Genomic DNA, 55,660 nt, shown 5'->3' with positions numbered 1-55,660 from the left:
TTTCGCCGCATTTCCGTGTCTGCCGTGCAACACACGTCAAAGTTGTGCATGCTTCCGCCCCGCCAGTCGCGAAACCGCGCCTGGATCGTTGACTTTGAACGCCGCCATTCGCAGACATTCGGCAGATCCTGGTTAGCAAGTGATGAAGATCAGGGCCGGTCCGTGTTCGGTTGATGGTTTGAAAGGGTGCGTCTTGAAGGTGACAATCCGGCCCGACGAGATTGCCTGCGATGGCCCGTTCGCAGCCGGGGCGGTGGTGCGCAACCGCTATACCGGCGCGCCACAGCGTATGCTTGATCTGCTTCTGGTCCTGATCATGGTGCCCGCCCTGGTGCCGGTCATCGCGGTTCTGTGCCTGCTGGTGCGCCTTGATGGGGGGCCGTGCCTGTTCGCGCAGCCACGGGTCGGGCGCGATGGGCGGCTGTTTCGCTGCTGGAAGCTGCGATCCATGGCCGTGGATGCCGAGGATCGCCTGCGCGATCTGTGTGCCCGCGATCCGGCGATCGCCCGGGAATGGCAGGCCCATCAAAAGCTGCGCAACGACCCGCGCATCACGCGCATCGGGGCATTCCTGCGCAAAAGTTCGCTGGATGAACTGCCGCAGATCTTCAACATCCTGTCCGGCGACATGAGCTTTGTGGGCCCGCGCCCCTTCACGCCCGATCAGCAACCGATGTATGAGGCGGCGGGCGGGCGCGCCTATTTCCGGATGCGGCCCGGGGTGACCGGGTTGTGGCAACTGGAGGGGCGCGGCACCACGCTGTTCATCGACCGCGTGCGCTATGATGAGGCCTATTACCGCCGTGCTTCGCTGCGCACCGATCTGATGCTGATCGCGCGCACGGGGCTTGCGGTGGTGAAGATGACGGGTCAGTAGAGGGCGGCTTCCGTCCCGCGCGCGGTCATGCCAGACTGCGCCAAAGGGGATGGAATGCGGATCGCGACCTTCAACGTGCAGAACCTGCGGCTGCGGCGGCGCGATGGGGCGCCCGCGCTGGATGGCGCGCGGGACCGCGACGTGCCCGAGGATACCGGCCCCGGCGCCGAGGCGCTTGACCCGCTGGACCGGCAGCTGACGGCCGCCGTTCTGCGCGATGCCGATGCCGATGTCGTGGCCCTGCAAGAGGTGTTCGATCAGGCGACACTGGATCATTTTCACGATCGTTTCCTGCGGCCTGCGGGGGCTGGGCACTATCCGTATCGGGTCTGCCTGCCGGGCAATGACGGCAGCGGGCTGGATGTGGCGGTGATGTCGCGCCGCCCGCTGGATGCGGTGATCAGCCATGCCGATCTGACGCCGCGCATGGCGGGGCTGGCACCCGGGCCACTTGATCCCGATCTGCCGATTTTCCGCCGCGATTGCCTGGAGGTGTCGGTCGCGGGGCTGTGGCTTTACATCTGCCATTTCAAGGCGCCCTGGCCCGATGCCGAAGCCGCCTGGCCCATCCGTCGGCTAGAGGCGCAGGCGGTGGGCTGGTTGATTTCGCGCCGCTTCGCCCGGCCCGAGCGGGGACTTTGGCTGGTGCTGGGGGATCTGAACGAACCGGCGGCAGACCCGCCGGGCCGCCCGCGCGCGGCCGCCCCGCTGCAGGCGATGGCGGTGGATCTGCTGGAACGGCGCGCGCAGGGCGACCGCTGGTCGTTCAGCGCGCCCGAAGGCGGGCCGCTGTCGCGCCCGGACTCGTTTCTGGCCTCGGCCGCGCTGGCGGCGCGCTGGCCCGCCGCCTGCCCCGAGGTGATCCGCACCGGGCTGTCGCATGAGGTGACCCCCTATCGCGGGCCGCGGCTTGCGGGGGTTGGCCAGCACCGGCCACATGCCTCGGACCACGCGGCGCTGGTGCTTGATCTGCCCGGGTTGTGACGGGGGCGGGCTATCCCGCGATCCGCGCCAGCAGGGGCGCATCGGTGACGCACAGCTGATAGGGGTCCAGCAGGCGGATCGCGCCCCGCGTCCCCAGCTCATGCAGGCTGCGGCTTAGCGTTTCGGGCCGGGTGCCCAAATGCAGCGCCAGCTGCGCCCGGGTCAGCGGCAGGCGCAGCGGCCCCGCCGTTCCGCTGCGCCGCGCCAGGATCATCACGAAGGCCGCGACCCGTTCGGTCACGCGCCGCCGACCAATCACCTGCAACCAGTCGCCGGTGCGGTCCATCACCTCAAGCAGATGCGCGCTCAGCCGCTGATCGGCCTCGGGATCCTGTTCGATCACGGCTTCCAGATCGGCGCGCGGAATGGTCAGCAGGCGCGCATCGCTCAGCGCCTCGATCCGGCATGTGGCGGGGCTTTCATAGGGGTGCCCGCAGATGTCACGCGCCATCAGAACGCCGATCAGATGCGCCCGCCCGTTTTCCGCGCGCTGCATCAGGCCCAGCGTGCCTTCCAGCACCTCGGCCACCTCGGTCAGATCGGTGCCGGGGCGGGCCAGCACGGTTCCGGCGGGCACGACCCGTTCGCACAGCCGCGCCGTCAGCCACGCCCGCGTCTCCGGCGCGACAGTGGCCAGAAGCCCACCCAGGACCGAGCCCGCGCAAGGCACGCGGGGTTGGGAACAATCCGCCATGACATCTCCTCCGTCGTGCCGCAAAAGCCGGGACAGCCAGAAAGATTCGGGCAATTATCGGACCATAGCCGGAAATCCGCCACCGGTCATCGGTGTTGCGCGTCCGGCCTGCGGCCTTCGGGCTTGTCGGCAACACGGGGGCTGTGGTTCAATTCGGGGCCGGGTGGTGTGATCCATCACCGGCGCCGGTTTAGTGCCCGGCGTGCGAGTGCCGAACCTGTTCCGCCTTATTCGCGCCGCGAATGGCGCTTGACGGGGGTGGCCAATGGCCCACGATCGACTTGTCCCGAGCGCGCGCGATCTGCATGGCGCCAGCCGGTGCCAGCCCTGTCCCAGCCGCCGCACGGGGATCTGCGGGGCGATGGGGCCGGGGCCGTTCGCGATCCTGGGCCCGCTGGCGCGTTTTGTGACCCTGCCGCGCGATCACCTGCTGATTGACGAAGACGCGCCCGCCGCCGCGGTCTGGATCGTCCGGCGCGGGGTGCTGCGGGTTCAGCGCTACGGGGCCGATGGCCGGCGCCAGATCATGGGCCTGTTCCTGCCCGGCGAGGTGACCGAGAAGCTGTCGACCGATCGCGCCGGCAGTTGTGTGGAAACCGCCACGGCGGTGGAACTGTGCCGACTGGACCGGCGCGCCTTTGCCGAGGTGCTGGCGCGCGAGCCGGGGTTGCGCCGGGCGCTGACGCAACAACGCCTGGCCCGGCTGGGGCGGATGCGCTGGATGATCTGGGCGCTTGGGGCGCTGCGCCCCGATGAACGGATCTGCGCCTTTCTGGCCCTTGCGACGCGGTTCTTGCCGGTGCAGCCGCTGCCTGATGGCACGCTGGCGCTGAGCGTATCATTGCCCCGGCCCGACATTGCCGACCTGCTGGGCACCTCGGCGGAAACCTATAGCCGGGTGACCCACCGCTTGCAGGACGCGGAGGTGATCGAAATCCTTGATCCGGAACATTTCCGTATCCGGTCGCTTGACGCGCTGATCCGCAAGGGATGCGCCGAACAGGCGTTCTGGACGCTGCCTTTCCCCGACCTGGGGGGCGCAGGCATGGCTTTCGACACGGTGGTTCAGCCGGTCTGAGCTTGCGCCATCTGGGCCTGCGCCATTGACGGCCCCGCGCGGATGCCTAGTGTTCGGGCAAGCCTGAAGAAAGGATTTCCCATGACTGCGCCTGACCTGGACCCCGCGAAACTTGACCGTCTGGCCGAGGTGGCCGTGCGTGTGGGGCTTAACCTGCAACCCGGGCAGGATCTGATCCTGACCGCGCCGGTCGCCGCCCTGCCGCTGGTGCGCCGGATCGCGGCGGCGGCCTATCGCGCGGGCGCGGGGGTCGTCACGCCGCTTTTGTCGGATGAAGAGGTGACGCTGGCCCGCTTTGCCAACGCCGATGACGCCAGTTTCGACCGCGCGCCGGGCTGGCTTTATGCCGGCATGGCCGAGGCCTTTGGCGCGGGTGCGGCGCGCATGGCGATCGTGGGCGAAGATCCGATGTTGCTGGCGGGGCAGGATCCGGCCCGGGTGGCGCGCGCGGGCAAGGCCAATGCGGTGGCCTACAAACCCGCGCTGGAAAAGATTTCCAATTTCGACATCAACTGGACCATCGCGGCCTATCCAACGCCATCCTGGGCGGCGCGCGTCTTTCCCGACCTGCCCACCGATCAGGCGGTGGCGCGGCTGGCCGATGCGATCTTTGCCGCCTCGCGGCTGGATGGGGCGGACCCGGTGGCGGATTGGGCCGCGCATAACGCAGCACTTGGCGCACGTACCGCATGGCTGAACGGCCAGCGCTTTGCCGCGCTGCATTTCCGCGGGCCCGGCACCGATCTTACGGTGGGGCTTGCCGATGGGCATGAATGGCACGGGGGCGCGTCGGTTGCGCAGAACGGTGTGCTTTGCAACCCCAACATCCCCACCGAAGAGGTCTTTACCACCCCCCATGCCCGGCGGGTCGAGGGCTATGTCCGGGCGTCCAAGCCGCTGTCGCATCAGGGCAGCCTGATCGACGGGATCGAGGTGCGCTTTGCCGAAGGCCGCATCACCGAGGCCCGCGCCACACGCGGCGAGGCGGTGTTGCAAAAGCTGCTGGATACCGACGAAGGCGCCCGGCGCCTGGGCGAGGTGGCGTTGGTGCCGCACAGCTCCCCGATCTCGCAATCGGGGCTGTTGTTCTACAACACGCTGTTCGATGAAAACGCCGCCTGTCACATCGCGCTTGGCCAGTGCTATTCCAAGTGCTTCGTCAATGGCGCGGATCTCGACGCCGATCAGATCGCCGCGCGGGGGGGCAATTCCAGCCTGATCCATGTCGACTGGATGATTGGATCGGCCGAAACCGAGATTGACGGCCTGACCGCCGATGGCACCCGCGTGCCGGTGTTCCGCGCCGGGGAATGGGCCTGACCCGGCGGGCGGGATCAGGCAGCGGGCCTATGCCGGGGCGATGTCCACGGCATAGGGCCCCTTGTCGCCATCCATCTCGCGAAAGCGCAGCCGGTCGCCCAGCGAAAGCTGGTCCCAGTCGCCGGTGACCAGACTGTCTTTCTGAAAATAGACCTCTTGCCCGTCGTCGCCGCGCAGATAGCCAAAGCCAAGGGCGTCGATTTCCACGATTTCACCGTGCAGCACCGCGGGATGGGCCTTGACCGCCTGCGGGTCCATGCGCTGGCGGGTTTTCTTCAGCCGTTCTTCCAGCGCGCCAAAGGCCCGGTTGATCGCAAGGGTCAGGTCGTCGTCGGCATGACCCTGCCGCACGGATTTGGCGACATCCACATCCGGCCCCGGCAGGTCCAGATGGATGCGCACATCCACGCCGCGCGCGGTGTGGCGGCGGTTTTGTGGCGCCGAGATCACCACCCGCGCGCCGATCAGGCCGGGGCAGAATTGTTCGACTGCGGCCAGACGCTTGTGAACCAGATCCTCCATCGCGTCGGATCGGTCCAGATTGTGCCAGCTGATGACGGGCTGTCGTTGCATGTTATCCCCCTGCTTTGTCGGTATCAGGATGCCAGCGCGGCGGGGCTTCTCATTGACCGTCGTCAATGACCGGGCCCGTTTCGGGGCGCAGCATCGCGCCGCGCGGCTGTCGCGCCGGGGGGATGTGGAATGAAGATCACCGGGCTGGAAACCATTGACCACGCGCCGCAGGTGGTCGCCGAATGGCTGAACTTTCTGCAAGACGCCCTGGGCTGGAACGAACGGGGCCGCGCCTACATGCTGTTGCGCGAAACGCTGCATGCCTTGCGCGACTATCTGACCGTGGCCGAGGCGGCGGATCTGGGCGCGCAATTGCCGGTGCTGATCCGCGGCATCTATTATGAGGGTTGGGTGCCGGATCGCACCCCCGTCCACCCCCGATCACGCGAGGATTTCCTGACGCGGGTGGGCGGCGCCTTCAAGGTGACCCCGCTTTACGACCCCGAGGTCGCGGTTGCCGCGGTCTTTGATCTGCTGCGGATCAAGACCTCGCAGGGTGAGATTGACCAGGTCACAAGCGCCTTGCGCAAATCGCTGCGTGATCTTTGGCACTGACGGCGGCGCGTGTCAGCCGCCCTTTAGGTATTGCATCAGATAGATTTCATCCCCCGGATCGACGGGCGACAGCAGGTCGGTGACGATCACCCCGTTCACCGAAACCGACACGCCCGCCCGGATATAGGGCGCAAGACCCGGATGCGCCGCGACCAGCGCCTCCAGCATCTGTTGCAGCGTTTCGGCCTGAACGCTCACCACTGTCTGCCCATCCGTCACCCGGCGCAGGCCCGACCACAAATTGACCTCAACCACCGCGCTGCGCCCTGATCGCGGCCAGCACCTTGGGCGGTGACATCGGCAGGCTGCGCAGCCGCGCGCCGGTGGCCGCAGCGATCGCATTGGCCAGCGCCGGAAGGGGCGGCGTGATCCCGGTTTCACCCACGCCGCGCACACCATAGGGGTGGCCGGGGTTCGGCACCTCGACGATGACCGTGTCGATCATCGGCAGGTCCGAGGCGACGGGAACCCGGTAATCCAGAAACACCGGGTTCAGCAGCCGGCCTTCGGCGTCATGGATGTATTCCTCATTCAGGGCCCAGCCGATGCCCTGCGCGGCGCCGCCCTGATACTGCCCCTCGACATAGGCGGGATGGATCGCGCGGCCTGCATCCTGCACGACCAGATAGCGCAGAACCGTGGTGCGGCCGGTTTCGGGGTCAACCTCGACATCGACCACATGCACGCCAAAGCTTGCGCCGACGCCGCCCGCCGTCACCTCATGATGGCCCGAGATCGGCCCGCCGGTCGATCCCATCCGGGCCGCGATTTCCGCAATGGGCATCGGGGGGAACTTGCCGGCATTGGGACCGGCGGGCACGGCGGCGCCGTCTTGCCAGTCGACGGCCTCGGGGTCGATCCCCCAGGCGGCAGCGGCGCGGCGGCACATTTCGGCGATCGCGTGGCGCGCGGCGATGACCGCGGCCTTGCCGCTGGCAAAGGTCGCGCGGCTGCCGTGGGTGGGTTCATTCACCCCAAGCGCGCCGGTTTCCACCACGTTGACGCGCACGTTTTCGTAAGCAATCCCCAAAGTCTCGGCCGTCATCAACGCGATCGACGCGCGGCTTCCGCCGATATCGGGCGTGCCGACCGAGACGGTCACCGTGCCATCTTCGCCGATCGCCAGCGAGACCGAGGTTTCGCCGCCGTGGTTGAACCAGAACCCCGCCGCGACACCGCGCCCCTGGTTGGGGCCCAGCGGCACCGACAGGTTCGGATGCGCCTGCGCCGCCTGCAGCGATTGCACAAGCCCGATCGGCCCGTAGGTCGGCCCATAGCTGGATTTCGTGCCTTCGCGCACGGCATTCTTCAGCCGCACCTCCAAAGGATCAAGGCCAAGTTCGCGGCACATCTCATCGATCAGGCTTTCGACCGCAAAGGCCGCCATCGGTGATCCGGGCGCGCGATAGGCCGCGCATTTCGGCCGGTTGGTCAGCACGTCATAGCCCACATGCGCCACCGCCGGGATCGCATAGCTGGCAAAGGCGCAGTAAAGCGCGCTGCTGACCGGGGCGCCGGGGAAGGCACCGCCCTGCATGCGAAATTCGGCCTGTCCGGCGGTCAGCGTGCCATCCTTTTTCATCCCGATCCGGACCTTCATCGCGGCCGAGGCGGTGGGCCCGGTGGCGCGGAACACCTCGGCCCGGCTCATGACCATCTTGACCGGGCGCCCGCCGGCCTTGCGTGACAGCGCCAGCGCCAGCGGCTCGATGAAGATCGTGGTCTTGCCGCCAAACCCGCCGCCGATTTCGGACGGCGTGACCCGCAGCTGCGCGGCCTCAATGCCCAGAACGGCGGCGGCCATCCGGCGGATGTACCAGTGCCCCTGGGTGCAGACCCACATCTCGCCCTTGCCATCGGCGCCCAGCTGCCCCAGGCAGGCATGGGGTTCGATATAGCCCTGATGGGTCGCCTCGGTCGTGTAGGATTGTTCGCGGACCAGGTCGGCGGCGGCAAAGCCCGCCTCAAGATCGCCATGGCCAAAATCGATGTATTTCACGACATTGGGATGCAGGCCTTCGGGCACGGAATGGTCCGCCGCGCCGGGGCGGATCGCGGGGGCGTCGGGCCGCATCGCGGCATCGACATCGGTTACATGGGGCAGGATTTCATAGTCCACCGCAATCAGGCGCAGGGCATCCTGCGCGATCAGCCGCGAGGTCGCCGCCACCGCCGCGACCGCATGCCCATCATAGAGCGCGACCTCGCCCGCGATGGTGTTTTCCTGCAGGTTCCAGTCCTCGCCGGTCAGGCCGGTGGGAAAATCGGCGCGGGTCACCACCGCCTTGACGCCCGGCAGGGCCAGCGCCTTGCTGGCATCGATCCGCAGGATGCGGGCATGGGCATGGGGCGAGCGCAGCACCGCGCCGTGCAACATCCCGGGGGCCGAAACATCGGCGCCATAGCGCGCCCGCCCCGTCACCTTGTCCAGCCCGTCGGGGCGGTCGGGGCGGGTGCCGATCAGGCGATAGGTCCGCTGGATTTCGTCCTTGGCCATCACGCAGCCCCCCGCAGTTCCGCCGCCGCATCCATCACGGCGCGGATGATCTTGTCATAGCCGGTGCAGCGGCACAGGTTTCCGGCCAGCCAATAGCGCACCTCTTGTTCGGTGGGGTCCGGGTTCTGATCCAGCAGCGCCCTGGCGGCGACCAGAATGCCCGGCGTGCAGAACCCGCATTGCAGCGCGGCATGTTCGATGAACTTGCGCTGCAGCGGGTGCAGATCGCCCCCCGTCGCCATGCCCTCGATCGTGTCGATGGACCGGCCCTCGGCCTCGACGCCCAGCACCAGGCACGAACAGACCAGAACGCCATCCATCTGCACCGAACAGGCCCCGCAATCGCCCGTGCCGCAGCCCTCTTTTGATCCGGTCAGGCCCAGATGGTCGCGCAGGCAATCCAGCAGGGTTTCGCGCGGATCGGCCAGAAATTCGACCGGGTCGCCATTCACGGTGGCGGTCACGTGGATCCTGGTCATTTGTCCTCTCCTTGCTGGATGCCGGTCCGGGCCTGCACGCGGTCATAGGCGATGCGCGCCGCGCGGCGCACCAGAACGCCGGTGATTTCCTTGCGGAAATCGGCGGTGCCGCGTTTGTCGCTGATCGGGTTTGCCGCCGCGGTGGCGGCGGTCGCCAGTGCCGTCAGCGCGGCGTCATCAAGCGGGGTGCCGATGATCGCAGCGGCGGCGGCATCTGCCAGCAGCACCGTGGGCGCCACCGCGCCAAGCGCGATGCGGGCCGCCGCGATCCGCTCGCCGTCCAGCCGCAGGTTCACGGCCACGCCCACCACCGCAATGTCCATTTCCGTGCGCGGGGTAAAGCGCAGGTAGGCATCGCCCGCCTGCGCCCCCCGCGGGGGCAGGGTGATGGCGGTGATGATTTCGCCGGGACGCAGCGTGGTGCGGCCGGGGCCCGTCGGAACTTCTTCCACCGCAAGGCTGCGCGGCCCGCCCGGGCCAAGGATGTCCACCCGCGCGCCCGCCGCCACAAGGCCGGGCACCGAATCCGCGGCGGGCGAGCCGTTGCACAGGTTGCCCACAGGCGTTGCGCGGCCCTGCACCTGGGTCGATCCGACAAGCTGCATCCCTTCAACAACACCGGGCCAGTCGCGCACCAGATCGGCGTGGCGGCCCATCTGCGCGCCCGTCACCGCAATGCCGATGCGCCAGCCGCCATCGGCGGTGCGCACAATCTCGGCCACGCCGGGGATGTGCTTGAGATCGATCAGATCGTCCGGGGTCACAAGCCCCGCGCGCAGCTGCACCAGAACGTCGGTGCCGCCGGCCAGAAACCGCGTCGTTCCGCCCGAACCTGCGGCAATCGCCACCGCATCTTCAAAGCTTTCGGGTCTGTGATAGCGCATTCTGCCCCCCTGGTCCTGTGCCGCCGCGCCGCGCCCGGCCCGCGATGGGCCGACCCTGCGGGAAATCCTGGCCGAGCCTCATGATACATTACGGTGGCCCCACCGCCACCGGCTTTGCGCCATGCCGCCCGACCCGCCACGGAAATGACGAAATACATCGAAATGAGAGTGTCATTCCTGCAATAGATGCCAAAAGATGCCAAATTCCGTAGCTCTCATTGTGGACAGCCGGGCAATTTCGCGCAACAGTTCGATTTCATTAATCAGGGTGAAAAGATGCGTGTTACGGGCCTGATCCTTGCGATGTCGATGCTGGCAAGCTGCACCGAAGGCGGTTTTGGCGACTTCTCGTCTTTCGGCGACCCGGCTTCAACCGTGGCTGACACTGCATCGCGTGGCGACTATTTCCCCAACGACCAGCTGATCGTGACCGCCAAGACCCAGTTCCAGAACGGCCATTACGGCAAGGCGCACACATCCTCGAAACGCGCGGTCGAGGTGGCGTCAAACGATCCGCAGGCGCTGCTGATCTATGCGGCATCGCTGGACCGCCTGCGCCGGTTTGATCAGGCCGATGTGGCCTATCGCAAGCTGCAGCCGATCATCGGCAACCGGATCGAGTTCCACAACAATTACGGCTATTCGCAGCTGCTGCGCGGCAATCTGCAGCTTGCGCGCAAGCATTTCCTGATCGCCTATGAGATGGACCCCGCCAACGAGACGGTGGCGAACAACCTGGAACTGCTGCGCAATTCATCAACCTATCAGCGCCGCAGCCGTGGCGATCTGCAGGGGATCTGACGCCCGGCGGTCGCGCGGTCGCAGGGCTTGGCCGGGATGATCCATGATGGTCTGATGCTGCTGGCGCTGGCCGGGTTCGCGGCGCTGGCGGTGATCGATTTCTGGACGCTGCGGATCCGGAACCTTCACGTGCTGGGGATGATCGGTCTTGCCGTCGCGGTTCTGGCGTTGCGCAGTCGCGATGTTCTGGTGTCGGACCTTGCGGCGGGGGTCTTGCTGTTCGGGCTTGGTTTCGTATTCTGGCTCTTGGGGATGATGGGGGCGGGGGATGCGAAACTGTATCTGCCGCTTGGGGTGCTGATCGGGTGGTCGGGGCTTGCGGTCTTTGCGCTGCTGTTGCTGCCCGTGTCGTTGCTGGTGCTCATCCTGATAAGAACGGGCGGGCGCTGGCTGCCTGCGGGGCGGGTGGCCGCGCGGGTGGCTGACTTGTCGCACAGCCGGCGCATCCCCTATGGCCTGCCGATGGCGCTTGCGGCGATGGGGGCAATCATTTCGCGCTGGCTGTGACGCCGTGGCCCTTGCGCCAAAGCGGTATAGGCCCATACTTTTGGAAACAAACTGGCATGTGGCCCGCGCGGCAGGCAATCTTTGCCGCAGCGGGCGGCGGGCAAAAACCGCGGAGACCGGAAGATGACGGGACGATTTTTCAGGAACGAAAGCGGTTATGCGCTGGCGCTCACATTGATCATGCTGCCGGCATTCATGGGGCTTGCGCTTTTGATCATTGATCTTGGGCGGGGCAACAATGCCCATTCCGATCATGCTGCGGCGGCGGATGCGCTGGCCCTTGCCGGTGCGCGCGAACTGGACGGGGGCGTTGATGCCATCGTGCGTGCCAAGGCCGCGATGGAAGAGATCACCAATTCGGTCAGCTTTCTTGGTATCGTCGGCGACGATGTCCACATCGATCTGGCCTATTCGGCCGAGACGGGGGGGGACTTCCGTGTCGAATTCCTGACCGCGATCCCTGTCAGCGACGACCTGCCGCTTGACCCAAACACGTTCATCGCGCCGGAAAATCATGACACGGGCGGCGCGAATGCGCGCTATGTCTATGTCTATTCTGAATCCCGGCCCCTGCATTCCTTCTTTGTCCGTGCGATGACAAACTTCATCCCCTGGCTTGAGAACGAGGATCCCGATGTGCGCGTGGGTGCCTCGGCGGTGGCGACCTATCGCACGGCGGCCTGCGATGTGACCCCGCTGTTCATCTGCAACCCGTTCGAGAAAGAGCCCGAGGGGTCCGACCTGCAAAGCGCCTTTGCGCGCGGCGATCTGCATGCGCGGCTGATCAAGCTGCACCCGCCGGGCAACAGCACCGCCAAGCCCGGCAATTTCGGGTTCCTTCAGGTGCGCGGCGCGAATGATGATTCCAACGCAAGCGCGAATACCATCCGCGATGTCTTTGCCGGCGGGCATAACCCCACCTGCTATGACAATTCGATCGTGACGACCAAGCCCGGTGCGGCGGTCAGCATCTCGCAGGGTCTGAACGTGCGGTTCGACATTTACGACGGGCCGTTCAACAGCCGGAAGGCTGAATTCCCGTCGGCTGCTAATGTGCGAAAGGGCTATTTCGGCAACAGCGATTGCAACACGTCGCTGACCTCTGACCCGGCGTTTCTGGCGGTCAAGGCCTTCCCCGACAATTCGATCATGGCGGCGCCCAACCAGGGTGTGCCGGGGGCTTCGATCGGTTCTGGCGCCTGGGATGTGGAGAATTACTGGGAAAAGAACCATGCCTCGCCCCCGCGACCTGCGCTGACCTCCGAAGAGCGTGAGGAGATGAGCACATTCACGAACCTGCGTGATGCCAGCGGCAAGGTCGTGCCGTCGCGCTATGACGTCTATCGGTATGAGATCGAGCAGAACCTGATCGCGGACAAGTCCGTCGCTGTTGGCGGGCGAACCGAAAGCGGTTTCCCGCAATGCAGCAACCCCGACCCTGTCGATCTGCCCACAGACCCGCTGGATGACCCGCGCGTGATGTTTGCGGCCATCGTCGATTGCCTGGCGCATGGCGGCAATGGTGTGACGGACTTTCCGGTCAATTCCTTTGCCAGCATCTTCATGGTCAACCCGATGCAGCAACAGGGCACGGGTGATGGCACCATCGACGTCGAGATCATCGATATCACCGGCAATGGTGGCAATGGGACGCTGGATGCCTTTGTCCGGGATGAGGCGGTTCTGGTGCGGTAGGGGGCGAATCAAAAGCGTCCCCAGGGTTGTAAATTGGATTCAATCTGCAATCATCGTTTGAATGTGATCTTTTGATGTAGGGCGAGTAAAAAGTATTACATACAACCCCTAATTGTGATTGCGCGATCAGCGTTCCGTTTTCGGGAACAGTGATGCTGAAAATGCCACAAAGTTGCCGTGACATTTCGGCAAATAGGGCGGGGCTTCATATGGGCCGTGGTCTCAAACTGATTTTTTGCTTAAGATTTATTTAAGGCTCGAAAGGGCGGGCGGTGGTCTTTCGGATAGGCCGTCATCCTGACCTTCCGGCTTGGGGGCGTTCGGCAATACGCCGGATGGCGATTGACCGAATGAATTAAAGGAAACGAGGATAGACATGATCAAACTCATCACACTCGCGTCGCTGCACCTGCGTCACTTCAAGAAGGACGAGGACGGTCTGGCGCTGACGGAATATCTAATCCTTCTGGGTCTGCTGACTGGCGTGGTAATTGCTGCCGTCACAATCTTCGGGACCGGCTTGGGGGCTGCTTGGGATACTTGGGCGACGTGGCTCGGTGCGGAAGGTGAGCCACTTAGCTATCCTGCGGGAGAAGAATAAGGCAGCTCTAATTGTTGCAAACCTAACACCCTTTCCGCCTCCGGATCGCTTCCGGGGGCGGGACCCCCTCAAAAGGGTTGATTTCCGATCCTTTTGCAGGAAACGTCAACTTGAGAACAAGTGGCCCGCGGTGGGCGCTTGCGCAGGGCCCGGCGGGCCGCGCCAGTGCCGCTGAAATCGGGCGACATCGGGGCAAGCAGGATACCGGATATATGCGCGGAACCACCGTCATCAGCCTGATCGTCGCGATCGTCCTGGGCCTTATTGCCGTGTTCGCCGCGCGGGGCTGGCTGACCGAACAGCGCGAACGGATCTTTGCCGAGGCCGTGCAAACGGGTGATGAAACCCCCAAGGATGTGATCGTGGTCGCCGCCAAGCCGCTGCGCTTTGGCGAACGGCTGACGCCGGACAAGCTTGACACGATCGTCTGGCCCGCCGACCGCAAGCCGCCGGGGGCGTTTACGGCCATTCCGCCGCTGGTTGGAACCAGCGATGAAAACGCCCGGTTCGTGCTGGAATCGATGGAGGAGGGCGAGCCGGTCCTGACGTCCAAGGTCACCAACCCCGGGCAGCGGGCAAAGCTGTCCACGGCGCTGACGCCGGGGATGAAGGCGGTGTCGATCCGGGTGAACGATGTGCTGGGCGTGGCGGGCTTTGTCCTGCCCGGCGACCGGGTGGATGTGCTGCTGACGCGCAGCGGTGGCAATGACGGCGGGGCCTTTGTCGATGTGCTGCTGCAGGGCGTGAAGGTGCTGGCCATCGACCAGATCGCCGATGACCGCAAGGATCAGCCCAGCGTCGTGCGCACCGTGACGTTTGAGGTGTCGACCCCCGAGGCGCAAAAGCTGACGCTGGCGGCATCGGTGGGCACGCTGTCGCTGGCGCTGCGCAATGCGGTGTCGACAGAAATCGAGATGCCCGAACGGGTGACCGCGATCGATTTGGGTGAGCCCGAGCTGGCCCGCAGCATGGCCGCCCAGGTGGAACAGTCACAGCTGGAGGCGCAGATCGCCACGCTGCAGGACATGCTGCGCCAGGTGGGCACCGAGGTGACCGACCGTCTGGCGACCGTGGAACAGAACATCCAGGCGCGCGGCGAAGATGGGCCCGCGCCGGACCCCGTGATCGTGGAACGCGTGGTCGAGGTGCCGGTGACGCCGCCGCCGCCCGCCTATTCGACGATCGGTGTGCTGCATGCGGGGCAGCGGGTGGAATACAAGGTCAAGGCGAACGCCGGCAACTGACAAGCAAGCGGGATCGGAGCAGGGCAGATGGCGATACGGATGGAAGCGGCACGTGCAGGCTGGATCAGGGGGGTGGCCTGCCTGATGCTTCTGGCGTTGGGGATGGCGTTGCTGCCGGCCAGCAAGGCCGCGGCGCAGGATCGTTATGTCGTGCTGGGCGAGGGCGGCCAGCGCGAGCCGATCGTTCTTAGCCCGGGGTTCACGCTGACCGTGGAAACCGACAAGGCCTTTACCGACATTCTGGTGGGCAACCCGGATGTCGCCGCGGTCTTTCCGCTGACCGACAAGACCTTTTACGTCGAAGGCAACCAGTCGGGCGCGACCAATGTCACCTTCTTTGATGCCGACAAGCGGCAGATGGGTGTGATCGTCCTGCGCGTGCGGGTCGATTTCGGTGAATTGCAGCGCGCCATCGACCGTGCCGTGCCCTCGGCTGCGGTGACGGTGACCAATGTGAACAACCGGGTGCGGCTGTCGGGATCGGTGCGCGACACTGTGGATAAGCGCCGGATCCTGGAAATTGCGCAGCAATATACCGAAAACCCGGTGGTCGATGCGATCCGCGTCACCGATCCGCAGCAGGTGCAGCTGGATGTGCGCATCCTGGAGGTCAGCCGCAATGCCGGGCGCCTGCTGGGCGTGAACCTGATCGCCAGCGAAAACGGCGTGATCCGCGGCACCACCAGCGGCAATGCCGGGCAGAATGCGGTGCCCTTTGGCAACTTCATCGGCAACCTGCTGGAAGTCGCCGGGATGGAAATCGACGTCATCATCAACACGCTGGAAGACAAGGGTCTGGCGCGGCGGCTGGCGAACCCGACGCTGGTGACCTCGAACGGGATCGAGGCGAATTTCGTGGTGGGCGGCGAGGTTCCGATCACCACGGCGGTCACCGCCGAGAACGGCGCGATCGCGACCGAAACGGATTACCGGGAATATGGGGTGCGGTTGAACTTCCGCCCCCAGATCCTGGACGATTCACTGATCAGCCTGCGCATCCGCCCCGAGGTCAGCGACATCGACACCTCGGTTTCGGTCAACGGTCAGCCGGCCTTCATCTCGCGCAAGGCCGATACGACAGTAAGCCTGCGCGACGGGCAAAGCTTTGCGATCGCGGGGCTGTTGCAGGTGGATAACGAACGCAACGTGCGCCAGGTGCCCTGGATCGGCCAGATCCCGGTGCTGGGTACGCTGTTCCGGTCTACCGCTTTCCAGAAGAATGAAACCGATCTGGTGATCCTGGTCACGCCGCGTCTGGTGCAGCCGGGAACGCCGAACCAGCCGCTGTCCTCGCCGCTGGACAATGCGCGGTCGTCCAATGACGTCGAGCTGTTCCTGCTGGGCATGCTTGAGGTGAACAAGAACATGATCCGGGCCTTCGAAGAGGGCAACGGTGTCATCGGCCCCTTCGGCCACATGATCGATCTGGAGTTCGACGATGCGCTTATTGTCAAGAAATAAGGGCCTTGTGCTGGCCCTGTCGCTGGCGGCGCTGTCGGGCTGTGCCGATTACATGACGCGGCGCGATTCAATTACGCTTGGTGCGGGCGATGCGCCCGAAGGGAACACGGCGATCCACACGATCAACCCGTTCCCGCCGCAGGCCGCAAACCCGAACCTTGGCGGGTAAGGCCGGGCATGGGTCCGTCGGGTTGGTCTGGTGGGTCGGTATGGCGGATCTGAACTGTAACAGGCGGGCGCGGTCCCGCCACATTGGGGTTGTGCGCAGTGCTGCGACGGTTTCGACATATGCTGCGGGGGTTCGCGTCTGATCGCGACGGCTCGGTGCTGGTCGAAACATTGATCGCGGTGCCGGTGGTGACATTGTTCACGATCGCAGTCTTGGAAACCGGGAATATGTTCTGGCAACGCCAGTTGTTTCAGACTGGCGTAAGAGATGCAGCGCGATATATGTCGAGGTGCAGGCCTGTAACCCTTGAGTTTATGGCGACTTGTCGCATCAATATAGCGCGAGATATTGCGTTCTATGGGAAGCCAAATCCGGGTCCAGATGATCCGCCCCGTGTGCGTGGGTGGGGACGGAACCCGTCCGAAGAGCTTGTCATACGATACATTGAGGCGTCGACCGTCAAGCTGTTGGAAGACCCATGGGTGCTTGACGAACGTGAGCGTGTTTCGGCCGAGGCCGCGATCGAGGTCGAAGGAAAGTTTTCTTACAGGGATTCACCCCTGTTGAATATTGGTGAAGCGATCGCAAACAAATATCGGTCGCTCGCTGGCCAGGAAGAGCGAGAAATCAAAATCTCTCCTTTGACGATCACCTACACCCATACCGAAAGGTACATCGGATGGTAGGGGTGCTGCGACGCTTTCGCCGGGATGAACGTGGCCTCAGCCTGACCGAGGCGCTGCTGACCTTGCCGATCATGCTGTTGATGATCGCGGCCTTTGTTGAATTCGGCTTTGTCATCTTTCAGTGGAACCAAACCGCCAAGGCGATGCAGCTGGGGGCAAGATTTCTGGCGGTGTCGGACCCGATCCACCCGGATTTCGCGGACCTTAATGTTTATCCCAGCGGGTCCGAGCCCGGCGATCCGGTGCCGGAAGGCGATTTCACATCGTTTAGTTGCGGCGCAGGGGCCGAGCCCTGTAGGCCCGGACCGGATCACATGGACCGGCTGATCACGCGGATGCAAGCGTTCAACCCCCGGATCCGGGCCGACAATGTCGTCGTCACCTATACCCGCACGGGTCTTGGCTATGTTGGCCGCCCCGACGGCCCGGTTGTTACCGTCACCGTCGAAACGGATGGCCTTTACTTTGACCTGCCGCTGCTCGGTGCGCTTCTGCGGTGGGGCGACAATCCGGGGATCGAGGTGCCAGCCAATCCCGTGACTGTGACGGGTGAAGATTTGAATAGTGGGCGATAAGCAGATGAACGCAATCGAAACCGATCTGTCGCAGATGCCTCGGAATTCGCGCAAGAATGTCGTCCTTGTGGTGGATTCCGGGGAAAGCACCGCGCAGGAAATTGCCCGGATGGTGGACCGGTTGCCGAACTTCGCCGCGCGTCTGGCCCCGGTCGATGCCCTGCGCAAGCCCGGCGGCATTGCCACGCCGGCAGTGATCGTCTTTGACTTCGGGCAGATCGGCGAAGAACAGCTGGAACAGATCGCCGCCGTGCGGTCGAATTTCGAACCGGTTCCTGTTGTCGTCGTGTCCGAGGCGCTGAATGACGAACAGGTCCGTAAACTTCTGAAGCTGAAGGTCAGCGACTGGCTGCGCCACCCCCTGCACCCCGAAGAATTGCTGACCGCGCTGCAGGTGGGCGTGCGCCAGAACAAGCAGACCCAGAACCGGGTTCACGCCGTGATCTCGGCGGTGGGCGGGGCGGGCGCGACCTCGGTTGCGATTTCGCTGGCCGATATCCTGGCCCAGAAGACCGCCCGCCAGGACCAATTGGTCGCCCTGTTCGATCTGGATTTTTCGACCGGATCCTGTGGCTATTACCTGAACCTGCGGTCGAACTTTGCGCTGGAAAGCGCCCTTTCGCAGCCCTCGCGGATCGATGCGGAATTCGTGCGGCTGCTGGAACAGCGCCATCCGGCCGGCTTTTACGTCTATTCCTTCCGCAACCGCGACACGGTCACGCATCTGAACTGTTATGAACTTGTCCTGCGCTTGCTGGATGCGGTCAGCTTTCAGCACAGCCATACCGTGCTGGACATTCCCTATTACGAAACCGACTGGCGCCAGGATGTTTTGGCGGCGGTGAATTCGGTCACGATCGTGTCGGATATCACCTTGCCCTCGATCAACCAGACGCTGGAAATCCTGAAGTCGCTGAACGGCACGCCGGCGGCCGACAAGCAGATCAACATCCTGCTGAACAAGCAAAAAAGCACGCTGTTCGGTGGCGGTCGATTCAAGACCGCCAAGCTGAAGGCGCTGTTCGGCGAAACGCCCTTTCATTTCCTGCCCGAGGATGAGGCGGATCTGGCCGATGCGATGGACCGGGGCATTCTGCCCAGCGAGGTGAATTCCAGCGGTAAATTCGTCAAGGCGCTGCGCAAGTTCGCGCAAGCGACGCTTCTGGCCGAACGGGTCGAGGTGAAATGATGCCCGCCCGCGCCCTTCGCCGCCGGTTTTTCCTGATCGCGGGCCTTGCCATCGCCGCGGCGCCTGTGCTTGCGGAACCGCGGCCGCTGAAGTCGGTGCCGCGTGATCATGGCCAGGTGACGCGGCAGATCGTCGATCTCGACAGCCGTGAAAAGCCGGGCACAATCATCATTTCCAACTCCGCGCGCAGCCTGCATGTGGTGTTGGGCAAGGGCAAGGCGGCGCGCTATGACATCAGCGTCGGGCGCGACGGGTTCACCTGGACCGGGGAAACCTATGTCGGGCGCAAGGCGGAATGGCCCGAATGGCGCCCCCCGGCCGAAATGCGCAAGCGTGACCCGTCGTTGCCGGGCTATGTGCCGCCCGGGCCCTATAACCCGCTGGGCGCGCGGGCGCTGTATCTGTATCGCGCGGGTGGCGACACGCTTTATCGCATTCACGGCACCAACAATGCCCCATCCGTGGGCAATTTCGAAACCTCGGGCTGTTTCCGCCTGTCCAATGCCGATGTCATCGAACTGTTCGGCAAGGTCGCAGTGGGAACCAAGGTCATCGTAAGGAATTAGGGGGAAGCAGATGGTCGGCCGATTTTTCCGCACGAGCGACAAGCCCGCACCGCCCGCGCCCGGCGCGGCGGAAACGGTCGATCTTGCCCGCCCCATGCCGCCAAAACCGGCCGAGGTTGTTGATGCCGGGATGCCGGACATGGTTGCCGAACGGGTCAATCTGCACCGCTACCTGCTGGACAAGATCAACCTTTCGGTTCTTGATGCCATGGGGGATGGCGAAATCCTGAATGAATTGCGCCCCTTGGTGCGCGATTATGCCAGGATGCAAAGCCTGCCGCTGAATGCGCGGGAACTGGAAGATCTGCTGGCCGATATCGCCGATGAGATGCTGGGCCTTGGCCCGATCGAACCGCTGCTGAAGGATGATACGATTTCCGACGTGCTGGTGGTCGGCCCGCAGACCGTTTACATCGAACGGCGCGGCAAGCTGGAAAAGACCGGCGTGCGCTTCAAGGATGAGGCGCATCTTTTGCGCATCATCAACAAGATCGTGGCCGCCGTCGGACGAAGGGTCGATGAATCCTCGCCCCTGGTCGATGCGCGTCTGCCCGATGGGTCACGGGTGAACGCCGCGATCCGCCCGGTGGCGGTGGATGGGCCGCAGGTGTCGATCCGCAAGTTTTCAAAGCGGCCGTTTCAACTGTCGACGCTGGTGGCCAATGGTGCCTTGCCGCAAGGGATGGCACAGCTTCTGGCGATGGCGGTCGAGGGCAAGGTTTCCATCGTCGTGTCGGGGGGCACCGGCTCGGGCAAGACGACGATGCTGAACGCGCTGTCATCCTTCATCCCGCATGAAGAACGTCTGGTCACGATCGAGGATGCCGCCGAACTGCAGCTGCAGCAGCCCCATGTGGTGCGCCTGGAAACGCGCCCCCCCACGCTGGAAGGCCGCAATGAGATCACCCAGCGCGATCTGGTCAAGAACGCGCTGCGGATGCGTCCCGACCGGATCATCGTAGGCGAGGTCCGCGGCGGCGAAGCCTTTGACATGCTGCAGGCGATGAACACGGGCCACGAAGGGTCGATGACCACGATCCACGCGAACAACCCGCGCGATGCGCTATCGCGGATGGAACAGATGGTGGGCATGGCGGGGATGCCGATGTCGCAGCTGTCGATCCGGTCGCAGATCGCCTCGGCCATCCATCTGATCGTACAGCTGTCGCGGATGCGCGACGGGACACGGCGGGTCACCTCGATCGCGGAACTGACCGGGATGGAGGGCGAGGTGATCCAGCTGCAAGAGATCGTGAAATTCAATCGTCTGGGCGTGGAAGAAGATGGCCGCGTGATCGGCGAATTCCGCGCAACCGGCATCCGGCCACGCTTCCTGCAGGATGTTGCCACCATCGGGCTGAAGATCGACATGAAGATCTTTGACCCGACCTATAAGCTGTAAGGGCGCGCGATGAATCTGGTCCTGTTCTACGGTCTGGTCTTTGGCGCGGTGCTTCTGCTGGTCGACGCGACCCTGCGCATGGTGCTGGCGGGGCGGCGGCGCACCAAGGAAATCAATGAACGACTTGTGCGGCTGCGCGACGGCGCCGATCAAAGCGTTGCCTATAACAAGCTGCTCAAGGACCGCTGGGCGGGGGGCGGCGACAGCGGCTATGATTCCATCGACTGGTTCATCCGCATCTATCGCCAATCCGGCCTGCACCTGACGCAGGAACGCCGGCTTGCCTATGTGATCGGCATTTTCACCCTGTCCTGGATGCTGTCGTTCCTCCTGATCCCGGGGGTCATTGCCCAGATCCTGCTGGGGGCCTTTCTGGCCGCTGCGATGATCGTGCTGATCCTGCTGCGGCTGCGCGCGCGCCGCATCGCGCGCTTTGTCGTGCAGATCCCGCCTGCGGTCGACATCATCGTGCGGTCGCTGAATGCGGGCCATCCGATCGGCACCGCGATTGCGCTGGTCTCGCGTGAGATGCCCGACCCGATCGGCAGCGAATTCGGCATTCTCAGCGATCAGCTGACCTTTGGCGCTGAACTGGATGCCGCCATGATGAGCATGGTGGAGCGCGTCGGCGCCGAGGAACTGAACCTGCTGGCGGTCACGATCAGCGTGCAGCGCGGCACCGGGGGCAGCCTGTCCGAGATCCTTGGCAACCTGTCCAAGATGGTCCGCGACCGCGGCATTCTGCGCGCCAAGATCAAGGCAATCTCGGCCGAGGGCCGCATTACCGCCGTGATCATGGCGGCCTTCCCGTTCCTTTTGTTCTTCATGATCCGGGGCTTGGTGCCCAGCTATTTCGACCCGGTCTGGGAAAGCGGCAACGGCACTGTGGTCGTTGTGGGCGTTCTTGTCTGGATGTCGATTGGAGTCGCCATCCTGTATCGCCTTGTCAAATTCGACTTCTGAACCGGAGCGCCCATGCAGCCGATCACCGATATCCTGATCCTGGTGGCGATCTTCGTCTCGGTCCTGTTGCTCAGCTTCACGATCCTGTCCGGGCTTGGCCGATCGCGCCAGATCGCGCGCAATCTGGAACGGGCGTCCGATATCGCGGATCGCGAGGACAGCCGGATCGATGCCGCCTTCGCCAATGAAAACCCGTTCATCGGCCATTATTATGAGGTCATCCGAAAGAACGACCCCGAAAGCCTTGACATGCGGCTGATCCGGGCGGGCTTTCTGGGCCGCAATGCGCGGCGGGTCTATAACATCATCCGGCTGCTGGTCACCGCAGCCAGCTTTGTCTCGACATGGTTTGTGCTGCTGGGGGTGGCGCCTACGGTTGCGCCGCTGCTTCTGGGCATGTTTTCGATGCTGGTGGCCGGGATCGCCTTCATCTTGGTCAACGCGGTCCTTGACCGTCTGGCCGCGCGCCGCCAGGTCGAATTCCGGCGCCTGTTCCCCGATTTCATGGATCTTCTGATCGTTTGCGTCGATGCGGGGCTTAGCATCGAGGCGGCCATCGACCGGGTGGCGCGCGAATTCATGCGCACCAAGCCCGCCTTCGGCTTTCACCTGTCGATCATCAGCCTAGAGGTCCGCGCCGGCCGCCCCCTGCATGAGGCGTTGAACAACTTTTCCACCCGCGTCGGTGTCGAAGAGGCGCGCACCCTGTCCACGATGTTCCGCCAGTCGCAGGAACTGGGCGCCAGCATCGTCAAGACCCTGCGCGTCTTTGGCCAGGAAATGCGTGAACTGCGCCTGATCCGGGCCGAGGAACTGGCCAATGCCCTGCCGGTCAAGATGCTTCTGCCGCTGGCGGGCTTCCTGTTCCCGGTCAACCTTGTGATCGTGCTGGTGCCGATCATGATGCAGATCCTGCGGATGTTCATCAACATCGCGCCGACCGGCTGACCCGGCATCGCCGCAAGCGGGGGGCAAGGCGTGGTCAGCGCGCGCCCCAGGTGTCGGTCAGCCGATAGCCTTCGGGCCAGGGGTCCGACGGGTCGAGCATGTTCTGATGGATGCCGGTGATCCAGCCGCGGCCGGAAATCTCGGGCAGGATCGCGGGGCGGTCGCCCACCATCGTTGTGCCCAGGATGCGCCCCGCGAAGGTCGACCCGATCAGCGAGACGGCGGTCAGCCGATCCTGCGGCCCCATCTGGCCGCGCGCATGCAGCACCGCCATGCGCGCCGACAGCGCCGTGCCCGTGGGCGAACGGTCGACCTTGCCGGGCTGGATCGCCACCGCGGCACCGGTGCGCAATTCGTTCCCCTGCCGGCTGACCGGCCCGGCGAAAAGGCAAAAGGAAAAATGCCGCCAGTCGGGGTTTTCGGGATGGTGAAAGCCCAGCTGCTCGGTTGCGGCATTGGTGATCTTGACGCCCAGCTTGGCAATGTCATGCGCCTCATCCGCGGTCAGGGCGAACCCCAGCGCTTGCGCATCGACGAAAACGAAACTGTCGCCGCCATAGGCGGTATCGACCCGCAATGTGCCCAGACCCGGCACCTCAAGCGTTGCATCCAGCTGCGCGGCAAAGCTGGGCAGGTTCTGCACAAAGATCCGCTCGGCCTTGCCATTGCGGCATTCGGCGCGCACCCGCACCAGCCCGCCGGGGGCCTCCAGCGTGATCAGCGTCTCGGGCTCGGTCATCGGCAGGATGCCGCTGTCCAGCAGAACGGTCGCCACGCAGATCGAATTCGACCCTGACATCGGCGGGGTATCTTCGGGTTCCATGATGATGAAGGCGGCGTCGGCCTGGGGATGCTTTGGCGGCACCAGCAGGTTCACGTGACGAAAAACGCCGCCGCGCGGTTCGTTCAGCACGAAATTGCGCAGCCGCCGATCGCGCGCGATCCAGCGTGACTGGTCCCAAAGCGTGTCGCCCGGTGGCGGGGTGACGCCGCCGACGATGACATCGCCGACCTCGCCCTCGGCATGGGCGGAAATCACATGGATGGTCTTGGTTGAACGCATCGCAACCTCAGGCAAGCCAGGGGGGAAGGGTCTGCGGGGCTCGGCCGGTCACGGCCGCCTCGGCACAGGCCGAAAGGCCGCCAAAGCGCACCGCGCGCCCCGACAGGCCGGGGCCGTAATGGGCATATTTGCCCGAATTGGTCATCAGCGCGCGGGTGCCGGGGGGAAAGACCGGCTCGGATATGGAACACCAGCATAGATCGGGCAGCACCTGCACCCCGGCATCGTGCAGCCTTGCCAGCGTGCCATCGGCGCGGGCTTGGTCGATCACCGCGCGCCCGGCGGTGACGATGGTGGCCACCGTCACATGCCGCCCGGCCAGCGCATCGGCCAGCGCCCGGCATTCCCGGATCGAGGCATGGGGGCTGCCGATCGCGACCAGTTCAACCGTCTCGGGACCATCGTTCAGGGTGCGCCAGCCCGCCGCCATATCGGCGCGTGTGATCCGCGCGTGGTCAGCATCGGGGGCGATGCGATCGGCCTCGGGGGTGATGCCTTCGACATGCAGCATCGGCGCGGCCGAGGTGGTGCCAAAGGCCGCGCACAGCGCCTTAAGCGCCTCGGGGCCGGGGTTTGCGGCGGCCAGACCGCGCAGCACCGGGATGCGGTCGGGCGCGGCCCGGCCGGCCAGCCATCCGATCAGCGGCCAGAAGGCATCGTCAATCCCTGCGGGCAGATCGACGTCAATGATCCGGCGCGCCTGGCGATGTTCATCCAGATAGACCCCGGCCAAAGGCGCGCGCCCGGTGATGGCGATGCACAGGTCCAGGAAATCCGGATGCTTGGCGGTGCGCGCGCCCAGCACGCTGTTGGCATAGATGACCGCGTTCGATTCCGCCCAGGCAATCGCCTCACCCTGCTGCGGCGCGCTGTCCAGCAGATAGGGCGAACAGGTGAAGGTCGGTTGACAGCCCATGCGGACATAGGCATCCGCCAGCCGTTGCGCGGGGCCGCCAAAGGCGGGCGGCACACCCTGCGAGCGCCAGTTGGCATGATCGACCGAAATCGCGTTCATCGTGGTGGGGATGCGGACGCGCGCGCCCATATCCGCCATTTTCTGCGCGAATGTCAGGTTCGCGGGGCTGGCATAGATACAGCCGTCGATATGCCCCTGCGTCACATCGATCAGCCGTGCAGCCCCCTGATTGGCGGCCATCGCGCACAGGATGCGCATGGCTTGGGCGGTGGCCTCGCCCTCGGCGCCCTCCAGCATCGCGCGGTCGTGGTCGGTCAGATCCAGCGCGGCGGTGGCGGGGGGGGGGACCGGGATTGTCAGGCCATCGGCGGTGATTGCGGTCTCGGTGATGCGGGCGGATTGCGCCTGTGCCAGCGCGGCAAAGGCATCGGGCGTCAACCGTAGCACCGGCAGGGGCTTGCCGAACATCTCGGCCCCGATCATCGCGCCCAGGGTCACGACATCCTCGGGTTCGGCAAAGACCAGTGCCGCGGGCGCATGGCCGTTTAGCACCATGTCCAGCAACACCCCCGATCCGGTGCAGGACCCGCGTGTGCCCGGCATCACCAGAATGCGCCTCGCAAGGCTTTGCCCCGCCAGCGGGTGATGCACGTCGATCACCCGCCCCGTGGCCGGATCAACCCCGCCCCAGAAGCTGAGCGGTTCGGCACAGGCAAGAACCGCGCCTTCGGCCGTGCCCGGCAGGATCGCTTGCGCCCGGCCCGTCATGTGACCACGAACCCATGCGCAAAGGGGTCGCGGTCGTCGATGAAGATGGTGTTGTAGCCGGTCATCCGCGCCCAGCCCGCGATTGACGGGATGATGGCCGCGCGCCCGGCCACATCGGCCGCGCCCTCGACCCGGCCCTTGAAGATCGAGCCGATGATGGATTCGTGCCAGAATTCATCGCCAACCGCCAACTTGCCCTTGGCCGCCAGCTGCGCCATCCGCGCCGAGGTGCCGGTGCCGCAGGGCGATCGGTCAATCGCCTTGTCGCCGTAAAACACCGCATTGCGCGCATGCGCGCCCGGGACCGTGGGGGCGCCTGTCCACTGGATATGGCTAAGCCCGTTGATCGCGGGGTGTTCGGGGTGGATGAATTCGTATTTCGCGTTCAGCGCCGCGCGCAGTTTGGGGGAAAAGCCGATCAGCTCGCCCGCGGTGAAATCGGCCATGTCGCGGAAGTTCTTCTGCGGCTCGACAATGGCATAGAAATTGCCGCCATAGGCGACATCCACCACGATCTCGCCCAGGCCCTCGACCTCGGCGGTCAGCCCCTCGGCGTAAAGGAACGAGGGGACGTTGGTCAGCCGCACCTCTTCGACGAACCGGCCTTCCTGGCGGTATTCGATATCGACCTTGCCGGCGGGTGCCTCGATCGACAGGCGGCCCGGTTCGCGCGGCGTGATCAGGCCGTTTTCAATGCCCATGGTGATGGTGCCGATGGTGCCATGCCCGCACATCGGCAAACAGCCCGAGGTTTCGATGAACAGCACCGCCACATCACAATCGGCGCGGGTGGGCGGGTAAAGGATCGAGCCCGACATCATGTCATGGCCGCGGGGTTCGAACATCAGCCCGGTGCGGATCCAGTCGAAGTCGCGCAGGAAATGGGCACGCCGTTCCAGCATGTCGGCGCCCTGCAGCCGGGGACCGCCGCCCGCGACCAGCCGGACGGGGTTGCCGCAGGTATGCCCGTCAATGCACGAAAAGGTGTGGCTGGCCATGAAGTCCTCAGAAACGTTGGGGCGAGAAGGGGGTCAGGTCGATGGCGGGGGCAGCCCCCGTCACCAGATCGGCGACCAGCCGCGCGGTGCCGGCCGATTGCGTCAGGCCCAGATGGCCATGGCCGAAGGCATAGGTCACGCGCGGTGTGGCGCGGGCGGTGCCGATGGCGGGCAGGCTGTCGGGCAGCGACGGGCGAAATCCCATCCATTGCACCCCGCCCGTGGGCTTCAGCCCCGGCAGGAAAGCCTGGGCCTTCTTCAGCATCGCCTCGGACCGGCGGAAATTCGGCGGCAGGGTCAGACCGCCCAGTTCGACCGCCCCGCCGACGCGGATGCCGGTGGACAGGCGTGTGACCACGAAGCCATGCCCACCAAAGGTGATCTGCGTGCGCAGGTCAAAGGCATCTTCGGGCAGCGTGGTGTTATAGCCGCGTTCGGTTTCCAGCGGGATGCGGTCGCCAAGGCCGCGGGCCAGAAGGTGCGAATGCGCCCCCGCGGCCACAACCACATGGCCCGCGCGGCGCGTTTCCCCACCCGCCAGCGCCAGCGTGACGCCTTGGGCATCGGGGGTCAGCGCCGTGGCCTCGGCCCGGGCGATCTCGCCGCCTTGTGCGCGGAACCGATCGGCCAGCGCCAGCGTGTAAAGCTTGGGGTCGGCGATCGAATACCAGCCCGGGGTGAAGGTGCCGCGGATGAAACGCGGGGACAGGCCGGGCTGCAGGTCCGCCATTTCCGCAGGCGACATGTGCTGAAACTCAATCCCGTGATCGGTGCGCGCCTGCCAGCCGGGCAGCGCGGCGCGAAATTCGGCATCGGATTCATAGACCTGCAGATTGCCTTCCTTGCGCAGCATCGGCAGGGTGCCGGTGGCGGCCAGAAAGGGCTCCAGCTCGGCTTTGGACAGATCCATCAGCGCGGTCTGGGCGATGGTGGATTGGGCCACGCGCGCGGGCGAACAGGCGCGCCAGAACCGAAACATCCACGGCGCGATCCGCAGCGCATAGGCTGGCGGCACGCTCAGCGGGCCAAGCGGGTCCAGCAACCATTTCGGCGCCTTGCGCAAAATGCCGGGCGAGGCCAGCGGCAGGATGTCGGTGAAGGCAAAGGCCCCCGCATTGCCGGCCGAGGCGCCCGCGGCGGGGCCTTCGCGGTCCAGCACCGTCACGCCAAGGCCGCGCGCCTGCAGCGCCAGCGCGGCAGACAGGCCCACCACACCGGCGCCGATCACGATCACATCGGGTTGGGTTTTCATCATGCCCTCAATGCGTGGCGGCCAAGAATTTTTGCAGCTCGGGGTCTTTCGGCGCGCCGAAAAGATCCTCGGGCGGGGCGATTTCGGCCATCACGCCCTTGTGGAAGAACGCCACCCGGTCGGACACTTCGCGCGCGAATTTCATTTCATGTGTGACGCAGATCATCGTCATGCCTTCCGAGGCCAGCATCCGCAGCGTATCCAGAACCTCGCCCACCAGCTGGGGGTCAAGCGCCGATGTGACCTCATCGAACAGCATGTAATCGGGCGACATGGCCAGCGCGCGGGCAATCGCCATGCGCTGCTGCTGGCCACCCGACAGACGCCCGGGATAGACCTTCAGCTTGTCGCCCAGACCCACGTGGTTCAGCTGGCGCACCGCCTCGGCCTCGGCCTCGGCCTTGGACCGCTTCAGAACCTTGACCTGGGCCAGCATCACGTTTTCCAGCACGGTCAGATGCGGAAAGGCGTTCCATTGCTGAAACACGATGCCGATCTTGCGGCGCAGCTTGTTCAGGTCGGTGGTCTTGGCATGGACCTCGACCCCGTCCACCAGGATGCGCCCGGAATCGATGGGTTCCAGCCCGTTGATGCAGGTCAGCAGCGTCGATTTGCCCGACCCCGACCCGCCGATGACGGTCAGCACCTCGCCCTTCTGGACGGTCAGGTTGATACCCTTGAGAACCTCGAGCGAGCCAAAGGATTTGCGGACATTCTCGATCTCAATCATTGGACCACCGTTTTTCGAGATAGCCGCCGAACCGGGCGACCGGGAAGGAGATGAGGAAGTAGAACAGACCGCAGATCAGCAGCAGGAACAGCGGTTCTTGCAGGCGGGTGATCAGGATCTGGGTGGATTTCAGCAGCTCGACGACCTGAACGATATAGACCAGCGCGGAATCCTTCATCACGCCAAGCGCCAGCCCGATCCAGGACGGCAGCGCCACACGGGTGGCCAGCGGCAGCACGATGTTGCGCATGTCCTGGCCCCAGGTCATGCCCAGCGAACGCGCGGCGCGGCGCAGGGTCTGGGGCACGGCCTCGATCCCGCCACGCACGATTTCGGCGCAATAGGCGGCGGTATAGAGCGACAGCACCCCGCAGGCGACGGCAAAGCCCGAGATCCGGATGCCCAGGACCATCGTGACGAAGGCATTGGCCAGAACCAGCTGGATCAGCAACGGGATCGACCGGAAGATATCCAGCACGAAGGTCAGCGGCGCGGCCCACCACGGCCCCACCTGATAGCGGATCACGCCAAAGATGATGCCCAGGATCGTGCCGAAGACCACCGAGATCGCGGTGACGATCAGCGTCATCCCGGCGCCCTTGGCCAGGAACATCAGGTCATTGGCGGTCAGTGCGGTATCAAACATCGCGCGCCCCCGTCAGTAACGGAACAGCCGGGCCGCAAGCAGGCGGGCCGAAAGGGTGATGGCCTTGGTGATCAGGTAGAAGATCACCGCGGCAATGGCGAAGAGTTCGAACGTGCGGAAGCTGCGCGCGTTCAGGTCACTGGTGACGCCGTAAAGATCGGTGTTCATCGCCACCACCGCCCCAAGCGAGGTCATCAGGATCGCCCAGACCATCTGGTTGGTCATCGGCAGGAAAGAAATCCGGAACATCTGCGGCATGACCACGCTGGTAAAGGCCTGGCCCGCGCTCATGCCCAAGGACCGGGCGGCGCGGGTCTGGGTATCGGGGATCGCCTTCAGCGCGCCGCGGAAATTCTCGGACAGGTAGCCTGCATTGTTGAAGGCGATACCCACCAGCAGCGACATGTAGGGGGACAGATGGATGCCGAAACTGCCCAGCCCGAAATGCACCATATAGATCTGAAACAGCGCGGGGGTGTTGCGGGCGATTTCCACCCAGGTGGTGGCAACGGCTTTCAACATACGGTTGCCAGACAGCCGGAACACCGTCAGCGCGACCGCGATGGAAATGCCGATGACCATCGACAGGATCGCGATCTCCATGGTGACAAGCGCGCCTTCCAGCATTTGTGGAAGCGAATTCAGCGCCTGGTTCCAGCGAAAATTATAATTGAACATGGGCCGCCTCGTGTCTGGGACCGCAGCGGCGACGCGGGGGGCACCCCCCGCATCGCATCAAGGCGTTGGTATCAGCGGTAGACGCCCTGGATCGTCAGGTTGGCGGGTTCACCCTCGCCGACCCATTTCTTGTAAAGCTCGGCATAGCGGCCGGTGCGAACCTGCTGGTTGATGAACAGGTTCATGTAGTTGATCAGGCCATATTCCTCGCGCAGCGTGATCAGCGCCACATAGTCCGGAACCATCGGCGCCTTGTCGACGATCTTGATGCCGGGGAAGTTGCCCGATGCGACATTGGCCTCGGCCACCTCGACGGTCGAGACGGTGGCATCCAGCTGGCCCTGGCTCAGCGCCAGGAACACGTCGGCCTGGTTCTGATACGGGCGGAACTGGCCTTCGCCCCATTCCTTCACCCGCTCTTCCAGCCAGATCGCCTCATAGGTGCCGGCGGTGGCGCCCACGGTCTTGCCCTTCATGCCTTCCCAATCGGCCATGTCGGCCTTTTCATTCGCCACGACGGCGTTTTCGAAGGCGTAGTAGGGAATGGTGAAGCCCACGGTCTTGGCCCGTTCCAGCGTGTCCGAGGTGGACGCGACGGCCACATCGACCTGGCCCGACATCAGCGCCGGGATGCGTTCGGGGAAGGTGGTTTCCACGATTTCGGCCTTGACGCCAAGGGCGGCGGCCAGATCGTTGCAGTAATCGACGTCAAAGCCGATCGGGTTGTTGCTGGCATCGCGCGACCCCATCGGCGGGAAATCCAGCACAACCGCGCAGCGCAGCGTGCCCGATGAAATGATGTCGTCCAGCTTGTCGGCCTGCGCGGGCATCGCGGCGGCGGTGGCGGCCAGAAGGCCGGCGGCAAAGATCGATTTTTTCATGTGTCACTCCCTGTGTGTGTGATCTTGATTCCTTTGTTTTGAACTATCCGGCCAGCAAGGCAACAAATCAATCAGAAAATACATTGAGTATACAGGTAGTATTCAATTTGCATGAAGATTGCCGGCGGACTGCCCTTCCCCGGGGGGAAGGGCCGGGGGTCAGGCGCCGAAATCGGCGGGCAGCAGGGCTGCAGGGATGTTCTGATAGCTGACGGGGCGCAGGAAGCGCCGGATCGACAGCGTCCCGACCGAGGTGGCGCCGAAATTCGTGCTGGCCGGATAGGGACCGCCATGCACCATCGCGTCGCAGACCTCGACCCCGGTGGGGTAGCCATTGGCCAGCACGCGGCCCGCCTTGCGTTCCAGCACCGGCATCAGCCGGCGCGCCAGATCGGTATCGCCCGCATCCAGATGCAGCGTCGCGGTCAGCTGACCCTGCAGGCTTTGGGCGATGGCCAGCATCTCCTCGGGATCGGCGGCGGTGACGATCAGGCCCAGCGGGCCAAAGACCTCTTCGGACAGGCTGTGATCGGCCAGCCAGTCTGCGCCGCGCACCTGAAACAGCTGCGGCGTGGCTTGGCGCCGGTCACAGACCTGCGTCAGCAGGGATTGCACCCCGCGCGCACCCGCCACGCGGTCGCGGCCTTGCAGATAGGCGCTGGCGATGCCCTCGGTCAGCATCACCTGTGCCCCCACCGCATGCAGGGCGGCCAGCGTGGCCTGTGCCAGCGCGGTGGCCTGATCCTGCATCACCACCGCGATGCCTGGATTGGTGCAGAACTGTCCCGCGCCCATCGTCAGGCTGCCCGCCCAGCCCTGGGCGATCTGATCGCCGCGCGCGGCCATGGCCGCCGGCAGCAGGAACATCGGGTTGACGGACCCCAGTTCGCCAAAGAACGGGATCGGTTCGGCCCGCGCGGCGCACAGGTCGAACAGCGCCCGTCCCCCGGCCAGCGATCCGGTGAACCCGACCGCCTTGATCAGCGGATGGGTGACCACCGCCTCGCCGACCTGCCGGTTGCCGCCCTGGATCAGGCTGAAGACGCCGGGGTGAATGCCACAGGCGGTGATGGCCGCAAGGATCGCCTCGGCCACGATCTCGGCCGTGCCGGGATGGGCGGAATGGCCCTTGACCACCACCGGGCAGCCCGCCGCCAGCGCCGCCGCCGTGTCGCCCCCCGCGGTCGAAAACGCCAACGGGAAGTTGGACGCGCCGAACACCGCCACCGGGCCGATGGGCCGCTGGATCATGCGGATTTCGGGGCGGGGCAGGGGTTGGCGGTCGGGCAGGGCCGCGTCATGGCGCCGGTCAAGGTAATCGCCCGCCTCGATATGATCGGCAAACAGCCGCAGCTGGCCCGTCGTGCGCCCGCGTTCGCCGTTCAGCCGCGCCTCGGGCAGGCCGGTTTCCTGACAGCCGATTTCGGTGATGGTCTCGGCGCGGGCCTCGATCTCATCGGCGATGCGGCGCAGTAGGCGTGCGCGTTCGCCCCGCGACGACCAGCCAAAGGACCAGAACGCCGCCTCCGCCGCCCGCGCCGCCTGATCGACCAGCGCCACCGTGCCCACCGCAAAGCTGTGGGCTGGCCCATGCGCGGGGGTCGAGGTGAAGCTGGCATCGCCCGCGACCCAGTTGCCTGCGATCAGATGCTTGCCATGGGGGGTGAAGGTCATCAGCCTGTCCTTTCGGTCTGTTTCGTGGTGCGGCACCTGCGTTGGAAGCGGGCCAGCGCGCTTGAAATTTTGTATACTTTCTGTATGCAGATAGTCAAGATTTCGAACCCGCGTGCCAGACAGGAGCCAGCCCCATGACCCAGACCTTTTCCATCGAGGCCCTTCAAACCCGTGTAGAAGCGATCTTTCAGCGCGCGGGCATGAACGCGGTGCAGGCCGGCGCGCTGGCGCGGGTCATCACGGCGGGGGAACGGGACGGCTGCAAATCGCATGGCATTTACCGTATCGAGGGCGCCCTGCGCACGCTGAAGGCGGGCAAGGTGCGGGGCGATGCGCTGCCGGTGCTGCAGCCGGGTGCGGGCGGTGCCATCGTGCGGGTCGATGCGCAGCGCGGGTTTTCCAACCCGGCGTTTGAACTGGGCCTGCCGGTGGTGGTGGACCGGGCGCGCGATCTGGGGCTGGCGGCGTTGGTGGTGAATGATTGCACCCATTTCGCCGCCCTGTGGCCCGAGGTCGAGGCGCTGACCGCGCAGGGGCTGGCGGCGCTGGTGATGTGCCCCAGCTACGCCACCGTCGCGCCCACCGGCGGTAACCAACCGCTGCTGGGCACCAACCCCCTTGCCTTTGGCTGGCCGCGTTCGGGCCGCGACCCCTATGTGTTCGATTTCGCCACATCGGTTGCCGCGCGGGGCGAGATCGAGTTGCACCGCCGCGCCGGCAAGCCCCTGCCCGAGGGTTGGGCGATCGACGCGCAAGGCGCGCCCACCACCGACCCCGAGGCCGCGCTGGCCGGTGCGATGCTTCCCTTTGGTGGGCACAAGGGTTCGGCCATCGGCACGATGATTGAATTGCTGGCGGGCGTGATGATCGGCGATCTGACCAGTCCCGAGGTCCTGGATTTCCTGGGCAGCACGACGCTGGCGCCGGTGCATGGCGAATTGATCCTGGCGTTGTCGCCGGAAAAATTTGCGGCCGGCCGCCCGGGTGACCCCTTCGCGCGGGCCGAAACCCTGTTTGCCGCGATCAAGGGGCAGGGCGCGCGGCTGCCATCCGAGCGCCGCTTTGCCGCCCGCGCCCAGGCCGTGGCCCAGGGCATCACGCTGAGCGCCGCCGAGGTGGACCAGCTTGATCGCCTGCTGGACCAGGGGCTGGACGCCATCGCCTGAGCCAAAGAAAACGGCCCTCCCGCAGGGGGAGGGCCGATGGTGTTGCGCAGGTGGCCGTGATCAGACCTTGCAGGCCTGCACCGCGCCGGGAAGGGTGCTCCAGCTGGCATACCAGGTCTTGAACTGGGCAAACTGCGTCTCGGCCCAGGCGCGCTGGCTGGGGGTCAGCTCATCGGTCGGGTTGAAATGCAGCGCATATTCGGCATCGCCCTGCAGCACCATCAGGTGCTTGTAATACAGCACCAGATCATAGCCTTCATCCCAAGATGACAGAACCTCCAGCGCCTCGCCCAGTTCGCGGGCGCGGATGCGGGCATCTACATCGCCAGCGGCGGCGGCCTTGGCCAGGGCCACGAAATGCAGGATCTCTTTCGGGATCACATTGCCGATGCCGGTGATCGTGCCGGTCGCCCCGCATTTGACATAGCCGTGGTAGACGCCGGTATCGACGCCGGCCATCAGGATCACGCCGTCATCCGCGCTGGTGATATGTTCGGCCGCATAGGTCATCGCCTTGGCGCCGCCGAATTCCTTGAAGCCCACCAGATTGGGGTGTTCGGCGCGCAGGGCAAAGAACAGGTCGGCCTTGGTTTCAAACCCGTAATAGGGGCTGTTGTAGATCACTGCCGGAAGGTCGGGCGCCGCGGCCAGGACCGCCTTGAAGTGGTGGCGCTGCGCCACAGGCGCGCCGCCGCGCGACAGAACCCGCGGGATCACCATCAGCCCCGCCGCGCCGATCTTCTGGGCATGGGCGGCATGGGCCACGGCGGCGGCGGAATTCACCGCACCCGTCCCCACGATGACCGGGATGCCGGCTTTCACCAGCCGTTCGACCCCTTCCATCCGCTGCGCATCGGTCAGCAGCGGCCAGTCGCCCATCGACCCGCAATAGACAACGGCGGACATGCCGGCGGCGATCAGGTCCTGCGCCTTGCGCACCAGCGCGTCGAAATCGGGTGTGCGGTCGGCCTTGCAGGGCGTCATCAGCGCGGGGATGACGCCGGTGAAAATCGCGGTGTCCATCGGGAAACTCCTCATGATCCGGGTGCGGCAGCGGCGGAAAACCGGCAGGGCGCCGATTCCTGAGGTCATAATACCTTTTGCATTTTATTTGTCGACAAGAAATCGCGCAGGCTACAACGCGACATTCATCCGTTGGTCGCGGGCAAAGAATTGCTGGACCTGGCGCACGATCTGGTCGGCATGGGCGCGGGCCAGCCGGTCGCACAGGTCCACATCGCGCGCGGCGATGGCGGCGATGATAGCTTCGTGTTCATCGACATATTCGCGCGGCAGCCGGTCATCGAAGGACTGGTAATACAGCCGCAGGATGCGCCGCCCCTCATCCAGCAGGCGCAGGGTCAGCGTGGTGAAATAGGGGTTGCGCCCGGCCTCGGCGATGGCGGCGTGCAGATCGCGGTTGATTGCCACCATCGCCAGCGCATCCTGGGCATCGACCGCGGCGGCATAGCTGACCTGCAGGGCGCGGATACGGTCCAGATCCTCGGGGCGGTGGTATTGCGCGGCCAGCCGGGTGGTGACGCGATACATCAGTGTGATCGCGTCAAAGAAGGTGTGCAGGTTCACGAAATCGATGTTCGACACCATGGCAGAGCGGTTGGGCAGCGTTTCCACCAGCCCCTCGCCCGCCAGCCGCACCAGCGCTTCGCGGATCGGTGTGCGCGACATGCCAAAGCGTTCGGCCAGATGAACCTCATCGATCGGGCTGCCCGGCGGCAGTTTCAGATCAAGGATTTCATCGCGCAGCAATTCATACACCCGCTTGACGCCCGAGCCGCGCTTGCGTTCCTGAAGGGCTTCGTGCTCGGGCTCGGCCATGTCGCGGACTCCTGTAGTCTCAAGGCATCTTGTCGACAAATAGAATACTGCACGGTTGTGCGCGCATCAACAGGTTCGCGGCCCGCCGGGCGTCAGGGCTGCCGCGCGTCGCGGCGCAGGGCGGGCAGGCCGACGCCGGTGGTCTGGAACCCGCCGTCCGAGGCGATGGTCTGGCCGGTGACATAGCTGGCCTTGTCCGAGCAGAGGAAGGTGATCACGCTGGCAATCTCATCCTCGCTGCCATAGCGGTTCAGCGGGATCGCATCGTGATAGGCGTCGATGATGTCTTGCGAATGCACGGCCATCGCCAGTTTCGTGCGCACCGGGCCGGGGGCCACGCAATTGGCGCGGATGCCGTATTCGCCCAGCTCTGCCGCCTGCTGTTGCGTCAGATGGATCACCGCCGCCTTCGAGGTGCCATAGGCCACCCGCAGGGTCGAGGCGCGCAGCCCCGAGATCGAGGCGATGTTCACGATCGCGCCCCGCGTCTGGCGCAGATGCGGGATCGCGGCTTGCGAACACAGGAAGACGCCATCCAGGTTGGTGGCCATCACCTCGCGCCAGCGGGCGAAGGTGGTGTCTTCGATCGGGCCGAAATCGGCGACCCCGGCATTGTTGACCAGCGCGTCGATCCGGCCCAGGTGGCCGGCGCATTGATCCATCATCGCCGCGACCTGATCGGGCTGCGAGACGTCGCAGATAACCGGCAGGACGCCGTCCAGCTGGCCCGCCTCATGCAAAAGCGCCTCGGCGTCGCGGTCGATCATGGCGACGCGCCGGCCCTCGGCCAGGAACTGCTTTGTGGTGGCAAGCCCGATGCCGCGGGCGGCGCCGGTGACGATGGCGGTTTTGTCGGTCATGAAGGATACCCCTGTTGGGTGTGGCGCGGGCGATCAGCGCGGGCCAAGCACCACCAGCGAAAGTTGCGGAACAAGCGCGATCAGCGCCAGCCCTGCCAATGAGACGATAAGGAACGGCACCGCCCCGCGCGCGATCCGCTCGATCGGCAGGCGGGTGATGTTGGCAGCCACGAACAGGTTGATGCCCACCGGCGGCGTGATCAGGCCGATGGCCAGGTTGACCATCACCAGAACCCCGAACCAGACCGGATCCCAGCCCAGTTCGCGCATCACCGGCAGGAAGATCGGAAGCGAGATGAACATTACCGTGACCGGGTCCATGAACATGCCCGCGACCAGCAGGATCAGCATGATTACCAGCAGGATCACCAGACCATTTTCGCTTAGCCCCAGCAGGGCGCCGGAATACTGGCCGATCAGATCCTCGACCGTGACGACCCAGCCGAACAGGCTTGCATAGGCCACGACCAGCATCACCGTGGCCGATGAGGCCGCGGCATTGGCCAGGCTGTCGTAAAGCCCGCGCAGGGTCAGCGTGCGATGGGCCAGCCCGCCCACGGCCAGCGCATAGACGGTGGCGACCAGCGCGGCCTCGGTCGGGGTGAAGATGCCCGAATAGATGCCGCCCAGGATGACCACCGGCGTCATCAGGCCCCAGAAGCTGTCCTTGAACGACAGCCACAGCCGCACCGGATAGGGCTTGTCCGCGTGGGGCATCGGGAACAGCGCGGCCAGCGCCGCCCCGCCGCGGGGCTTTGCGAAGGGCAGCGTCAGCAGCATCATCGCCCCCATTGCCAGCCCCGGCAGGATCGCCGCCAGAAACAGCTGCGAGATCGAGGTTTCCGCGATCACCCCGTAAATCACCAGCCCGATCGAGGGCGGAATCACGATCGACAGCGCCGCCCCGGTGCAGACCAGGCCCGCCGCATAGGCGCGGGGATAGCCGTCTTCCTCCATCCCCTTGATGATCATCGGGCCGATTGCGGCCACCGAGGCCGGGCCCGATCCGCTGACCGCGCCCCAGAACAGGCAGACCACCGTGCCCACCACCCCCATGCCGCCCGGCGTGGGCCCGATCAGCACCCGGAAGAACCGGATCATCCGTTCGGCAATGCCCAGCGATCCCATCAGCGTGCCCGCCAGGATGAAGAAGGGAATCGCCAGCAGCGAGAATTTCGAAACCCCCGTGGCGATCAGATCGCCCGCCAGGTCCAGCCCGAAGCCGATCTGCCACATTGCATAGATCGCCGACAGGCCCAGCGAAAAGGCCACCGGCACGCGCAGCGCGATCAGGATGAAGAACAGGATGATCATCTCGGTGCCCGCGGGCAGGCCGGGAAACAGGTCAGACATCGGGGATCACCTCATGCTGCGGGGCGCCGCACAGCACCGAAACCGCATGCTGCAGATAGCGCACCAGCACCAGCGCAAAGCCGAAGGGCACCGCGATCTGATAATACCAGGCGGGGATCCCCAGCCCATAGGACCGCATCCCGTTGGACATCAGATTGGCAACCGATTGCCACGAAAACCACGCCGACAGCGCCAGAAGCGCGACCGACAGCAGAACCGACAGGATGAAGACCGCCCGTTGCAGCGGGCGCGGCAGCAGGTCATGCACCAGCGTCACCGCCAGATGTTCGCCCCGCCGCGCCGCCACCGCCGCGCCGAACACGGTCAGCAGCAGGAAGCCGTTGGTCAACAGCTCTTCGGTGACGGCCAGGGAATAGTTCGTGCCGTAGCGCACCACGACATTGGCAAAGCCCAGCAAGGTCATCGCCAGAAAGAGCACCGCGCAGATGATCTTTTCGGCCTCGCGCAGGATGAACGCCATCACGCCTCCCCCGGGGTTGAAACCAGACCGGCGCGCCTGTTGCGGGCGCGCCGGGCCAAAGGCTTAGTTGGCGGCCGCGATCGCGTGCTGGAAGGCGCCGACGATTTCCGGGCCGACCTTGGCCGCCCAGGTGTCGAACGCGCTTTGGGTCGCGGCCTTGAAGGCGGCCAGTTCCTCGGCGGTGGGTTCATAGACCTCCATGCCCTTTTCGCGCAGGAAGTCGATGCCGCTGGCAGTCGCCTCGCGCGAGATGTCGCGCTGATAGCTCATGGCTTCCTGGGCGGCGGCGCGCAGCTTGGCCTGGGTTTCGGCATCATAGCTGTCCCACTTCTGCTGGCTGATGCCGATGAAGATGGGGTCGTAGGAATAATGCCAGGTGGTCAGGTATTTCTGCACCTCATAGACCTGCTGCGGGATGATGACCGCGCCGATCGGGTTTTCCTGGCCATCGACCACGCCCTGCTGCAGCGCGGTGATGGTTTCGCCCCACTGCATCTGCTGGGGGTTGGCACCAAGCGCGTTCATCACGTCGATATACATCGGCCCCGCGACGCGCATGTTCAGCCCCTTCATGTCGTCGGGCGAGGTGACGGGGCGGATGTTGTTGGTGACTTCGCGAAAGCCGTTTTCGCCCCAGGCCAGAACGACGATGCCCTTTTCGGCCAGGATGCCCGCCATCATTTCGCCGGGTGCGCCCTGGGTGGTGGCATCGACCTGTTCGTAATTGGCATAGAGGTAGGGCAACGAGAACACGGCCATTTCCGGCACCAGCGGCGTCACGTTGATCGCCGAGGTCACCACCAGATCCAGCGCACCGCGACCGACCATTTCGGCCTGGCGCATCTGGTCGCCGCCCGAAAGCTGGGCATTGGGGAACACGCGCACCTCGATGTCGCCGCCGGTCGCGCCCGCGATCAGTTCGGCGAATTTCTCGGCGCCCTTGTGCCAGGTGGTGGTGTCGCCGGTGTTATGCGACAGGCGCAGCGTCTCGGCGCCGGCGGTGCCGGCCATCAGCGCGCCGGCCAGAATCGACGCGAGGGCAGTCCTGCCGAAAATCGCGAATGTCATGTCTTCCTCCCAAGCAGGTGGCCCTTGCGGGCCGGTCATGGTGCTGCCTCCTGCAGCATTGTTGATCCATATATTGGAATGAAAAATCGGACAAGAAAAATAAAACCTTGCAAAAGGGTCGCAAAAGTCAAAAATCAGTTTGAAAGCTTTATCGCATATGGCCTGGCGGGGCTGGATTGTGGTCCACAATATGGAACGTATGGAAATGGTATCCTCGGCAAACCTGGGCGGTGCCCAGACGGTGGACCGTGCGCTTGCCCTGCTGAGCGCGGTTGGCCGGGGGGGTGTGGCGGGTGTGACGCTGGGCGATCTGGTGGCGCAAAGCGGGTTGAACAAGCCTACCGTGCGGCGTCTGCTGCTGGCGCTGATGCGCGGCGGCATGGTCGAACAAAACCCCGATACGCGGCGCTATTTTCTGGGCGAAGAGGCCTATATTCTGGGCACGTTCGCCGCACAACGCCATGGAATTCTGGAACATTCCTCTGCCGTGCTGGCGCGGCTTGCCCGCGAAACCGGGGATGCGGCCTTCATTTCCGTCCGGCAGGGGTATTCGGCGCTGTGCCTGCACCGCGAAGAGGGCAGCTATCCGATCCGGACCCATGCGCTGATGGCGGGGCAGTTGCACCCCCTGGGCGTGGGGGCGGGGTCGCTGGCGATGCTGGCCGCCCTGCCCGATGCCGAGGTCGAGGCCGCGCTGGAGGCCAATGCCGCGCAGCTGGCCGGCAGCTATGCCGCGTTGCCCCCCGATCTGATCCGCGAACATGTGCGGGTCACGCGCCAGAATGGTCACGCGCTGAACCCCGGGCTGCTTTACCCCGATTCCTGGGGCTTGGGGTTGGCGCTGCGCTGGCCCGATGGCGCGCTGGCCGGTGCGCTGTCGCTGGCCGCGATCGAAAGCCGGATGCAGCGCCCGCGCCGCGATGACCTGCTGTCCCGGCTGCGTGCCGGGGCGGCCGAGATCGAAAAATCCCTGGCCCGGCTTTACGCCCTGCGCCGGGGCACATCTGACAGGAGAACCGCATGAACGAAGCCCAGATCGTCGGCTGGGGGCATACCGCCTTTGGCAAATCCGACCTGCCCGATACCGAGGCCCTGATGGCCGCCGCCGTGTCCGAGGCGCTGGCCCATGCCGGCATCACCCCCGCGGATGTGGATGGCCTGTTCGTGGGCGTCTTCAACAACGGCTTTTCCCCGCAGGATTTTCAGGGCGCTTTGGTGGCGATGGGGGATGACCGCTTTGCCCACACGCCCGCCACGCGCTATGAAAACGCCTGCGCCACCGGATCGGCGGCGCTGCATGGGGCGATGGATTTCATCGCCGCCGGCCGCGGCAAGATCGCGCTGGTGATCGGTGCGGAAAAGATGACCGCCACCCCCACCGCCGAGGTGGGCGACATCCTGCTGGGCGCAAGCTATCGCAAGGAGGAGGCGCAGGTCGAAGGCGGCTTTGCCGGCCTGTTTGGCCAGATCGCGGGCAGCTATTTCCAGCGCCACGGCGACCAGTCCGAGGCGCTGGCGATGATCGCGGCCAAGAACCATGCCAATGGCATGGCCAACCCGCTGGCCCATATGCGCAAGGATTTCGGCAAGGAATTCTGCAACACCGTGTCGGAAAAAAACCCGATCGTGGCGGGCCCGCTGCGCCGGACCGATTGTTCGCTGGTGTCGGACGGCGCGGCGGTTCTGGTGCTGGCCGATCCCGAAACCGCGGCCGGGATGAACCGCGCCATCGCCTTCCGCGCGCGGGCGCATGCCAATGAGATGATGGCGCTGTCGCGCCGCGACGTGCTGGAATTCGCCGGCGCCCGGCGCGCCTGGGCGCAGGCGCTGGAACGTGCGGGGGTGGGCCTGGGCGATCTGTCGCTGGTGGAAACGCATGATTGCTTCACCATCGCCGAATTGCTGGAATATGAGGCGATGGGCCTGGCCGAACGCGGGCAGGGCGCGCGCGTCATCCGCGAAGGTATCACCGCGAAGGGCGGAAAGCTGCCGGTCAATCCCTCGGGCGGGCTGAAGGCCAAGGGGCATCCGATCGGCGCCACGGGCGTGTCGATGCATGTCATGGCCGCGATGCAGCTGATGGGCGAGGCCGGTGGCATGCAGATCCCCGGCGCCACGATGGCGGGCGTGTTCAACATGGGCGGCGCTGCGGTCACGAATTACGTCTCGATCCTGGAACGCGTGAAATGACGATCGACCTTTCCAACGGGATCGCGCCCGTTTCGACGCGGGTGATGAACCTGTCGCAGTTCCTGACCGAAGCCGCCCGGCGACACCCCGACGAGATCGGCTTTGTCTGGGGCGAGCGCAGCTGGACCTGGGCCGAGATCGAGGCCCGTTCCGCCGCCTTCGCCGCCGCCCTGGTCGATCGATTTGGCCTTGGCAAGGGCGACCGGCTTCTGGTGCAATCGGCCAACAACAACCAGATGTTCGAAGCGATGTTCGCCTGTTGGCGGATCGGCGCGGTCTGGGTGCCGGCCAATTTCCGCCAATCGCCCGAGGATATCGCCTGGCTTGCGCAAAATTCGCAGGCGCGCGGCCTGCTGCACGGGGCCGAGTTTGCCGATCATGCCGCTGCCTGCGCCGATCTGGGCTTTCGCATTTCGATCGGCGGGCAGGGGGCGGCGGATTATGACAGCCTGGTGGCCGAATACATGGGCCAGGCCGCGCCCGCCGTGGCGGTGGCGCGCGATGATCCGGCGTGGTTCTTCTTCACCTCGGGCACGACGGGGCGGCCCAAGGCGGCGGTGTTGACGCATGGGCAGCTGGCCTTCGTGATCACCAACCATCTGTGCGACCTGATGCCGGGGACCGGGCCGGGGGATGCCTCGATCGTGGTGGCGCCGCTGTCGCATGGCGCGGGCATCCATCAGCTGGCGCAGGTCGCCCATGGCGCCAAGACCATCCTGCCGGGGGGGGTGAAATTCGACCCGGCCGAGGTCTGGCGGCTGGTCGAAAAATGGAAGGTCACCAATGCCTTCACCGTGCCCACGATCGTCAAGCTGCTGGTCGAACACCCGTCGGTGGCGGATCACGACCATTCCAGCCTGCGCTATGTGATCTATGCCGGGGCGCCGATGTATCGCGCCGATCAGATCCGCGCGTTGCAGGTTCTGGGCCCGAAGCTGGTGCAGTATTTCGGCCTGGGCGAGGTGACCGGCAATATCACCGTTCTGCCGCCCGCGCATCACCATCTGGACGATGGCGCCATGCGCATCGGCACCTGCGGGTTTGCCCGCACCGGGATGCAGGTGCAGATCCAGGATGCCCAGGGCAACGAATGTCCCCCCGGCGAGACGGGTGAGATCGCGGTGATCGGTCCGGCGGTCTTTGCGGGCTATTTCAACAACCCCGAAGCCAATGCCAAAAGCTTTCGCAACGGCTGGTTCCTGACCGGCGATCTGGGGCATATGGATGCGCAGGGCTTTGTCTATCTGACGGGGCGGGCGTCGGACATGTATATCTCGGGCGGCTCCAACATCTACCCGCGCGAGATCGAGGAAAAGATCCTGCAGCATCCCGACATTTCCGAGGTCGCCGTGCTGGGCGTGCCCGACCCGCTATGGGGTGAGGTCGGCGTGGCGGTCTGTGTGGCCCGTGCGGGTGCGGCCTGCGACGGTGCGGCGCTGCTGGCCTGGCTTGAGGGCAGGATCGCGCGCTACAAGATGCCGCGTCAGGTGGTCTTCTGGGATGAGATGCCGAAATCGGCCTATGGCAAGATCACCAAGAAGATGATCCGCGAGGAGCTTGCCGCGCGCGGCGACATCGCGCCCGCGGACAACGCGGGATGATCGCGCCGCGCAGTCTTGCCCACCCCGGGCCGCGCGATCCGGCGCGTTTTGCCGCGCTGCCCTGCCGGGCCGAGCCGGTGACGCTGCGGATTGCAGCGGGCCTGCCGTTTGACCGCGCGGTCACCGACGCCTTTGCCCGCGCCGGGTTCACGGCCGGGTATCTGCGCCTGCGCGGGGCGCATTTCCAGCACCTGTCCTACGTCGTGCCCGGCCCCGCGCCGGGCGATGGCCGGGCCGCCTGGTATCGCGCCGCGCCAGTGTTGCATGACGCCCGGGTTCAGGATGCGGGGCTGCATCTGGGCAGCCGGGCGGGCGCGGCCTTTCAGCATTGCCACGGTCTGTGGTCGGCGGATGGGGCGCTGCACATGGGCCACATGCTGCTGCCAGATACGGCGCTGGCCGAGGATCTTGTGGCCGAAGGCTGGGGCTTGCGCGGGGCGGGCCTGTCGGTGAAGCCCGACCCGGAAACCGGCTTTGACCTGTTCGCCCCGCAAGCGGCGGGGGGCGCAGGTGCCGCCAATGCCGTGCTGTGCACGTTGCGCCCGAACGAAGACCCCCATGCCCTGCTGGCGCGGATCGCCGAAGGGGCGGGGATGCCCGAGGCCCGGATCGAGGGCATCGGCAGCCTTGTCGAGACCCGATTTGGCGACGCCCGGCTGGATAGCTACGCCACCGAGATCCTGGTGCGCGCGGGACGGTTGGCAGGGGGGCAGGTGCACCTTGACGTCGCCTCGGTCGGCTTTGACGGCAGACCCCTTTGCGGGGTGCTGAAGGCGGGGGAAAACCGCATCTGCATCACTGCCGAGATCCTTTTGATCGGCAGCTAAGGTCGCGGCGGTCTCTGGACAGGATTCCTGACTAACTGCCTGGTGATGGCGGTGCGTCATCGCGATGTTCAGGCCGCAGATCGTGTTGGCTTTCGCTCAGTGCCTTGTGCGTGCGGCACGCCCCAGCCCGAGGTCGCTCAGAATTGCGTAGAACGCAGGCAGGACCAGTAGCACAAGCACGGTCGAGGTCAGCAGCCCGAAGACCACCGAGATGACCAGCGGTTTCAGCGTCTGTGCCTGGGTCGAAGTCTCGGCCAGAAGCGGCGCCATCCCCAGGATCGTGGTGGAAACCGACACAAAGATCGGGCGGAACCGCGATCGCACGGCCGCGCCCGCGGCCTGTGTCACGCCCAGCCCCGCCGTCATCCGTTCCCGGATCACCTCGACCAGAAGGATGGCGTTGTTCACGACGATCCCGGCCAAAGAGGCCGCGCCAACAAGCGACGGCATCGAGATATTGTAGCCCATCAGCACATGGCCCCAGATCACCCCCAGAAAGGCCAGGGGAATGGTCAGCATCACGATCAGCGGTTCGACATAGCTGCGGAACTGGAACGACAGGATCAGATAGACCCCAACGATCCCGATCAGGAACCCGCGCAGGATTGAGCCGACGGTTTCGGCGGAATTGGCGGCCTGGCCTGCGACCTCATGGGTCAGGCCCGGGTGGCGGGCGGCCAGATCGGGCAGAAAGCCAGTTTCAAGGCGTGCGGTGATCGCATCGGCATTGCCGATCCGGCCATCGACATCGGCCTGCACCGTCAACGTGCGCAGCCCGTCGCGCCGGGTTATGCTGGACCAGCCGCGCGCCTCACGCACATTTACAACGGTATCCAGCGGCACCGCCGTGCCGTCGGGCAGCGCGATGGTAAAGTTTTCCAGATCGGCGCGGGCATCGCGGTCGCCCTCGGCCAGAAGAACCTGCACTTCAAAGGGCAGGTCGCCCTGGCGCACATCGGCCAGTTGCGTGCCCAGATAGGCGGCCCGCAATTGCCCCGCCACATCGGCGGCCGTCAGCCCCAGCGTGCGCGCGCCCGGCGCCAGCTGCAGGCGCAGTTCGGGCTTGCCGGGGCGCAGGTCCAGCATCGCATTGCGCACACCCCGATAGGTTTCCAATTCGGCCAGCGTCGCGCGCCCGGCGGCTTCCAGCGTGGCAAGGTCGGGGTGCGACAGGCGCAGTTCCACCGCGATGCCCTGCGGGCCGATGCCGGGTTCCATCAGGATCAGCGAGGATACGCCGGGCAGGGGGCCGATTTCATCGCGCCATTGGGCGATCAGCTCATCCAGCGTCGTGGCGCGGGTTTCCGCTGACAGCAGGTCGGCCGAGACGGTGGCCAGATGCGGCCCCGTTTCCCCCACCGAGGCATTGCGGCCCAGCCGCGTGATGGTGCGCAGCACCAGCGTCTGCGCGCCGGGTTGGGCGGGGCTCAGGCGGTTATTGACGCGGGCCAGAGCGGCCTCGACCTGTGCCACGGCGTCGTTTGTGCGGGCCAGCGGCGTGCCCGCGGGCAGCAGGATGCGCGCTTCCAGCACATCGCCGTCAATGTCGGGCATCGCCTCGCGCTTGACCAATCCGCCGCCAAGGGCGCCAACCGTTGCGATCAGCGCGCCCATAGACAGCCCCAGCACCAGCCAGCGGGCGCGGATCGCCGCATCGGCCAGCCGCCCGACGCCACGGTCGCGCAGCGCGGCAAAGCCCCGATCAAACGCCGCGCGGAACCGCGAGGGCGATCTGTCCCTACCCGAAAGTCCGCCTTTCAGGTGATGGGGCAGGATCAGGAAGGCCTCGATCAGGCTTGCGGCCAACGCGGCCAGCAGGACCAGTGGCAGCACCTCCAGCACCGCGCCCAGTTCGCCCGACAGGAAGGACAGCGGGACAAAGACCGCAACCGTCGTCAGGAATGAGGACGCCACCCCCGGCGCAACGGCCAGAACACCGGCGGTGACGCTTTCAACGCTGACGCCCTTGGCCGCGTGAACGGCGATGGAATCCGATAGGACTATGGAATCATCCATCACGATGCCGATCGCCATCAGAAGGGCCACCAGCGTCATCATGTTCAGACTGAGCCCCGTGACCGACATCCACAGGAAAGCGCCCAGAAACGCCACCGGAAGGCCCATCGCCGCCCAGATCGCAAAGGCGGGGCGGAAAAACAGGCTCATGACCGCGACCACCAGCAACAGGCCGATGATGCCGTTTTCCACCAGCATGGCCAGCCGGTCACGGATGATCGAGGTGACGTCCTGGACGACCTGAACCGATACGCTGTCGGGCAGGCGGGCCGTTTCCGCCACCACCACCGCCTTCACCGCATCCAGCGCGCGCAGGGCATCCGCCTCAAGCGGCTTGTGGATTTCCAGGATGATGGCGGGGGCCCCGTTCAGGCGGGCCTGTTCCTCGGGGGGTTCATGGGTTTCGATGATCTGCGCGACGTCGCCCAGGGTCAGCACGGCGCCATCGGGTCGGGTCAGAACGGGCAGGGCGGCCAGCATCCGCACCGTGCGGGCCTCGGCGGTGAAACGCAGGGTCAGATCCTGCGCGGCGGTTTCCAGCCGCCCCGCGGGCAGGTCCAGGCTTTGCGCGCCGATCACCTGTGCAAGCCCCGCCGCCGTCAGCCCGTGTTGGGCCAGAACCGCGCGGTCGGGCAGCACCGAAAGCGTGCGCGCCCCCAGCCCCGCCCGGTTCACCCGTGCCACATCGGGCAGCGCCGCCAGCCGGTCGGCCAGGCCATCGGCGTAAAGATCAAGCTCGGACAGGGGCAGATCGCCCGATACCGCGACCGAGGTGACCAGATCGGTGCGGTGCAATTCGCGCACCGTCGCCGGATCGGCACGGTCGGGGAAGGTATCGATTGCGGCTACTTCGGTGCGCAGTTCGGCCACGAAGCGGTTGGCATCGCCCGCAGGTTTCATGGTGGCGACGGCGCGGGCGCGGTTGTCCTGCGCGGTGCAGGAAAAGCTGTCCAGTGCTTCGACCCCCTGCACCGCGTCCCACAAGGGCGCGCAGATGCCGGTTTCCACATCCTCGGCCGCCGCGCCGCGATAGGTGACGACAATCTCGGCTTCGGCGGGGCGGAAATCGGGGAAGGTTTCGCGCAAAAGCGTTGGCGCGGCAAAGCTGCCCGCGGCGATGAACACCAGAAGCAGAAGATTGGCCGCCGTGGGATGCCCTGTGAACCAGCGGATCATGGCGCGGGCTCAACCGGCACGGGCCGCAGCGGCATGCCGGGCAGGGCGGGCGCGATGTCATCCAGCACCAGACGGTCGCCGGGGGCAAGACCGTCGCGGATCACCACCAGCCCATCCTGCCGGAAGGCCGGGGTGACGGGACGGATCTCAAGCCGGTCGTCAGCGGTGACCAGATAGACGGCATCGCCGTGCAAGGCGGCCTCGGGGATGACAACCGCGTCGCGAACGGGCGCGCCGGTCAGGGTCACCTGAACCTGCATGTTCGGCACCAATGGCAGGCGCAGGGGCGGGGCGGCATCGGCATAAGGGTTGGCCACGCTGACCACGACCGGCACGCTGCGCGCCTTGGGGTCAAGCGCGCCTTCGACGCGGGACACCTGGGCCTGCCAGATCTGGGATGGGTCCGACAACGGATGCAGCTCTGCGCCTATTCGCGATGCGGGGCCTTGGCGGATTGCCGCCAAAGGGTCAGCTGGCCGGTCGATCGGGAACAACAGCCGCTGGAAGGCGGGCAGGGGCACCTGCACCACCACTTCGGCCCGGTCCAGCCCGTCGCCCTGCACCAGAACCTGGCCGATGGCGACCGGCTGGAACAGATCCACCGCGATGCTGGTCACGCGCAGATCAAAGGGGGCGGTCAGCACGGTCTGATCGCGGTCGCGGCGGGCGCGGGCCAGTGTGGCCGTGGTCCGGGCCTGTTGGGCGGTAATGCGGGCCTGCCGCGACGGGATCAGGGCCAGACTGTTTTGCAATTCGGTCACGGTTCGGCGGGTTTGCAGTACCGCCTTTTCGGCCTCATCTGCGCGGGTTTGCGGGTTCACCCCTTGGGCGACCAGCCCCCGGATGCGGGCCAGATCGGCCTCGGCCAGGGTCAGCCGCTCGGTTTCAAGCGTCAGCACGCGGTCGGTATTTTCGGCCTCGGCCACGATCTGTGCGGCTTCGGCCTGCAGCGCCATCAGGTCCGCCTCGGCCTGCGCGATGGCAAGATCGTAATCGGCCGGATCGATGCGCAGCACCTCGGTGCCCGCCGGGATCAATTGCCCCTCTTCCAGATCGGGGTGGCGCCAGATCACTTGCCCGCGCACCTCGGCCACGGCGGTCCAGCCCTGCGCGGCGCGGACCGCGCCCCAGCCATGCGCCACCGGGCGGATATCCTGCGCGGCAACAGGCGCCACGCGGACCGCAAGGCCGGGCATCGTGCCGCTTTCCTGCGCGGGGCCGGGGGCGGTCGTGATCATCCAGGCCGCGATCGCGGCGCCAAGCGCGATGGGGGGCAGGGCCAGAAGGGCGGACAGGCGGGGCATGGAAGGCTCCTCAGCCGAATCGGCTTGATTTTTACCAGTATAATGTTAGTGGTTGATTACTTACAAGAGGTTGCCATGATCCGTCGCAAACCCGCCGAAGACCGCAAGGCCGACATTGTCGAGGCGCTTTTGCGCCTGGCCGACCGGATCGGACCGGATCGCCTGACCACGAACGACATCGCGCGAGAGGTCGGGGTGACACAGGCCGCGATTTTCCGGCACTTTCCGACGAAAGCGGATCTGTGGTCCAGCGTGGGCGAGGTGATCGCCGAACGCCTGCATCTGGCTTGGGATCAGGCGCTGGCTGGACGTGGTGCGCCGCAGGACCAGTTGCGTGGCCTGATCGCGGCCCAGCTGCGCCAGATCGAGGCCTGTCCAGCGCTGCCCGCGATCCTGCATTCACGCGAATTGAACGTCGACAACGCCTTTCTGCGGGACCGCTTTCGCGGGCTTTTGGCGCAGTATCAGGCGCATCTTGTCGCCTGTCTGGAGGACATGGGCAAAGAGGGCGCGATCCGTGCAGACATAGCTGCGCAGGATGCCGCGATCCTTTTGACGTCGCTGGTGCAGGGCATTGCCATCCGCTGGGGGCTTGGCGCGCACGGATTTTCGCTTGAGGCCGAGGGGCTGCGGCTGCTTGACCTTCAGCTGTCCCTGCTGGCTGGCAAGCCCGGGTAAGACGCAAAGGGCTGAAAAGGCGGGCTTTGCCGTCGGCATCACGCTTGGCGCGCCGGTCTTGATGCGTTCGGGTTTCAGCCGTCGGTGGATGGGCCGGGCGTCTGCGGGCGCGCGGCACCCAGATCCGGGTTGGAGTCGATCAGCGGCGCGGCATCGGCTTCGGCATCCAGCATGTCGGCCACGCGCATCAGGCTGGCGATGATCATCTGCTGTTCCCAATCCTTCAGCTTGTCGAATTCCGCTGCGAATTTCGCCTGAATGCCGTCGGGTGCGATATGCAGGGCCTGATCGCCGGCCTCGCTGAGCGATAGCCAGGTCTGCCGGCGATCGGCGGCGCCGGGGCGGCGGCGTAACAACCCGCGGGCTTCCAGCTTTTTGATCATCACGGTGGCGGTGGCCTGGGTGATGCCCAGGCGATGCGCCAGATCGCTGGCCGTCCGTTCCGCCCCGCCTTCCAGCTGCTGCAGCAGCACCAGTTGCGCCGGCGTCAGGCCAGTTCTGGCCATAAGCGATCTGGCCTGGGATTCCGCGCTGCGAAGGATGCGGCGCATCGCGGAAAATGCGGATTTCGTGGTGCTTTGCATCTGGGCCTCGGGAAGTCTGTGCCCGATCTTTCTACAGCCAGTTCCGGGTTTTCCCAAGTGGCGACTGACGCGGTGAATATTAGCGCAAGCTAAGGATATGCGGATATCTGATGCTGGGAAGGGTGCGCCATTGCCCAGAATTATCTTAAAATATCCCCTAATATGGCGTTCCGTCAGCTGAAGAGACGCTAAGGCGCCCTGCGGTTGACATAAAGTCGCTTAGTTAATACTAAGCATATCCGATATTAAATGCGTCCTTGCCCCAGCTTTGCCCGTATCGGGCACAGGGGCCCGTGCCCGTTGCGGGCGGGGGGATGCGCGACAGAAAGGATCACCCATGCTGCCCTCTATTGCCGTTACGTTCCGCGGTGTTGCCGCTGCCTCGATCGCCGTTGTCCTGACCGCCTCGACCGCGCTGGCGGGGCCGTTGCTGGATCGCATCGAAGCCGGTGAGCCGATCCGCATCGGCTTTGCCAATGAGGCGCCCTTTGCCTATCCCGGCGACGATGGCGCGCCGATGGGCTTTGTGAACGCCTATGCGCTGGAGCTGTTGGCCGAGATGGGCCATGACAACATCGAGGTGGTCGTGACCGATTGGGGCGGGCTGATCCCGGCGCTGAATGCGGGGCGGGTTGATATCGTCACCGGGGGGCTGAACATCCTGAAATCGCGCTGTGACAGCATTGCCTTTTCCGAACCGATGCTGATGGCGGGGGACGCCTTCATCGTTCCGACGGGCAACCCCAAGGGCCTGAACACCTATGAGGATCTGGCCCAGAAGGACGCCATGCTGGTGACGGGTGCCGGCTATTCCAACATCGAGGCCGCGCGCAACGCCGGCGTTGCCGATGGCAAGATCATGCAGGTGCCCGGCCCGTCCGAAATCCTGGCTGCCGTGGTGGCAGGCCGGGGCGACGCGGGGGGGCTGGCGCATTTCACCGCGATCACGATGGCCGGGGAACACGACGGTGTGGATGTATCCGACGTGACGCAGATGCCGGAAACGACGATGAACTGGGCCTCGATCGGGTTCCGCAAGACTGACCAGGACTTTGTCGAGCAGTTCAACGCGGCGCAGCAAGACTATCTTGGCAGCGACAAGATGATGGCGACCGTGGCCCAATATGGATATGGGCCCGAACACCTGCCGACCGGGCAGACGGCGGCCTGGGTCTGCGAAAACCGCTGATCCCCGCGTGGCGCGGGTGGCCGGTGTCCGGCCCCCGCCGCTGATCGCCTGATCCGAACAAAAGGTGGGAAAACCCCTTCGTGTCCTATTCCGATTTTCTGGTGATCCATGGCCCGCGCCTTCTGGGCGGCACATGGATCACCGTGCAACAGACCGTTCTGGCGGCGGTCTTGGCGGTGCTGATCGCGTTGCTGTTCGGCCTGTTGAAGATTTCGCCGCTGCGGCCGGTTCGCGCCCTGGCGAGCGTTTACATCGAGGTGTTTCGCGGCACCTCGCTTCTGGTGCAGCTGTACTGGATCTTTTTCGTCCTGCCCCTGTTCGGCATCACCATCGACAAGTTCACCGCCGGCTTCGTGGCCGTGGGGCTGAACCTGGGGGCCTATGGCGCCGAGGTCGTGCGCGGCGCGATCCAGTCGGTTCCGCGCGGCCAGTGGGAAGCGGCGCTGGCGCTGAACCTGTCGCCCGCGCGCCGGATGTGGCGCATCATTCTGCCGCAGGCGCTGGTGAACATGCTGCCCGCCTGGGGCAATCTGATGATCGAGGTGCTCAAGGGAACGGCGCTGGTTGCGATGATCTCGGTCGCCGATCTGATGTTCGAGGCGCGCCAGATCAACGGCAGCACCTATCTGTCGGCACAGGTCTTTGGCACCGCGCTGGTCATCTATTACCTGCTGGGCCGGCTGGGCGTCACGCCGCTGATGCGCTGGCTGGAAAAGACCGTCGCGCGCCGCATGGGTAGGGTCTGAGCGATGGAATGGAAATGGGATTTCACCCTGCAGATCCTGCCCCGCCTGATCGAGGCCACCGGGGCAACGCTGATGGCGGCGGCATTTGGCTATCTGATTGCGATGGTTCTGGGGCTGGGCCTGGCCCTGGCGCAGCGCACACCCTATGGCGCGCTGACGCGGGTGGTGCGCGAAGGTGTGGAATTCATCCGCTCAACCCCCCTAATCCTGCAGATCTTCTTTGTCTTTTACGTCGCGCCGCAGTTTGGCGTTACCCTGTCGCCCTGGGTTGCGGGGATGCTGGCAATCGGCCTGCATTACGCGGCCTATCTGTCCGAAGTCTATCGCGGCGGATTGGAAAGCGTCGACCGGGGCCAGTGGGAGGCCGCCACATCGCTCAACCTGGGCACGGCGCATGCCTACCGGCGGATCATCCTGCCGCAGGCCTTGCCGAATGCCATTCCCGGCATGGGCAATTATCTGGTGGGGATCTTGAAGGATACGCCGATGTTGTCGGTGATCGGCGTGGGCGAGCTGATGCACACCGCCAATGCCATCGGCGCTGAAACCTACCGCTTTCTTGAACCCTTCACGCTGGTCGGCCTGATTTTCCTGACCATTTCCCTGCCGCTGGCCGAACTGGTCCGGCGGGCGGAAACACGGCTGCGGCGCAAACTTGGACTTGTGAAATGACCCAGGACCTTACCGGATACCCCCTTGCCCTGACCGGCCCCGACCGACCGATGGTCCGCTTTGCGGGCGTGTCCAAAAGCTATGGCGACCTGCAGGTGCTGGACCGGCTGGACCTGGAGGTGGCCGAGGGCGAGATGGTCACCATCATCGGCCCGTCGGGATCGGGCAAGACCACGGTCTTGCGCATGTTGATGACACTGGAAACGATCGACGAGGGCGTGATCTATGTCGACGGCAACCCGCTGACCCACATGCCCCGGGGCGACGTTCTTGTCCGCGCCGATCGTCACCACCTGCGTCGCGAACGCGCCAACATCGGCATGTGTTTCCAGCACTTCAACCTGTTTCCGCACATGACCGCGCTGGAAAATTGCACCGAGGGGCCGATCCATGTGCTGGGCCTCACCAAAGCCGAAGCTCGGGACCGAGCAGAGGAATTGCTGGAAATGGTTGGCATGATCGACAAACGCGACGAATTTCCCGCGCGCCTTTCGGGCGGGCAGAAACAGCGTGTGGCGATTGCCCGCGCGCTGGCCATGCGCCCCAAGGTGATGCTGTTCGACGAAGTGACCTCGGCGCTTGACCCCGAGGTCACCGGCGAGGTCACCGAGGTCATCCGCAAGCTGGTCGCACAGCACAATCTGACAATGCTGATGGTGACGCATCAGATGGGCTTTGCACGCGACATCTCGGACCGGATCTGTTTTTTCCACAACGGCCGGATCGAGGAACAGGGCCCGCCGCAAGACCTGTTCGGAAATCCACAATCGGAACGGACGCAACAGTTCCTGTCGGCCGTCAACGAAGCGATCTGAACCTGTGTCCGCGACAGACCTAGGTTTGGGTCTTTTAGCCCGGGGGCATGGACTTCGAGGCGATCTATCGCCAGTCGAACGCCTCGAAGCTGGCCCCAAGGCACAAAATGAAACCCCATTAGTTCGCCCTGAACAACCCGATCACGCCGCCACCGGGATCTGATTGCGGTCCTCGTCGCCCCTGCGAGCCGCGATGATCTGCGCGATCAGGCACACCAAAACCGCTCTCAGCCATTCCAGGATCTTGTGGATACTATGCCCGCAGCCGCAAAGCACCGCGAAGAGCGCGTCGCTGATCACGCCCTTCAGCGGGCTTCGGGCAAGGTGGCCGTCGGTCTTCATATGACCAATTTCTGGCTCGATCGCCGCGCGTTGTCGCAGATCGGCCGCCAAGGCCGGGGTCAGACCGCGCCGCGTGCCGCTGATCAGAACCTGAGACTTGTCGATGCCATGGCCGCGATAGCCGCGGTCGACCACCACCAGATCGGGCAGGCGCTCGGTCAGGATTTCCACCTGTTCGAGCGCGGCGCCCAGCATGTGGCCGTCATAAGGATTGCCCGCAAAGCTGCGCATGCCCACTACGAACCCCTCGTCGAGCGTCGTGGCGATGCTGACCTTGCAGCCGAATTCATACCGCACCCGCGCCTTGCCTTTCGAGATGCAATCGACCTCGGGCTCGTGCAGGGCATAGATCTTGTCGCGCCCTTTCGGCTCCTGGGTCAGGAGCCGCGAGACGAGGACAAGCCGGTCGAGGATCCGCTCGCGCAGAGGGCCTTGGGGAATATCGGGAAGCTGGCGGCGCAGGTCACGCAGCACCCGGCCTGTGTAGCCTTTCAACGTTCTTAGGGCTTTGCGCATGCGCTTGAACTGTTTTACATGGGCATAGTGGCCAACGCGCACCGCCAACCGTGGTGCAAGGCGGGCATAGCTCTGACGCGCCTCCACTACGGCCTCGACGGCCAGCGCCACCAGCTGCGCCCGCGCCCGCTCGTAAAGCCGGGCGTCGGTGGGATGGGCAATATTCTTTTCCATCACCGTCGTGTCGACCGCCACCCGCTTCAGGCTGCCCGCCTCGATCGCACCGGCTTTCTGCCCGGCGAGGATCGTCTGCGGCAGCATCCATTCGACACCTTCTTCGCCGAGGCGCTGGCGCCAGCGGGTCAGCGACGAAGGATCGATCGGCGGGCGATGCTGGAGATGGGGTGGATGCCGCTCTCACCCTGATGGCATCGCGATGTGCCATACTCGTGGTGTCGAAGCACAAGCTGAAGGAGAGGGCATCCATGGAAGAAGTTAGCATCATCGGGGTCGATCTGGCAAAGAACGTGTTCCAGCTGCACGGGGCGGGAGCGGATGGGGCGGTCGTTTTCCGCAAGAAGCTGTCGCGACTGCAATTTGCGCGATTCATGACGGACCATCCCGCATGCGACGTGGCGATGGAGGCTTGCCCAAGCGCTCATCACTGGGCACGGGAACTGACCGCCCACGGGCACCGTGTCCGGCTGATCGCGCCCCATTACGTCAAGCCGTTCATCAAGCGCCAAAAGAACGACGCCGCCGACGCAGAAGCAATCGCCAAGGCGGCGACGCGTCCGACCATGCGATTTGTCGAACCCAAGACCGAAGAACAGCAGGCCCGGGCGGTGGCATTTCGCGCTCGCGAGCAGATTGTGAAGCAGCGGACGGAGGCGATCAACGCCCTGCGCGCGTACCTCTATGAACTCGGGCACGTGGCGCCGGAAGGGGTCGGATACATCCCGCGGTTGGCGAAGGTGGTCGATGATCCGGGTTCGGGCCTGCCTGACCTGGCGCGGGACATCTGCCGCATGGTTCTGGAACAGATCGATCTGTTGTCGTCCCGCCTCGCCGCAGTTTCGGCAAAGCTCGCCGCCGCGTCCAGGGCGTCCGCCATGCCCCGGCAATTACAGACCATGCCGGGTGTCGGACCGATCACCGCGCTCGCGGTCGAAACCTGCGCGCCGCCGATGGACCAGTTCCGGCGTGGCCGCGATTTTGCCGCTTGGCTCGGGTTGGTGCCGCGGCAACATTCTTCTGGCGGAAAACAGAGGCTGGGGAAAAGATCGAAGATGGGGCAGCGGGACATCCGGGAGCAACGCGCGAAAGTTGGTGATGCCCTGAGGGGCGGCATATCATGGCGGTGTTCAGACGCCGTCAATTCTCTGCCGAGAAAGGGATATGCCACATGTCAGAGACTACCATCACCCAACTTCCCGATCCATCTGGATTTAGCGCCGACGCGCTTACGGATGTCATTCGCGCGGGCGCGCGCCAGTTGATCGAGCAGGCGATCCACGCGGAGCTGGCGACGCTCATGGTGACCTTTTCCAAAGAGAGACTTGAGGACGGACGGGCGCGTCTGGTTCGTCATGGTCACCTGCCGGAGCGTGAGGTGATGACCGGCATTGGTCCGGTGTCGGTGACGGTGCCGCGCGTGCGGGACCGGGCCCCTGGTGAAGACAAGATTACTTTCACGCCCAGCATCCTGCCCCGCTATTTGCGCAAGGCGAAATCGGTCGAGGATCTGCTGCCGTGGCTTTACCTGAAGGGCGTGTCCCGGGGTGATTTCACCGAGGCGCTGGCGGCCTTGCTGGGCCCGAATGCCAAGGGTCTGTCGGCAAAGACCATCACGCGGCTGAAGGCCGGCTGGTGGACGGCCTATGAGGACTGGCAGAAGCGCGACCTTGGCGCGCGGCAGTTTCTCTACATCTGGGCTGATGGCG

General features: G+C 65.2%; 54 protein-coding genes and 2 pseudogenes. 31 read left to right on the top strand and 25 right to left on the bottom strand.

What is annotated here, in order from left to right; translation table 11 throughout:
• The first annotated feature begins 199 nt into the window (after positions 1–199).
• Both MXB90_RS06285 and MXB90_RS06280 read left to right on the top strand, forming a co-directional pair.
• Positions 200–877, top strand: a complete 678-nt coding sequence (locus tag MXB90_RS06285) for a sugar transferase (RefSeq protein ID WP_250042691.1) — start codon at positions 200–202, stop codon at positions 875–877.
• 54 nt (positions 878–931) lie between these two features.
• Entirely contained in the window at positions 932–1,861 is a 930-nt protein-coding gene (locus MXB90_RS06280) for an endonuclease/exonuclease/phosphatase family protein (RefSeq protein ID WP_250042494.1), read from the top strand.
• A 10-nt stretch (positions 1,862–1,871) separates the two neighbouring features.
• Here the strand turns inward: MXB90_RS06280 and MXB90_RS06275 are convergent, their stop codons facing one another.
• The gene (locus MXB90_RS06275; RefSeq protein ID WP_250042492.1) at positions 1,872–2,555 is read right to left on the bottom strand and encodes a Crp/Fnr family transcriptional regulator; all 684 of its coding nucleotides are present in this window, start codon (positions 2,553–2,555) and stop codon (positions 1,872–1,874) included.
• Positions 2,556–2,820: 265 nt separating this feature from the next.
• On the opposite strand from MXB90_RS06275, the gene MXB90_RS06270 reads away from it, so the two are divergent.
• Complete coding sequence (locus MXB90_RS06270) at positions 2,821–3,633, top strand: Crp/Fnr family transcriptional regulator (protein ID WP_250042491.1); 813 nt, start codon at positions 2,821–2,823, stop codon at positions 3,631–3,633.
• 81 nt (positions 3,634–3,714) lie between these two features.
• Positions 3,715–4,953, top strand: coding sequence for an aminopeptidase (locus MXB90_RS06265; protein ID WP_250042490.1), 1,239 nt, complete (start codon positions 3,715–3,717; stop codon positions 4,951–4,953).
• A 27-nt stretch (positions 4,954–4,980) separates the two neighbouring features.
• Here the strand turns inward: MXB90_RS06265 and MXB90_RS06260 are convergent, their stop codons facing one another.
• A complete protein-coding gene (locus MXB90_RS06260) occupies positions 4,981–5,526 on the bottom strand; it encodes an HPF/RaiA family ribosome-associated protein (protein WP_250042489.1) in 546 nt (181 codons plus the stop codon).
• Positions 5,527–5,655: 129 nt separating this feature from the next.
• Between MXB90_RS06260 and MXB90_RS06255 the strand changes: the two genes are divergently transcribed.
• A complete protein-coding gene (locus MXB90_RS06255) occupies positions 5,656–6,081 on the top strand; it encodes a DUF2267 domain-containing protein (protein ID WP_250042488.1) in 426 nt (141 codons plus the stop codon).
• Positions 6,082–6,093: 12 nt separating this feature from the next.
• Here the strand turns inward: MXB90_RS06255 and MXB90_RS06250 are convergent, their stop codons facing one another.
• From MXB90_RS06250 to MXB90_RS06235, 4 genes are read right to left on the bottom strand one after another with little or no spacing between them, the layout of a single operon-like run.
• Complete coding sequence (locus tag MXB90_RS06250) at positions 6,094–6,336, bottom strand: MoaD/ThiS family protein (RefSeq protein ID WP_250042487.1); 243 nt, start codon at positions 6,334–6,336, stop codon at positions 6,094–6,096.
• Positions 6,329–8,578, bottom strand: a complete 2,250-nt coding sequence (locus tag MXB90_RS06245; RefSeq protein WP_250042485.1) for a xanthine dehydrogenase family protein molybdopterin-binding subunit — start codon at positions 8,576–8,578, stop codon at positions 6,329–6,331. Before MXB90_RS06245 ends, MXB90_RS06250 begins: the two co-directional genes overlap by 8 nt.
• The gene (locus tag MXB90_RS06240) at positions 8,578–9,057 is read right to left on the bottom strand and encodes a (2Fe-2S)-binding protein (RefSeq protein WP_250042483.1); all 480 of its coding nucleotides are present in this window, start codon (positions 9,055–9,057) and stop codon (positions 8,578–8,580) included. The genes MXB90_RS06245 and MXB90_RS06240 overlap by 1 nt, the downstream gene beginning before the upstream one ends.
• Positions 9,054–9,941, bottom strand: coding sequence for an FAD binding domain-containing protein (locus MXB90_RS06235; RefSeq protein WP_250042481.1), 888 nt, complete (start codon positions 9,939–9,941; stop codon positions 9,054–9,056). Before MXB90_RS06235 ends, MXB90_RS06240 begins: the two co-directional genes overlap by 4 nt.
• A 276-nt stretch (positions 9,942–10,217) precedes the next feature.
• On the opposite strand from MXB90_RS06235, the gene MXB90_RS06230 reads away from it, so the two are divergent.
• The 14 genes from MXB90_RS06230 (at position 10,218) to MXB90_RS06165 (ending at position 22,748) form a co-directional block, all read left to right on the top strand.
• Complete coding sequence (locus MXB90_RS06230; protein ID WP_250042478.1) at positions 10,218–10,742, top strand: hypothetical protein; 525 nt, start codon at positions 10,218–10,220, stop codon at positions 10,740–10,742.
• 36 nt (positions 10,743–10,778) lie between these two features.
• Complete coding sequence (locus tag MXB90_RS06225) at positions 10,779–11,249, top strand: prepilin peptidase (protein WP_250042476.1); 471 nt, start codon at positions 10,779–10,781, stop codon at positions 11,247–11,249.
• Between the two features lie 123 nt (positions 11,250–11,372).
• Positions 11,373–12,944: a TadE/TadG family type IV pilus assembly protein gene (locus MXB90_RS06220; protein ID WP_250042474.1), complete on the top strand. Its 1,572-nt coding sequence runs from the start codon at positions 11,373–11,375 to the stop codon at positions 12,942–12,944.
• 376 nt (positions 12,945–13,320) lie between these two features.
• Positions 13,321–13,545 (top strand): Flp family type IVb pilin, encoded by a 225-nt coding sequence (locus MXB90_RS06215; protein WP_250042472.1) that lies wholly within the window; start codon positions 13,321–13,323, stop codon positions 13,543–13,545.
• A gap of 212 nt (positions 13,546–13,757) precedes the next feature.
• Positions 13,758–14,789, top strand: a complete 1,032-nt coding sequence (cpaB, locus tag MXB90_RS06210) for a Flp pilus assembly protein CpaB (RefSeq protein ID WP_250042471.1) — start codon at positions 13,758–13,760, stop codon at positions 14,787–14,789.
• 27 nt (positions 14,790–14,816) lie between these two features.
• A complete protein-coding gene (locus MXB90_RS06205) occupies positions 14,817–16,250 on the top strand; it encodes a type II and III secretion system protein family protein (protein WP_250042469.1) in 1,434 nt (477 codons plus the stop codon).
• 7 nt (positions 16,251–16,257) lie between these two features.
• The gene (locus MXB90_RS06200) at positions 16,258–16,419 is read left to right on the top strand and encodes a hypothetical protein (RefSeq protein ID WP_250042466.1); all 162 of its coding nucleotides are present in this window, start codon (positions 16,258–16,260) and stop codon (positions 16,417–16,419) included.
• Between the two features lie 119 nt (positions 16,420–16,538).
• Positions 16,539–17,105 carry a TadE/TadG family type IV pilus assembly protein gene (locus MXB90_RS06195; protein WP_250042464.1) on the top strand — a complete coding sequence of 189 codons (567 nt, stop codon included), beginning with the start codon at positions 16,539–16,541 and terminating at the stop codon, positions 17,103–17,105.
• Complete coding sequence (locus tag MXB90_RS06190; RefSeq protein ID WP_250042462.1) at positions 17,099–17,680, top strand: TadE/TadG family type IV pilus assembly protein; 582 nt, start codon at positions 17,099–17,101, stop codon at positions 17,678–17,680. The genes MXB90_RS06195 and MXB90_RS06190 overlap by 7 nt, the downstream gene beginning before the upstream one ends.
• 4 nt (positions 17,681–17,684) lie before the next feature.
• Positions 17,685–18,869 carry a P-loop NTPase family protein gene (locus MXB90_RS06185; protein WP_250042460.1) on the top strand — a complete coding sequence of 395 codons (1,185 nt, stop codon included), beginning with the start codon at positions 17,685–17,687 and terminating at the stop codon, positions 18,867–18,869.
• Positions 18,869–19,435 (top strand): L,D-transpeptidase, encoded by a 567-nt coding sequence (locus MXB90_RS06180; RefSeq protein WP_250042458.1) that lies wholly within the window; start codon positions 18,869–18,871, stop codon positions 19,433–19,435. The genes MXB90_RS06185 and MXB90_RS06180 overlap by 1 nt, the downstream gene beginning before the upstream one ends.
• A 10-nt stretch (positions 19,436–19,445) precedes the next feature.
• The gene (locus MXB90_RS06175) at positions 19,446–20,837 is read left to right on the top strand and encodes a CpaF family protein (protein ID WP_250042456.1); all 1,392 of its coding nucleotides are present in this window, start codon (positions 19,446–19,448) and stop codon (positions 20,835–20,837) included.
• 9 nt (positions 20,838–20,846) lie between these two features.
• Complete coding sequence (locus MXB90_RS06170) at positions 20,847–21,800, top strand: type II secretion system F family protein (protein WP_250042446.1); 954 nt, start codon at positions 20,847–20,849, stop codon at positions 21,798–21,800.
• Positions 21,801–21,812: 12 nt separating this feature from the next.
• Entirely contained in the window at positions 21,813–22,748 is a 936-nt protein-coding gene (locus MXB90_RS06165) for a type II secretion system F family protein (protein WP_250042444.1), read from the top strand.
• A gap of 34 nt (positions 22,749–22,782) precedes the next feature.
• Here MXB90_RS06165 and MXB90_RS06160 read toward each other — a convergent pair whose 3' ends face one another.
• The 9 genes from MXB90_RS06160 to MXB90_RS06120 all read right to left on the bottom strand — a co-directional run bounded on the left by MXB90_RS06160 (position 22,783) and on the right by MXB90_RS06120 (position 32,354).
• Positions 22,783–23,811, bottom strand: coding sequence for a trans-3-hydroxy-L-proline dehydratase (locus tag MXB90_RS06160; protein WP_250042442.1), 1,029 nt, complete (start codon positions 23,809–23,811; stop codon positions 22,783–22,785).
• Positions 23,812–23,818: 7 nt separating this feature from the next.
• Entirely contained in the window at positions 23,819–25,495 is a 1,677-nt protein-coding gene (gene lhpI / locus MXB90_RS06155) for a cis-3-hydroxy-L-proline dehydratase (protein WP_250042440.1), read from the bottom strand.
• On the bottom strand, positions 25,492–26,493 hold the full coding sequence (locus MXB90_RS06150; RefSeq protein WP_250042437.1) for a 4-hydroxyproline epimerase: 1,002 nt from the start codon (positions 26,491–26,493) through the stop codon (positions 25,492–25,494). The genes lhpI and MXB90_RS06150 overlap by 4 nt, the downstream gene beginning before the upstream one ends.
• Positions 26,494–26,500: 7 nt before the next feature.
• Entirely contained in the window at positions 26,501–27,748 is a 1,248-nt protein-coding gene (locus MXB90_RS06145; protein WP_250042435.1) for an NAD(P)/FAD-dependent oxidoreductase, read from the bottom strand.
• A 4-nt stretch (positions 27,749–27,752) separates the two neighbouring features.
• Complete coding sequence (locus MXB90_RS06140; protein ID WP_250042433.1) at positions 27,753–28,475, bottom strand: amino acid ABC transporter ATP-binding protein; 723 nt, start codon at positions 28,473–28,475, stop codon at positions 27,753–27,755.
• Positions 28,468–29,121: an amino acid ABC transporter permease gene (locus tag MXB90_RS06135; RefSeq protein WP_250042431.1), complete on the bottom strand. Its 654-nt coding sequence runs from the start codon at positions 29,119–29,121 to the stop codon at positions 28,468–28,470. Before MXB90_RS06135 ends, MXB90_RS06140 begins: the two co-directional genes overlap by 8 nt.
• 12 nt (positions 29,122–29,133) lie before the next feature.
• Positions 29,134–29,799, bottom strand: coding sequence for an amino acid ABC transporter permease (locus MXB90_RS06130; RefSeq protein WP_250042421.1), 666 nt, complete (start codon positions 29,797–29,799; stop codon positions 29,134–29,136).
• Positions 29,800–29,870: 71 nt separating this feature from the next.
• Positions 29,871–30,680, bottom strand: coding sequence for an ABC transporter substrate-binding protein (locus MXB90_RS06125; protein WP_250042419.1), 810 nt, complete (start codon positions 30,678–30,680; stop codon positions 29,871–29,873).
• A gap of 159 nt (positions 30,681–30,839) precedes the next feature.
• Positions 30,840–32,354 (bottom strand): aldehyde dehydrogenase (NADP(+)), encoded by a 1,515-nt coding sequence (locus MXB90_RS06120; RefSeq protein WP_250042418.1) that lies wholly within the window; start codon positions 32,352–32,354, stop codon positions 30,840–30,842.
• Between the two features lie 134 nt (positions 32,355–32,488).
• On the opposite strand from MXB90_RS06120, the gene MXB90_RS06115 reads away from it, so the two are divergent.
• On the top strand, positions 32,489–33,520 hold the full coding sequence (locus tag MXB90_RS06115) for an Ldh family oxidoreductase (protein ID WP_250042415.1): 1,032 nt from the start codon (positions 32,489–32,491) through the stop codon (positions 33,518–33,520).
• A 60-nt stretch (positions 33,521–33,580) separates the two neighbouring features.
• Here the strand turns inward: MXB90_RS06115 and MXB90_RS06110 are convergent, their stop codons facing one another.
• The 6 genes from MXB90_RS06110 to MXB90_RS06085 all read right to left on the bottom strand — a co-directional run bounded on the left by MXB90_RS06110 (position 33,581) and on the right by MXB90_RS06085 (position 39,121).
• The gene (locus MXB90_RS06110) at positions 33,581–34,543 is read right to left on the bottom strand and encodes a dihydrodipicolinate synthase family protein (RefSeq protein ID WP_250042413.1); all 963 of its coding nucleotides are present in this window, start codon (positions 34,541–34,543) and stop codon (positions 33,581–33,583) included.
• 111 nt (positions 34,544–34,654) lie between these two features.
• Positions 34,655–35,359 (bottom strand): GntR family transcriptional regulator, encoded by a 705-nt coding sequence (locus MXB90_RS06105; RefSeq protein ID WP_250042411.1) that lies wholly within the window; start codon positions 35,357–35,359, stop codon positions 34,655–34,657.
• Between the two features lie 92 nt (positions 35,360–35,451).
• Entirely contained in the window at positions 35,452–36,219 is a 768-nt protein-coding gene (locus MXB90_RS06100) for an SDR family NAD(P)-dependent oxidoreductase (RefSeq protein ID WP_250042409.1), read from the bottom strand.
• A gap of 33 nt (positions 36,220–36,252) precedes the next feature.
• Positions 36,253–37,572: a TRAP transporter large permease gene (locus MXB90_RS06095; RefSeq protein ID WP_250042400.1), complete on the bottom strand. Its 1,320-nt coding sequence runs from the start codon at positions 37,570–37,572 to the stop codon at positions 36,253–36,255.
• Positions 37,565–38,053, bottom strand: a complete 489-nt coding sequence (locus MXB90_RS06090; RefSeq protein ID WP_250042397.1) for a TRAP transporter small permease — start codon at positions 38,051–38,053, stop codon at positions 37,565–37,567. The genes MXB90_RS06095 and MXB90_RS06090 overlap by 8 nt, the downstream gene beginning before the upstream one ends.
• Positions 38,054–38,116: 63 nt before the next feature.
• Entirely contained in the window at positions 38,117–39,121 is a 1,005-nt protein-coding gene (locus tag MXB90_RS06085) for a DctP family TRAP transporter solute-binding subunit (protein WP_250042395.1), read from the bottom strand.
• A 190-nt stretch (positions 39,122–39,311) separates the two neighbouring features.
• On the opposite strand from MXB90_RS06085, the gene MXB90_RS06080 reads away from it, so the two are divergent.
• The 4 genes from MXB90_RS06080 to MXB90_RS06065 are packed head-to-tail and all read left to right on the top strand — an operon-like array spanning position 39,312 to position 43,739.
• Complete coding sequence (locus tag MXB90_RS06080) at positions 39,312–40,145, top strand: IclR family transcriptional regulator (RefSeq protein ID WP_349665899.1); 834 nt, start codon at positions 39,312–39,314, stop codon at positions 40,143–40,145.
• On the top strand, positions 40,142–41,311 hold the full coding sequence (locus MXB90_RS06075) for an acetyl-CoA acetyltransferase (protein ID WP_250042392.1): 1,170 nt from the start codon (positions 40,142–40,144) through the stop codon (positions 41,309–41,311). The genes MXB90_RS06080 and MXB90_RS06075 overlap by 4 nt, the downstream gene beginning before the upstream one ends.
• The gene (locus MXB90_RS06070) at positions 41,308–42,912 is read left to right on the top strand and encodes an acyl-CoA synthetase (RefSeq protein WP_250042390.1); all 1,605 of its coding nucleotides are present in this window, start codon (positions 41,308–41,310) and stop codon (positions 42,910–42,912) included. Before MXB90_RS06075 ends, MXB90_RS06070 begins: the two co-directional genes overlap by 4 nt.
• Positions 42,909–43,739: a hypothetical protein gene (locus tag MXB90_RS06065; RefSeq protein WP_250042388.1), complete on the top strand. Its 831-nt coding sequence runs from the start codon at positions 42,909–42,911 to the stop codon at positions 43,737–43,739. The genes MXB90_RS06070 and MXB90_RS06065 overlap by 4 nt, the downstream gene beginning before the upstream one ends.
• Before the next feature lie 96 nt (positions 43,740–43,835).
• Here the strand turns inward: MXB90_RS06065 and MXB90_RS06060 are convergent, their stop codons facing one another.
• Entirely contained in the window at positions 43,836–46,931 is a 3,096-nt protein-coding gene (locus MXB90_RS06060; RefSeq protein WP_250042386.1) for an efflux RND transporter permease subunit, read from the bottom strand.
• On the bottom strand, positions 46,928–48,235 hold the full coding sequence (locus tag MXB90_RS06055) for an efflux RND transporter periplasmic adaptor subunit (protein WP_250042384.1): 1,308 nt from the start codon (positions 48,233–48,235) through the stop codon (positions 46,928–46,930). The genes MXB90_RS06060 and MXB90_RS06055 overlap by 4 nt, the downstream gene beginning before the upstream one ends.
• A 75-nt stretch (positions 48,236–48,310) precedes the next feature.
• On the opposite strand from MXB90_RS06055, the gene MXB90_RS06050 reads away from it, so the two are divergent.
• A complete protein-coding gene (locus MXB90_RS06050) occupies positions 48,311–48,913 on the top strand; it encodes a TetR/AcrR family transcriptional regulator (RefSeq protein WP_250042382.1) in 603 nt (200 codons plus the stop codon).
• A 74-nt stretch (positions 48,914–48,987) separates the two neighbouring features.
• On the opposite strand, the gene MXB90_RS06045 is transcribed toward MXB90_RS06050, so the two are convergent.
• Entirely contained in the window at positions 48,988–49,419 is a 432-nt protein-coding gene (locus MXB90_RS06045; RefSeq protein ID WP_250042380.1) for a MarR family winged helix-turn-helix transcriptional regulator, read from the bottom strand.
• Between the two features lie 415 nt (positions 49,420–49,834).
• Between MXB90_RS06045 and MXB90_RS06040 the strand changes: the two genes are divergently transcribed.
• The 4 genes from MXB90_RS06040 (at position 49,835) to ehuA (ending at position 52,919) form a co-directional block, all read left to right on the top strand.
• Positions 49,835–50,686, top strand: coding sequence for a transporter substrate-binding domain-containing protein (locus tag MXB90_RS06040; protein WP_250042378.1), 852 nt, complete (start codon positions 49,835–49,837; stop codon positions 50,684–50,686).
• Positions 50,687–50,766: 80 nt separating this feature from the next.
• The gene (gene ehuC / locus MXB90_RS06035) at positions 50,767–51,432 is read left to right on the top strand and encodes an ectoine/hydroxyectoine ABC transporter permease subunit EhuC (protein WP_250042376.1); all 666 of its coding nucleotides are present in this window, start codon (positions 50,767–50,769) and stop codon (positions 51,430–51,432) included.
• 3 nt (positions 51,433–51,435) lie between these two features.
• Positions 51,436–52,104: an ectoine/hydroxyectoine ABC transporter permease subunit EhuD gene (gene ehuD, locus MXB90_RS06030; protein ID WP_250042374.1), complete on the top strand. Its 669-nt coding sequence runs from the start codon at positions 51,436–51,438 to the stop codon at positions 52,102–52,104.
• Positions 52,101–52,919, top strand: a complete 819-nt coding sequence (gene ehuA / locus MXB90_RS06025; RefSeq protein ID WP_284040750.1) for an ectoine/hydroxyectoine ABC transporter ATP-binding protein EhuA — start codon at positions 52,101–52,103, stop codon at positions 52,917–52,919. Before ehuD ends, ehuA begins: the two co-directional genes overlap by 4 nt.
• A 141-nt stretch (positions 52,920–53,060) precedes the next feature.
• Here ehuA and MXB90_RS06020 read toward each other — a convergent pair.
• Positions 53,061–54,113: pseudogene (locus MXB90_RS06020) on the bottom strand (IS5 family transposase); the annotation flags it as partial.
• Between the two features lie 89 nt (positions 54,114–54,202).
• Between MXB90_RS06020 and MXB90_RS06015 the strand changes: the two are divergent.
• Positions 54,203–55,027: pseudogene (locus MXB90_RS06015) on the top strand (IS110 family RNA-guided transposase); the annotation flags it as partial.
• Positions 55,028–55,122: 95 nt separating this feature from the next.
• A partial coding sequence (locus MXB90_RS06010; RefSeq protein WP_250042363.1) for a transposase occupies positions 55,123–55,660 on the top strand: 538 nt, incomplete at its 3' end.

This window comes from Phaeovulum molybdatiresistens (assembly GCF_023544865.1).
GTDB lineage: Bacteria > Pseudomonadota > Alphaproteobacteria > Rhodobacterales > Rhodobacteraceae > Pontitalea.
Note: the sequence above shows the minus strand (reverse complement) of the source record. Positions and strands in the feature narration are given on the sequence as shown.

Excerpts from the sequence above, each read along its gene's own strand:
- MXB90_RS06215 (WP_250042472.1), top strand. The coding sequence starts at position 13,321 with ATGATCAAACTCATCACACTCGCGTCGCTGCACCTGCGTCACTTCAAG.
- MXB90_RS06180 (WP_250042458.1), top strand. The coding sequence starts at position 18,869 with ATGCCCGCCCGCGCCCTTCGCCGCCGGTTTTTCCTGATCGCGGGCCTT.
- MXB90_RS06040 (WP_250042378.1), top strand. The coding sequence starts at position 49,835 with ATGCTGCCCTCTATTGCCGTTACGTTCCGCGGTGTTGCCGCTGCCTCG.
- MXB90_RS06270 (WP_250042491.1), top strand. The coding sequence starts at position 2,821 with ATGGCCCACGATCGACTTGTCCCGAGCGCGCGCGATCTGCATGGCGCC.
- cpaB (WP_250042471.1), top strand. The coding sequence starts at position 13,758 with ATGCGCGGAACCACCGTCATCAGCCTGATCGTCGCGATCGTCCTGGGC.
- MXB90_RS06160 (WP_250042442.1), bottom strand. The coding sequence starts at position 23,811 with ATGCGTTCAACCAAGACCATCCATGTGATTTCCGCCCATGCCGAGGGC.
- MXB90_RS06255 (WP_250042488.1), top strand. The coding sequence starts at position 5,656 with ATGAAGATCACCGGGCTGGAAACCATTGACCACGCGCCGCAGGTGGTC.
- MXB90_RS06075 (WP_250042392.1), top strand. The coding sequence starts at position 40,142 with ATGAACGAAGCCCAGATCGTCGGCTGGGGGCATACCGCCTTTGGCAAA.
- MXB90_RS06050 (WP_250042382.1), top strand. The coding sequence starts at position 48,311 with ATGATCCGTCGCAAACCCGCCGAAGACCGCAAGGCCGACATTGTCGAG.
- MXB90_RS06280 (WP_250042494.1), top strand. The coding sequence starts at position 932 with ATGCGGATCGCGACCTTCAACGTGCAGAACCTGCGGCTGCGGCGGCGC.
- MXB90_RS06065 (WP_250042388.1), top strand. The coding sequence starts at position 42,909 with ATGATCGCGCCGCGCAGTCTTGCCCACCCCGGGCCGCGCGATCCGGCG.
- MXB90_RS06055 (WP_250042384.1), bottom strand. The coding sequence starts at position 48,235 with ATGCCCCGCCTGTCCGCCCTTCTGGCCCTGCCCCCCATCGCGCTTGGC.
- MXB90_RS06115 (WP_250042415.1), top strand. The coding sequence starts at position 32,489 with ATGACCCAGACCTTTTCCATCGAGGCCCTTCAAACCCGTGTAGAAGCG.
- lhpI (WP_250042440.1), bottom strand. The coding sequence starts at position 25,495 with ATGACGGGCCGGGCGCAAGCGATCCTGCCGGGCACGGCCGAAGGCGCG.
- MXB90_RS06205 (WP_250042469.1), top strand. The coding sequence starts at position 14,817 with ATGGCGATACGGATGGAAGCGGCACGTGCAGGCTGGATCAGGGGGGTG.
- MXB90_RS06235 (WP_250042481.1), bottom strand. The coding sequence starts at position 9,941 with ATGCGCTATCACAGACCCGAAAGCTTTGAAGATGCGGTGGCGATTGCC.
- MXB90_RS06120 (WP_250042418.1), bottom strand. The coding sequence starts at position 32,354 with ATGACCTTCACCCCCCATGGCAAGCATCTGATCGCAGGCAACTGGGTC.
- MXB90_RS06140 (WP_250042433.1), bottom strand. The coding sequence starts at position 28,475 with ATGATTGAGATCGAGAATGTCCGCAAATCCTTTGGCTCGCTCGAGGTT.
- MXB90_RS06060 (WP_250042386.1), bottom strand. The coding sequence starts at position 46,931 with ATGATCCGCTGGTTCACAGGGCATCCCACGGCGGCCAATCTTCTGCTT.
- MXB90_RS06045 (WP_250042380.1), bottom strand. The coding sequence starts at position 49,419 with ATGGCCAGAACTGGCCTGACGCCGGCGCAACTGGTGCTGCTGCAGCAG.
- MXB90_RS06125 (WP_250042419.1), bottom strand. The coding sequence starts at position 30,680 with ATGAAAAAATCGATCTTTGCCGCCGGCCTTCTGGCCGCCACCGCCGCC.
- MXB90_RS06260 (WP_250042489.1), bottom strand. The coding sequence starts at position 5,526 with ATGCAACGACAGCCCGTCATCAGCTGGCACAATCTGGACCGATCCGAC.
- MXB90_RS06080 (WP_349665899.1), top strand. The coding sequence starts at position 39,312 with ATGGAACGTATGGAAATGGTATCCTCGGCAAACCTGGGCGGTGCCCAG.
- MXB90_RS06135 (WP_250042431.1), bottom strand. The coding sequence starts at position 29,121 with ATGTTTGATACCGCACTGACCGCCAATGACCTGATGTTCCTGGCCAAG.
- MXB90_RS06090 (WP_250042397.1), bottom strand. The coding sequence starts at position 38,053 with ATGGCGTTCATCCTGCGCGAGGCCGAAAAGATCATCTGCGCGGTGCTC.
- MXB90_RS06175 (WP_250042456.1), top strand. The coding sequence starts at position 19,446 with ATGGTCGGCCGATTTTTCCGCACGAGCGACAAGCCCGCACCGCCCGCG.
- MXB90_RS06230 (WP_250042478.1), top strand. The coding sequence starts at position 10,218 with ATGCGTGTTACGGGCCTGATCCTTGCGATGTCGATGCTGGCAAGCTGC.
- MXB90_RS06165 (WP_250042444.1), top strand. The coding sequence starts at position 21,813 with ATGCAGCCGATCACCGATATCCTGATCCTGGTGGCGATCTTCGTCTCG.
- MXB90_RS06185 (WP_250042460.1), top strand. The coding sequence starts at position 17,685 with ATGAACGCAATCGAAACCGATCTGTCGCAGATGCCTCGGAATTCGCGC.
- MXB90_RS06130 (WP_250042421.1), bottom strand. The coding sequence starts at position 29,799 with ATGTTCAATTATAATTTTCGCTGGAACCAGGCGCTGAATTCGCTTCCA.
- MXB90_RS06100 (WP_250042409.1), bottom strand. The coding sequence starts at position 36,219 with ATGACCGACAAAACCGCCATCGTCACCGGCGCCGCCCGCGGCATCGGG.
- ehuA (WP_284040750.1), top strand. The coding sequence starts at position 52,101 with ATGACCCAGGACCTTACCGGATACCCCCTTGCCCTGACCGGCCCCGAC.
- MXB90_RS06190 (WP_250042462.1), top strand. The coding sequence starts at position 17,099 with ATGGTAGGGGTGCTGCGACGCTTTCGCCGGGATGAACGTGGCCTCAGC.
- MXB90_RS06150 (WP_250042437.1), bottom strand. The coding sequence starts at position 26,493 with ATGGCCAGCCACACCTTTTCGTGCATTGACGGGCATACCTGCGGCAAC.
- MXB90_RS06085 (WP_250042395.1), bottom strand. The coding sequence starts at position 39,121 with ATGACATTCGCGATTTTCGGCAGGACTGCCCTCGCGTCGATTCTGGCC.
- MXB90_RS06070 (WP_250042390.1), top strand. The coding sequence starts at position 41,308 with ATGACGATCGACCTTTCCAACGGGATCGCGCCCGTTTCGACGCGGGTG.
- MXB90_RS06145 (WP_250042435.1), bottom strand. The coding sequence starts at position 27,748 with ATGATGAAAACCCAACCCGATGTGATCGTGATCGGCGCCGGTGTGGTG.
- MXB90_RS06225 (WP_250042476.1), top strand. The coding sequence starts at position 10,779 with ATGATCCATGATGGTCTGATGCTGCTGGCGCTGGCCGGGTTCGCGGCG.
- MXB90_RS06105 (WP_250042411.1), bottom strand. The coding sequence starts at position 35,359 with ATGGCCGAGCCCGAGCACGAAGCCCTTCAGGAACGCAAGCGCGGCTCG.
- ehuD (WP_250042374.1), top strand. The coding sequence starts at position 51,436 with ATGGAATGGAAATGGGATTTCACCCTGCAGATCCTGCCCCGCCTGATC.
- MXB90_RS06245 (WP_250042485.1), bottom strand. The coding sequence starts at position 8,578 with ATGGCCAAGGACGAAATCCAGCGGACCTATCGCCTGATCGGCACCCGC.
- MXB90_RS06170 (WP_250042446.1), top strand. The coding sequence starts at position 20,847 with ATGAATCTGGTCCTGTTCTACGGTCTGGTCTTTGGCGCGGTGCTTCTG.
- MXB90_RS06195 (WP_250042464.1), top strand. The coding sequence starts at position 16,539 with ATGCTGCGGGGGTTCGCGTCTGATCGCGACGGCTCGGTGCTGGTCGAA.
- MXB90_RS06275 (WP_250042492.1), bottom strand. The coding sequence starts at position 2,555 with ATGGCGGATTGTTCCCAACCCCGCGTGCCTTGCGCGGGCTCGGTCCTG.
- MXB90_RS06110 (WP_250042413.1), bottom strand. The coding sequence starts at position 34,543 with ATGGACACCGCGATTTTCACCGGCGTCATCCCCGCGCTGATGACGCCC.
- MXB90_RS06095 (WP_250042400.1), bottom strand. The coding sequence starts at position 37,572 with ATGTCTGACCTGTTTCCCGGCCTGCCCGCGGGCACCGAGATGATCATC.
- MXB90_RS06265 (WP_250042490.1), top strand. The coding sequence starts at position 3,715 with ATGACTGCGCCTGACCTGGACCCCGCGAAACTTGACCGTCTGGCCGAG.
- MXB90_RS06220 (WP_250042474.1), top strand. The coding sequence starts at position 11,373 with ATGACGGGACGATTTTTCAGGAACGAAAGCGGTTATGCGCTGGCGCTC.
- MXB90_RS06240 (WP_250042483.1), bottom strand. The coding sequence starts at position 9,057 with ATGACCAGGATCCACGTGACCGCCACCGTGAATGGCGACCCGGTCGAA.